Raw genomic sequence first — 56,717 nt, 5'->3', positions numbered from 1 at the left:
GTCTCGGTATTCAGCCTTCATCTTCTTCTCACTGCGATGTTTATCTATGTGCCATCGCAGCTGATTGAGTTTGCAGATATTCCATTGGCCAGCCATGGCTGGGTATATCTGCCATTGCTGGTGGTAAGCCTATTCTTTGCTTTCCCGAGCATTATTCTGGCGGAAAAATACCGCAAAATGCGTAGCATTTTCCTTACCGCAATTGCGGGGATTATCTTAGGATTATTGGTGCTGATTTTTGGCTTTGAATCTAAATATATTCTACTAACTGGTCTGGGGCTGTTCTTTATTGCCTTTAACGTAATGGAAGCGTTATTGCCATCCTGGCTGTCGAAAGCAGCGCCAATTCAGTCCAAAGCCACAGCCATGGGTGTGAATGCCAGCAGCCAGTTCCTGGGCGCGTTCTTTGGCGGTACCGTAGGCGGACAACTTTTGTTGCTGAATGATACCGCGATGGGTTGGAGTATCCTGACTGCGATTGCTATAATTTGGCTGGTCATCAGTTTCGGGCTGGCTCAGCCGCGTTACCTGTCCTCTCTGGTACTCCGTCTGCCTGAAAACCGACAAACAGATGAATGGACTTCCCAGCTTTTATCTATTCATGGTATTGAAGAAGTTGTGGTGATGTCTGAACAGCAAGTGGCCTATGTCAAGGTTGATAAACAGCAGATCGATGATTCTGCGCGACAACAATTAACGCACTTGTTAGGTAAAGAGGTAGCCATTTAAGCATAACTCTTATAAAGTAAAATACAGAAACAAATAGGAAGTAAAGATCTCATGCGTGGTGTAAATAAGGTTATTTTGGTAGGTACTTTAGGTCGAGATCCAGAAACAAAAACTTTCCCCAATGGGGGTTCTCTCACTCAATTCTCTATCGCAACCAGCGAATCTTGGACGGACAAGAATACTGGCGAGCGTAAAGAACAAACTGAATGGCACCGTATTGTATTGCACAACCGTCTAGGCGAAATCGCACAGCAGTACCTGCGTAAAGGTTCTAAAGTTTATATCGAAGGTTCATTGCGTACCCGTCAATGGACAGACCAAAATGGTCAGGAACGTTACACCACCGAAATTCGTGGTGAGCAGATGCAAATGCTGGATTCAGGCCGTGCCCAAGGTGGTGAACAGTCTGACAACGGTGGCTTTGCGCAACCGCGCTTTAACAACAATAACCAGCAAGGTGGTTATGCGAATCAAGGCGGTTATGGCGCACCACAACAAGGTGGCTTTAACAATAATGCACCTGCAGGCAATGGCTATGGCAACAACCCGGGCGGTTTTGCACCAAAAGCAGCGCCAGCAGCAGTTGCAGCACCAGCAGCAGACTTAGATGACGATTTACCGTTCTAACTTGTACAATAATTGATTGTTGTATTTAAGATAAAATTGATTTGAATCTATTTTGATTCAAATATTTATCTAAAAATATAGCTTCTTTTATTTTTTTAAAATAAGAGAGGCTATTTTTTTATAAAAATTAAATTAGAAGTGCGTATATTATTTAGGCTCTAGACTAGCAAAATGATTATATTAGTCTAGAATCATGATAGAAAACAGTAAATTAAGTCACTACAAGATTAAAAAAATTATTCAATGCTTTTGTGTTGATATTCCTGCTTCCAAAACAGCCTTATTACTCAATTTAAATCGTAATACGATTAACTATTGGTACATGCTTTTTAGAGAAACTATCTATGATCATCAAACAGATTTAAGAGCTAAGTTTGTTGGTTCAATAGAAGTAGATGAAAGCTATTTTGGAGCGAAAAGGCAACGTGGGTTTCATGGAAAGTTAAAGCGTGGTCGTGGGACTCTAAAACAGCCAGTATTTGGAATATTCGAACGTAATGGGCGCGTCTATACTGAAATCGTACCTGACTGTAAAATGAAGACTTTACAAGAGGTTATCATTGGTAAAGTTTCACTTGAGAGTGTGATTTATAGTGATGGATGGCGTGGCTATAATGGTCTTGTTGATGTGGGTTATTCAAAGCATTTTAGGGTAAATCACGGAGCAAATGAGTTTGCTAGAGGAGAATGTCATATAAATGGAATAGAATCATTTTGGAGCTTTTGTAAAAGAAGGCTAGCAAAGTTTAACGGCATATCAAAAGAGTACTTTGATTATCATCTTAAAGAAACTGAATGGCGTTGGATGAGGGAACCTAATGAGTTAGCAACTGAGCTGTGGAACCTCATTAGGTAAAATTAAGTGTAAATCTGCTAGTCTAGAGCCATTATTTATATAATATATTTAATATTTTAATTATAGAAATATTGATTAATTAAACAAAAATATAAGATAAAAATATGACCATTATTTTTAATAATAATTTTTTAATAAAAAATAAATATAAAGGTGTTGAGTAATTTTTGTTAAAAAATAAAAAAAGGAAACCTATAAATCGATAATATGAATTTTCTGAAATTACATTGAATAGAATTGACACAGATTTAAATCTTAAAAATAAAAAATAAAGAGTAAATTAATAAGTGTCGTTATTAAGCGATGTTCATAATCAAAAGAGGAAATAGTCATGGCTAATCAACAGCAAAATAATCCGAACCAACAGCAACGTGATCAACAACAGCAACAACGTGATCAACAGAAACAACAACCTGGTCAGCAACAGCAGCAACCTGGCCAACAACGTCAATCAAATCAACAACAGGATCAGAATCAGCAAAGTTCTCAACGTGACCAACAGAACCGATAAGCTGAAATACTAAATATGGTTTTAACTTAAGATAGAAATTTGACATCCTCTCCGACCTAAACATAGGTATCTACACAATTTCCATGTTTTGCGTTAAATTGAAGAGCATGCTCTTCAATTTTAACATCTCTCGCTTAGATCAGCGCCTTGTCAAACGTTACAACAACCTCGTTCAACTCAATATGAATCCTCTTGCTTCACTTGCTCCTGCAATCAAAGATATTGCCTCTGCTCAAAAAAAATAGTTTCGCAACGACGCAAGCTGTATGGCGGTTTTTAAATAATGATAAAATCTCATTTAAACAATTAAATGAACCTATTCAAAAACTTGCTTGTGATCAGATTAAGACATCGCTGCATCGTTATGCTTTAGTTATTCATGATTGGTCACAAATCCAATATGTGACACATCGTAATAAAACCCAAAAACTCCAAAGGACACATCAGTACGACTCAGGCTATGAATTACAAACGAGCTTACTTGTTGATGCTGCTTCTGGACTACCTGTTGCTCCATTAGCTCAGACCCTTTCTAGTGCTTCAGGTTGCTATTCGACATTCAATGAGCAACAGACCGAACGTAAAACCCATTTAGACTCCCTTTCTGAACAAATTCAAAAAGTTGAACAGTTTCCTCTTGATAAAACCTGCGTACATATTATTGATCGTGAAGGAGATTCCATTGCTCATCTCAGGGAATTAAGCAGTCATGGTTTTCAATGGCTTATTCGAGCAAAGGAAGGAAATCGGATTGAGCATCAGGGTGAAATATGTAAAGTTGGAGAAGTTGCTGAACGTATCGAAATACAGCAAGTGAAACCCATTTCTTATAAGGGTAATCAACATATGCTTTATGTTGGAGAAACCAATGTTCGGCTTACCCGTGCTGCAAAATCAAATAAAAAAGATTGTTTAGGTCAAAGAGTTGCTCCTCAGAAAGGTGCTGCAATTGAGGCTAGACTGATTATTGCGGTGGTTAAAGATATTAATGAAAAGACAGTTGCAAGATGGTCATTGATCAGTAATGTACCAACTGAGATTACCGCAGTAGAACTGACGACTTGGTATTACTGGCGTTGGTCAATCGAATGTTATTTCAAACTTCTCAAGCAAGCAGGCCATGATATTGAGTCATGGCTTCAGACTACGCCAGAAGCGATTTTAAGGCGTTTGCTAATCAGTTGTATGGCTTGTGTGTTGACGTGGAGAGTACAGCGTTGTACAGATGAACAAAATCAGAAAGTCCGTGCATTTTTGACTAGACTTTCAGGTAGACAACAGAAAAGAGGCAAGGTAGAGAGTGCGCCTGCCATATTGGCAGGACTCTCGATTTTACTAAATACTCTTCAACTGCTCTCAGAATATTCAATAGATGAACTGAATGAAATCGCAACTATTGCACTAGGTACCTAAAGATGTGTAGATACCTATGCCCTGAAGGGCGAGGTTTTACGGCTAAAGGGATAAATGAATACATGCAACTGAAAAACAGCGCTAACTATTGAGTAACCCTGATGATAAAAATCAGGGTTTTTCTTTATAGGAATTTATACAGACCGGTATTGCCGCAACTACCATTGAAATGATCAGGATCGGGCGGAAACCAGTGTCGGCGCGATCTACCATCTTTTTCAAAACAAAGAAGGGATCGTGTCTGCGCTATATTTAGCTGCTTTAAAGGATCAGTCTAGTCGCCGTCTGGAAGCTTTATCCCAGGTTCAAGGTATAGAGCAGGGTATTCATGCCATTATCCAGAGCTATATTGATTGGGTGGTAAGCTATCCCGACTTTGCCCGTTTTCTTTATGCTGCACATCACTCGGTACAGACAGGCGGACATTATCATACTCTAGAACAAAGCAATAGCGAGCGTAATCAGGACTTAAAAGCATGGCTGGTAAAACAGCCAGATGCAGAACGTTTAAAAGCTATACCGACCGCTTTATTGATGTCTTTGGTGATCGGGCCAACTGAAAGTTATTGCTGTGCCTGGCTGTCGGGGCGTGTCAAGGATTCTCCCCAGCAATATATACAGGCATTAGCGCAGTCTGCTTGGGATTCGCTACAGCATTTTTCCAAAATTTAAATGCCTGTAAATCGAAGAAAAAGATCAGAAGAGAAAATTCGATAGTCTTTTTAAATCTAAAAAACCGATAGTTTTTATAAAAAGTTACGGTTTTACCTATCCATGGTTTTTAAGTATTCTTAGTTCATCGAATGAATTCCCACGAACTGATAGGAAAAGTCACATGAGTTTAATCAATACTGAAGTTAAGCCATTCAACGCAACTGCTTACCACAACGGTCAATTCGTTGAAGTTTCAGAACAGGACATGAAAGGCAAATGGTCTGTTGTATTTTTCTATCCTGCTGACTTCACTTTCGTTTGTCCAACAGAATTAGGCGATCTTGCTGATCAATATGCTGAATTCCAGAAACTGGGCGTAGAAATCTACTCAGTCTCTACAGACACGCACTTCACGCACAAAGCTTGGCACGATACTTCTGACGTGATTGGTAAAATCCAGTACCCAATGATCGGTGACCCAACTTGGACTCTGGCGAAAAACTTTGAAGTGCTGATCGAAGCTGATGGTCTGGCAGATCGTGGTACTTTCGTGATCGACCCAGACGGTAAAATCCAGATCGTTGAAATCAACGCCGGTGGTATTGGTCGTGACGCACAAGAACTGCTGCGTAAAGTAAAAGCAGCTCAATACGTACACGCTCACCCAGGCGAAGTTTGCCCAGCTAAATGGAAAGAAGGCGACGCAACTCTTGCTCCTTCAATCGACCTAGTTGGTAAAATCTAATTCGATAAAGCTTAATCGAAACTAAAAAAATCCAGCCCTCAGCGCTGGATTTTTTTATTGTCTGTTGAAAATAGCCTTGATATTTAAATCATGATTTTAAGCACCGGATCCAAATAAGTAGATGTGCCAAAGTCTAAGCCTGGAATCGTTTTATTTTTGCAATCCTGCATCCTAGCAGTGCTGTATTGTTCATAGTTTATACAGCATACAATGGCTGCATGTTCATCCTATTGCGTATAGGAGTAAAAAGATGAAAAAAGTCATTGGTGTTTACCGCAATCAAAACATGCATTGGGTCGGTGACGGCTTTCCGGTGAAAAACCTGTTTTCCTATGACCGTCTCGGTCAGGCGATTAGTCCGTTCCTGTTGTTGGATTATGCAGCACCCTACCATTTTGATCCGACCACCATACAGCATGGGGTGGGTTCACATCCGCACCGCGGTTTTGAAACCGTGACCATCGCTTATCAGGGTGAAGTTACTCACAAAGATTCTGGCGGTGGTGGCGGTACCATTCATGCTGGTGATGTGCAGTGGATGACGGCCGGTGCCGGTGTGGTCCATGAAGAGTTCCATTCTCCAGACTTTGCCAAACATGGCGGCCTGTTTGAAATGGTGCAGCTTTGGGTGAATTTGCCAGCCAAAGACAAAATGATCACACCACGTTATCAGGCTTTAACTACGGTTGATATTCCACGCATCGAGATGGATGAAGGTGCAGGGCATATCCGAATCATTGCCGGTGAATTTGGTGAACATCAGGGGCCGGCACACACTTTTAGCCCGGTGAATGTTTGGGATGGTGAACTGAAAGCCGGGTATGAAACCACATTGCATGTGCCTGCAGGTCATAATGCCTTGTTGGTAGTGTTAAGCGGGGAGCTGATCGTAAATGGTACCCAAAAAGTATTGGACAGCTCCATCGTGATATTTGCCCGTGATGATGATCCTGCCATTCAGTTACAAGCCTATCAGGACACGAAATTCCTGCTGTTAACTGGTGAGCCGTTGAATGAACCGATTCAGGGTTATGGTCCCTTTGTAATGAATACCAAGGAAGAAATCATCCAGGCTTTTCAAGACTTTAACAACGGAAAATTTGGCGAGATTCCAGACACAGCTGAATAAAAAATGTCAGTCGAACTCGCATTTTCCTACTCCGCAAAAACAAAGAAGCCTCTGCAATGCAGAGGCTTTGGATATATTGTGCGCTGTAGATTATTCTGATCATGGGTATTATTCGAGCCATCCGTCACTGTGGAGCGTGCAGTGGCTGTCATTTTATTATGCAAGCAATTATAAAGATATTGGGTAGTTTTGTAAAATCATTTTTGAAATTTTGGTCAACTTAAATACATTGATTTTAAAATAAAAATTTTAAATAAATTCATAAATAACCAACAAAAGCAGAGATTTATAAACTGTATTTTTTTAGAGAGAAATGTAAAAAATTATGAATTTACATCTGCTTAGCTTATCGAGAAAAACTTGCATTCTGGAAGATTTTAATACCCTAAAAGATGCTAGCTTGGTACATAATTTCTAAAAGTTAATTTTTAATGATGGATGATCAGTTTGGATATCGCAGTTATTGGTAGTGGCATGGCCGGACTGGCTACCGCCAGAATTCTTCAGGATGCAGGACATCACATCACGATTTTTGAAGCGCTGCCAGGACGCGGCATGGACAGTCATAGCCTCGAGTTTGAAGGCGGGCTGATTGATGCACCCCTGCGCGTGATGAATCCTTACTTGTGGAAGAACACGCTGAGTCTGGCGACCCATCTGGGGATTACCACCTATCCGGTACGCACCTACATGGCCTGCAGCTGGCTGTTTGAGGAGAAAACTGAAACCTGGCTGACCACCTCACGTAGCCGTATCGGTAATTTCCCGATTATTAATAACCGTAAAGGCATCCAGCAGTACGGCTGGCGTCTGGTCAAAGGTATGTTGCAGCTAAAAACGGCACTGCACAAATTCTTTAAATCAAAACATCAGGACATCAGCCTGGCAGAATTTATCAATCGTAACGAGATTGAAGAAGTGTTCTGGCATGGTGCGGTGATGCCGGTGCTTTACACCATCTGTACCTGTAACCCGAAAACCATTGGTGAATGGCCTGCGAAACCTTTGCTGATTTTCCTGCGCCAGCTGACCGATGGTGATGCCTTGCTGCGTATGCAGGGTGGTACACCGGCACTGGTGGACAAGTTGATCGAAGGCATCGAGATTGTCAGTGGTGCAAAAACCACACTGGTGCAACAGCAGGGTGAACAGGTACGTGTGGAAAATGCGGCTGGTTATTCCAAACTGTTTGACCGTGTAGTAGTAGCCACACCGACCAACAAGATTGATGAATTCTTGGATCAGGAACAGTTCGGATATGACATCGAATTGCTGAAAAAATTCCAGTTTGAGCAGGGTGAGCTGGTGATTCATACCGATCCAAGCGTGATGCCACCAAAACGCAAAGACTGGGCAGTGCTGAGCTATATGATGGATCGCAAGTTTACCCGTCAGCAGTTCACCGTATGGCTGAATGCGGTTGAGCCAACACTGGTCGGTAAATCTCCGGTATTCCAAACCTGGCGTCCGGTGACTGAAATTGATCCGAAGAAAATCATTTCTTCCGTGACCCTCACTCGTGCCGTGGTAGATGCCAATACCCTTGCCCTGAACAAGGAAGTGCAGAAACGCCATCTGGAGCAGGGCCGTAAGGTGTTCTATTGTGGTTCATGGTCGTGCGATGGCCTACCAATTCTGGAATCTGCGGTGACTTCCGCGATGAACATTGCAGAAATTTTCGGTGCGCCGTTGCCATTCAAGGGTTTAAAACCGAAAATCGAGGTTGCACCGCAACTTGGCTATTAAGCATGAAACTGTTCCAGGCACTTCGACAGCGTTTACCTGAGCATAAATATGCCATTAATGCGGCATTACTTGGGGATCTCTCGTGGTTGCCCTGGAGCAATCTGGGATACTGGCAGGCAGGACAAACAGACTATGTAGCAGCTTGCCAAGCCTTGGCCGATCATCTGGCTCAGGCAATCCATTTAAATGCAAAAGACAAACTGCTGGATCTTGGCTGTGGTCAGGGTGCCAGCTTGCAACATTGGCAGCAGCATTATCAGGTGCAATATCTGGCGGGTGTTGAGTTGCAGCAGACCTGTGTCAGCAAGATTCAGCAGCATCTGCCTGAGCTGAATGCCATCTATAACGCTTCTTTCCTTAGACTTAAAGACATCCGTTTTCCGCAGAAATTCGACGCTGTAGTCTGTATTGACGCGGCCTATCACAGCAACATTCCAGAACTGCTGGAACAAATGCGTTCCGTTTTGAATTCAAAAGCACGCATCGGTTTTCATCACTTAGCCTTGTCCGAGCGCTGGAAAACTTTAAATTCATTTCAAAAACGTAAATATCAGTTTTTACTGAAATCAGCCGATGTGAATTTAAATAATCTGATGAGTGTCGGTGCGCTGTATGAATGTTTGGACCAGCATGAATTTATGGATATTCAGGTGGAAGATTTATCAGAGGAAGTTTTTGCCAGTTTTGCCCGTTATGTCGAGCAGGATTTAAATGCAAAAGGCTTTGCCCAGTCTGTGCAGGCATCCAAGCTGGATCATTTTAAAATCCAGATGACAGCCAAACTGTGCCGAAAACTATATGAAGATGGGGTGGTGCGTTATGTACAGATTAGCGCCACGGCCCAGCACTAAAAAGAATCAAAGATAGTCGCCCAAAGAAAAATGCAGGCGCCAGAAACATCAAAGCCTCACTAAAAAGCGAGGCTAAGAAAATGGTGCCGGCACACGGATTCGAACTGTGGACCTACTGATTACAAGTCAGTTGCTCTACCAACTGAGCTATGCCGGCGTTGTGGTGTGCATTCTACAGAATTTTTTAGGTGTTGCAAGCCAAAAAATAACCGTTCAAATGCTTTGTCTAAATTTTAGTTAGCTCTGGATTTGTATGCCAGATGTTATGTTTAAAACTAAAAATAGAATAGGTTTTACTTTGTGAAATCGCCCACATTGGATATTGGATGCTGTGGGCGAGGTGGAATTTAGAATTATTTTAGTGAAATATAAAAATCAGGGTTATCGGCTTTTCAGTATTCGATCAAGGTCTTGGGCGCATTCCTCCAGGGTAAAGGCCATGTCAAACTGCATTTGAGGTTTAAGTTCCTGAGCGAGGCTTCTCCACTGTTCAATAAGTTTTAGTGCTTTCTGGATTTTGTGTTTGTTGACGTCCTTGGCAATGGTCGGGGTGTAACCGCCACGTTTAGCGTTTTTGATCTGTTTGATATAGTTGGCGCTGTTATTCATGTGATCTCCCGAATAGCAGGGTTTCTATTGGCTTTTTTATTTGAATCAAGATCAATGCGTGGTTGGTTAAATTTTTGGTTTTTGTTCTCCTTGTATGTGCCCGCTAAGAGCAACATAACATAGCTTTGATGACAAGAAAATTAAGCTATTTTTGTGCCAATCTATAAACTTATTAGTAGTGAACCGTACCGGGTTTGTCGGAGATTTTTTTATTTAAGTTAGGCCACCTGACCTAACGGGTTAATCTTATCATAGTACATTGCTTCAAACTCAAAAGGCGATACATAACCCAGTGCACTGTGTACACGCTTTTTATTGAACCAATCTACCCAGTTTAGTGTCGCAAGTTGTACATCTGCTAAACCTTGCCAATCTGCTTTTAGATATTCAATCACCTCTGTTTTGTATAAGCCATTCACCGTTTCAGCCAAAGCATTATCGTATGAATCACCAGTCGTACCGACTGATGCTCGTAAATTTGCAGCTTCTAAACGATTGGTATAGCGAATGGAAAGATATTGCACACCTCTGTCGGAATGATGAATCACATTCTTTGGCATGCCGCGATCATGCAATGCTTGCTCCAATGCATCGAGCACCATATCTGTATTCATCCGTGTAGATACTTTCCATCCAACAATTGCTCGTGAGAACACATCAATAATAAAGGCGGTATAGACCCAGCCTGAATGAGTTTGAATATACGTAAAGTCACTCACCCACAGTTGGTCAGGATGATCAGCATTAAAATTACGTTTCACTAAATCATCTGCTCTTTTTTGATCATCTCGGTTACGGGTGGTTTGTTTATTCTTACCACGCCAAACACCTTGTATACCTAGCTTCTGCATCAATCGAGCAACTGTACAACGTGCGATAACATAACCTTCACGTTTCAATTGTTGCCAGACCTTACGCACACCATATCGACCTGAACTTTCTTTCCAAATTCGTTTAATCTCCTCAGCATGATACTCATCATGTAAATCTCGCTTTGCTCGATGTTCTGGATTGTCAGCGAGATCTAAAGTTCGGTAATAGGTTGAAGCTGCGATCGGTAAAATCCTACAAATCGCATCAACACCATATAAGTCTTTATTGTTATGGATGAAATCCACCATTATTTGTGTGGGCGGTCGAGCTCCGCCTGGGCGAAAAAAGCGGCTGCTTTACGTAGAATTTCATTGGCACGCTTTAATTCTTTAATTTCACGTTCCATTTGCTTCATTTTTTCTTGATCAGATATCTGTTGTACTTTAATAGGATTTTGCTGATCTAAATGCTTTTGATGCCAGGCACGAAGTGTTTCAGGAGTACAACCAATCTTAGGCGCAATTGCTGTGATTGCAGCCCAATTCGATGGATAATCTTTTTCAGATTCAATCAATAATTGAACCGCTCTTTCTCTGATTTCAGGGGTATATTTTAATTTTGTCATCGGGGTAGTCTCTCAGAATATTGACTCTCCGACAAACCCGGTACGGTTCAATTTAATAAAGAAGATGATATTCCATTTTCTTGTCCTACATGTGCGCGTCAAACTTTAGTTTGGGATGATGAATGTTGGCATCAATATCAAACCGCTTTAAGTAAGAAAGAACAAAAAGAATGTGATGAATTTGAACCAGAATGGACACGTTATATTTTTTCTGGAGTTCTGAAATGTGTGCATCATAAATGCGGTGATAAGGTCATAGTTTGTGGAGAAGGTACAATAGAGGAAAATTATACGGACTATATTTTAACGGAAGAGGGTTATTGTCCCTGTGAAAGAGAATTTATTGATGTTTTTACACCGAGATATTTTCAACCAGCATTAAACCTTTTTAAGGTGCCTGATAAGGTGCCAAGTGAAATAAAAGATATTATTTATGAATCTTTTGCTCTTACTCTAAGTTCTCCAAGTTCTGCTGTTAATAAACTGCGAATTGCTATCGAAATTCTTCTAACAGAATTTGGGATTCAGGGTAAAGATAGGAAAGGAGCTTTTGTAAGCTTAGATCAAAGAATAAAAAGTATTGAACAAAATCATATATTATTTCCACAACAGCAACTTTTGTTAGCAATTAAATGGTTGGGAAATAGTGGTAGCCATGAGGAGAATGCTATCTTTATTGATGAGCTTTTTGATGCTTTTCAAATCATCGAAAAATTATTAAATAATTTATATTCTTATGATCGAATTTTAGAAATGGCTCAATTAATAAGTCAGAAAAAATAACCGTTGACAAGAAAAGAAAGAGCAGAGCTAAAAAAATAAGTAAGAAAAGTAAAATTACACATTCGATTTTTTTTAAAAGATGTGATAAGGAAGAATCCAATATCGAATTATTCACAAACCACATTATCTCTCTTCTTATAAAAATCCAGCGCAAGCTTTAAATCCTGTTCCAGTTGCTGCTTGGTATTTTCTGGTGCAATTTTCATAAAGGCTGGAACATATTCCTTGAAATATACTTCAGTATAATCCTTGCAGATGATTTGCTTGCGTACTTCCAAAGGTGTCGCTGGGTTATCCAATTGATCCAGAAAACTACTGATCTTCTGGTCAGCCTGTTCAAATTGAATCACATCTACAGAGTTTTTCTCATTGCTCATAGACGCTGCCGCCTGTTCAGGTTGCTTTTGACATCCTGTCAGAGCAAAACTAATGAGTAGGAGGCTAAAGGTAAATTTTTTCATCATCTTTTCTTATTCTTCAATGTTCTAAATCAAGGATATCAAACAACTTAGCATAACCTTAGCGGGAATATTTTATTTTAGACAAAAAAATACCTCCATCATGGGGAAGGAGGCGTAAAACTGGAAAAAAGAAACTACAGCTACAGTTTCTAAAAATAATTTTACGATAGATCACTTTTCAATCAATTGGCAGAAAATAACAAGCTTTATCATGATTTATGAACCTAGATGAAATCTTAATTCTTAAAATGGAATTTACGTTATCTTTCTAATGATTGCTGTGTATTCAAAAAATTAAAACGGATTGCCACTTAAGTTCAGGCTGCAAAAAAGGCTTAAACCCTTTAGATTTAAGCCTTCTAGGACACCATGTGGCTACATGATGATGAATCTTGGCGGTGAGAGAGGGATTCGAACCCTCGATACGCTATAAACGTATACACACTTTCCAGGCGTGCTCCTTCAGCCACTCGGACACCTCACCATGGCGGTGGATAATATAGAAAAAAAGCCGGTCTGCCAAGCTTGAAACAATTGATTTGCAGAAAAAGTTTAGAGGCAGTGCTATGATTCGCAAAAATGCTTTCTAAAACGAAGATAATATATGCAAAGTACTGCACAAAAAGCAGCTTTACCAGTCATCACGCTGGCTGCGCTTGGGGTCGTTTTCGGTGATATTGGCACCAGCCCCCTGTATGCGCTGCGGCAATGCTTCCTGACCTCGCACCTGGCCATTAGTGAAGCATCGGTACTGGGCATTCTCTCCCTGATCTTCTGGTGCATCATGCTGACGGTGAGTTTTAAATACGTCACCATTATCATGCGTGCCGACAACAATGGCGAGGGCGGTATTATGTCCTTGCTGGCCCTGAACCTGCGGACCACGCGGATTTCTGATGAAAAGAAAATTTACCTGATAGCTCTAGGTTTTATCGGGGCTTCGTTGTTTTTTGGAGATGGCATTATCACCCCGGCGATCTCGGTACTCTCCGCGATCGAAGGTCTGAGTATTGCCACGCCCATTTTTAACAATTGGCTGGAACCTTTATCTATTGGCATTATCGCCGGACTGTTTATCGTGCAGCGGCACGGTACTGGGACGATGGGTAAATTCTTTGGTCCATTGACCTTGCTCTGGTTCCTGTCGATTGGCGGCTTTGGCCTGTGGAGCATTATCCAGACCCCGATGGTACTGCAGATGGTTAATCCATACTGGGCCTATCATTTTGTCGTGGATCAGCCTTTTGTGGCCTTCCTGACCATGGGTGCGGTGATCCTGACCATGACTGGCGGTGAAGCCATTTATGCGGATATGGGGCATTTTGGCCGGTTGCCGATCCGTCTGGCCTGGTTCATTATTGTGTTGCCCTGCCTGCTGTTCAATTATGCCGGGCAGGGGGCGCTGTTGCTGCGTAATCCGGAAGCCTTGGCAAATCCGTTCTATATGCTGCTGCCATCCTGGAGTCTGTATCCGATGATTGTGCTGGCAACGGCTGCGGCGGTGATTGCTTCACAGGCAGTGATTACCGGCGTATTTTCCATGGTCAATCAGGCAATTCAGCTGCGTTATTTGCCACGCCTGAGTGTGAAACATACCTCAGCTGAAGAGCGGGGTCAGATTTATTTGCCCTTCATTAACTGGATGCTATTTATTTCAGTGGTAATCCTGATTTTGCTGTTTGAAAACAGTGCCCGGCTGGCAAGTGCCTATGGTGTAGCGGTGACCATGACCATGCTCTGCGGTACGATTTTGATCAGCATTCTGGCTTATGGTTTCTGGCGCTGGCCGATCTGGAAAGTGGTACTGTTCTCAGCACCATTCTTGGCACTCGATCTGATCTTCGTAGCTTCGACTTCGTTGAAAATTCCATCGGGTGGCTGGGTACCCATCATGCTCGGTGCAGCCTTGTTTACCATTCTGATGACCTGGAAAGATGGCCGTGCTTTGCTGCTAAAACGTATGCAGCAAAATACCTTGCCGATCGAACTGTTTATCAAAAGTGTATCAACCGGTTCGGGCACCCAGTTTGTACCGGGAGATGCGATTTTTCTGACCGGAACGCCAACCATCGTGCCACATGCAATGCTGCATAACATCAAGCACAACAAGGTGCTGCATGAACGCAATATCATGGTAACGGTGATCACCCGCGATATACCGTTTGTGAACGAGCAAGACCGGGTCGAAGTGGAGAAAATGGATGAACATTTCTACCGGATTTTTGCTTATTTCGGTTTTAAGGATCAGCCGGATATTCCTGCAGCCGTGCAGAAAGCCTATGCAGAACTGGGCTTTGAATATGACCTGATGCAGATCAGTTTCTTTATTTCCCGTGACCGGGTGATTCATGCGATTGGTGAAGGGATGGCACCGTGGCGTGAGAAACTGTTTATTTCCATGCAGCGTAATACCAGCCCGGTGAGTGATTTCTACAAAATTCCAACCAACCGGGTGGTAGAGCTGGGCAGTCAGATCGAAATCTAGAACTATCATTTTCCAGAAAAAACCAGAGCTTTGACTCTGGTTTTTTTATCTGAATATAGGTCTGCTTAACGTGCAGTGGCATCTGAAGGACTAGCGCCTGTTGGTGCTTCCTGCTGCATGTTCGGATCTTGTGGCGCACCTGGCTGCATCGCTGCTGGTGGCTGTCCTTGCGGCATAGGTTGTTGCATCGGCTGCTGCATGGCTGGCGCAGGTGCTTGACCTGTTGGCTGTACCAGACGGATCTGACCGGAATTTACCAGATTTTCAAGGGAAGCATTTTGACCATTTACGGTAGTGGTAATACGTGCTTTGGAGAGACTTTCTAATGTTTCGCCCGGCTGTACAGGTGGTTCAGCCCATGCGTTCAGACTAAGCAGGCCAGTCACTGCACCTAATAGAAGTAATTTGGAATACTGCATCGTTTGGGAGTTTTTCTTCTGCGATAACATCACGAGGCTCCTTCGTATTTTCTTCGAGGAATAAGAAGACAACACAATTGCATAAAGCTGGATTTGGCAGCAAGGAAAGCTACACAAATGGGATGAAAATCTGTCCAAGTCCTATTAAAAAAGCCACAGGTTGTTACATTTTTAACGGTGAATTTTCACCTATTGGTTAATTGTTAGACGAACAGAGAAGCCGTGATATACATAGCTTTCAGGGCTTGTTAAGCTCGGCGAAACTCGCTGTCGCTGTTCAGAAGTAACGGGTATCATGGCCAAGAAGCAACGTAATCAAAAAAATCCTGTCTTTCAGTTCTTTAATGAAAATACTGTAAAAATTATCCTGGGTCTTGTGGCATCGGGAAGTTTCGCGATTGCCTTTGGTCAGGAAAAAATCAGCCAATGGGTGTCATTGACCACCACACCGAGCAATTCCGCCTGTCTGGATCAGTTCTATCGTGATGTACCCCCGGTACTGATGAAGGACAGCCTCAAAAAGAATACTTATCCGCTATGCTTTAATGGCTTTACCGTGATGTATTCCGGTGTGTCTAAAACTCCATTGTGGGTAGCAGAGCTACTGACACCCTCACGCCTGAGCCAAAAGATTCCACGTGAAGATAGTTTTCATGAGGAAGAACGCGTTAATGCAGCACATCGTGCCACCTTGTCTGATTATCGTGGTACCGGTTATGACCGCGGTCATATGGCGCCAAATGCGGATATGCCGACCAAGGAAGCGCAGTTCGACAGTTTCTCTTTAGCCAACATGGTGCCACAGGCGCCGAAGAACAACCAACAGGTGTGGCGTGAGCTGGAAGAAGCCACTCGTGCAGTGGTGACCAAGCAGAAACAGGACGTGTATGTCGTTACTGGCCCTGTCTATAGCGCGAAAAAACTGGAAACTATTGGCAAGGGCGTGATCGTCCCGAATGCGACCTATAAGGCGATCTATATGCCGAAAACTGGTGCAGCCGGGGCTTACTATGTTGATAATAGCCTGAAAAATCCGGCCCCGAAAGTGCAGGTCATCAGTCTGTGCGCGTTGGAAGACCTGATTAATATCAATATCTTCCCACAGCTGACTGAAGAGCAGAAACGCAATACCTATACCTTGCCGCTCAAAGCCAGCGATGTAAAAGCCAACAAGGCGATTGTCTATGATCACTGGGATGCGGAAAGCCAATGTGCCGAAGAAGTTTCTAAAGATGATCTGGAAGCTTTGCAGCGCGAGTTTAAACGTGCTGGTGGCAGCAGTACCGCGGTAAGTAACAATGCAACTTCCGAAAGCAGTAATGCGCCTGCTGAATCTTCAGGCAGCAGTGATCCGCAAGGTGCATTGATCAAGCAGCTGCTGGAAGCACTCTTGCAGTTTATCCTGCAGTTCCTGAAATAATGCTGTTGTCTTCGGCCTGATTCTAGTGGCATGATTGGAATTAGGTCGAAGTAAAAAATAACAAGGAAGCGTCAGAATAAGATGTTTAAGGCATATGAAAAGGGTATCGAATCGCATGCGATTCATGACCTGACGGTGGAAAATGATCTGGACTGTGTCAGCTTGTATGGCAACTTGCAACTGACCCGTGATCAGCAAGGACTCAAAGCCGCGAAAGCACTACAGGCGATCATCAATGATATCGTGGCACAGCTGGAAAATACGCCGGATTTGCCGGAAAAAATCCAGCGTGATGATGCGCAGGAAATTGACAATCCATTTCTCTAAAGTTGTAATTAAGAAACATTAAAGATAAAAAAAGCTCACCGTGATAGTGAGCTTTTTTTCTATTTCTGCTTTATGTGCCAGTGGTATCCGTATTTTTCTCAAGCAGGGTTTTATAAATTACTGCACCAATGATGCCACCAATAATCGGTGCTACCCAGAATAACCACAGCTGGCTTAAGGCAGCTGTTTCAGCAAAGAAAGCAACCCCTGTGCTTCGTGCCGGATTCACCGAAGTATTGGTCACCGGAATACTGATCAGGTGAATCAGGGTCAGGGCCAGGCCAATGGCAATTGGAGCAAAGCCAGCCGGCGCACGGCGTTCCGTCGCACCCATAATCACAATCAGGAAACCTGCCGTCAGGACAATTTCAATCAGCAGGGCAGAGGTTAGCGAATATTGTCCAGGTGACAGTTCGCCGTAGCCATTGGTGGCAAAGCCACCGGTGCCGGAAAAATCAGCTTTACCTTGCAGGATGAAATACAGCACCAATGCCGCGAGTACTGCACCGATCACCTGCGAGATGATATAAGGCAGCAGTTCTTTACCGGCAAAACGGCCACCTACCCACAGGCCAAAGCTGACTGCCGGGTTAAAGTGTCCACCAGAAATATGACCCAGTGCATAGGCCGCGGTCAGGACGGTCAGACCAAAAGCAATCGACACACCAGTAAAGCCAACCCCCAGTTCAGGAAAAGCCGCGGCCAGTACCGCACTGCCACAGCCGCCAAAGACCAGCCAGAATGATCCCGATCAGTTCCGCAAGATATTTATCCATTGAGTTCCCCTTATTGTTGTTATGAAGTTTTCAGTTTTTATCTGGAATATTTTAGATGTGATATTGATTTGATGTTGCCATCTCCAATGCCGGGATGAAGGCAGGTTCGCGGTCAGCATTTGCCAGAAATTCGGAACGCCATTGTTGCGGTGTCCGATTGGTCCACTGTTTAAAGGCACGCTGGAAGGCGCTCTGCTCGGAATAACCGAGTAACAGGGCAATTTCATGCAGGCTCAAATTGTCATCTTTCAGATATTGCTGGGCCAGCATAAAACGGATTTCCTGCATGCGCTGCTGATAGGTTTTACCCTGTTTCTGCAAATGCCGTTGCAGCTGGCGTACCGACCAGTGCAGCTGTTTAGCCACATGTTCAATCTGGAACATATTCTTTTGCAATCCGCTAAGAATCGCCTGCTGGATGCGGTGGTCAATTTGAGCTGTATTCGGTAGCTTTTCCAACAAGGCTTTGGCTTGCTGTTGCAGTAGTTTCTGCAAGGTCTGGTCGCCCTGGCGTAGCGGTTGGGCCAGCTCGGAAACATGCATGAAAATCACACTTTTCTGTTGGTTAAAACGTACCTTGCAATGGAAGAACTGTTCATACAGATTTAGATGTTTATTGGCTGGATAGCGGAAATGTACCTCATGTAGAGCGATATCACCCAATGCCATGATTGAACGTACGAATTTCAGCATCAGGGCCATGGCAATTTCATCCGACAACTGGGTCGCCAGATTCAATGGTACATCGACCCAGGCAATGGACAGGTAGTCATTTTCCACCCGGACTTCCAATGGACTGCCGTCATAGACCAAACGGTGGTAGTCATGGTAGCGCATCATGGCTTCGCCCAGGGTTTCACAAGACAGTGCCAGGTAGGCCATAATACCTAGATGACGAGGTTGTACGAAATTGGCAATTTCCAGACCCAAAGCGGGGGTCTGCAGTTTCTGCTGGAGCTGGGTGAGCAGATCACGCCAGATGACAAAGTCAAAGCGTTCCAGTTCCTGTATCTGCAACAGTTTTTCAGGAACAGGCAACTGTTTGTGGTGATAGAACTCTAGCAGCAAGTGCCCTAAGCCTCCATAAACTGTACCCGCATAATCCTGAATATCTGACATCTTTTTCGTTCTTTTAATTGTCGTATTTTGTCAATCATATTGAATTTAGCGGTCAATATCTAGCCATTTCCGACGTTTATAGTAAAGTTTCGGGAGGAATCGAGATGATTAAAGGATTTATTGCCGGTCTGGTGGTGGCGAATGCCTTTGAATGGTTTGCACATAAATATGTGCTGCATGGCGTACATCGCAAGGGGCAGACACGCTTTAGTCCGGTACCGCGCACGATGCAGTCGCATTGGGAACATCACCGTATTGTGCGTAAAACGGCATTTTTTGATCAGGGCTATGTGGAAGGTCTACGTAACTGGCGTACCCGTAATGAGGTAGGTTCTCTGGTGGCGGTGGCTACAGTTTTTGGGTTGGCGTTTTACCCCATCTCTAAAAGCATGTCGGCAGCAGCCCTGTATAGTACCGCTAAGTATTTCTATGTGCATCACCGGGCACATCTAGAGCCAGAATGGGCGAAAAAACACATTCCCTGGCATTACGACCATCACATGAACAGTAATCAGGATGCCAACTGGTGCGTGACCCGACCCTGGTTTGATTATGTCATGGGAACACGGGTAATTTCCTCAGCTGAACTGCAGGAACAAAACCCGCTCGGGATCACACTTCCAGCACCTGTTGCGACATTTCTGACAGACGGTATTAACCGCTTTTTCCCAGCCAAATGGGTCGAGAACCCGCGAAATACAAGGATTAAGGGAGCGTGATGGTTTATAAAAACAAAATTAATACATTTGCATACTATTTTTGTCGTAATTTGTCAATAAAAGCTCATTTTATTGTCAATATTTCGTGTTTTTTTTAACCTATATTTACACCTGTCAGCGAAGTAGCCTAAAGCTGGCAGATGGTAATGAATACTTGAGTTATTATTAGTTTTTTTAGTTATGTTCAGACCAAGCGCTGTAGTCTTTTCTTGGTTTTATAGGGAGTCGCAAGACTCCTTTTTTTTGTCAAAAAATTTGCACATTTCATGTGTAGCAGTTCTCAGAAATTGACATCCTCTCCGACCTAAAGGACGGAGATTCCTCCTGCGAGACGCCCATGTCCGAGCGCAAGAATATTCAGTGCTGAGTTTATATCTCTATCGTGGAATGTACCGCACTCCACACACTGCCATTCTCTTATTCCAAGTCCTGCTCTACCTTTCAGACTACTGGAGCGTGAGCCGCAGCACGAGCAAGTTTGGGTGGTATAGGCTTCATTGACTTCTTCATACCATACCCCTGCGTTCTCGCATTTATACTTGAGCATGGTTCTTAAGGTCGTCCAACCTGCATCGAGTACAGACTTAGCTAATTTTGTCTGTGCCAATGCTTTGGCATTCACATTACCAACGAAGATGGCTGCATGTTCATTCACCAGTTTATGACTGAATTGATGCAGCATATTTTGACGTAGATTTTTGATCTTGGCATGAATCGCTTTGACACGTTTTTTATTTCTTGCTCTTTGAGCAATACCAAGTTTTTGTTCATATTGACGATAGATTTTAGGCGCTTTGAACTTTACACCATCTGAGCAAGTCGCAAGGTCTTTGAGTCCTAGATCAATGCCAATTGAGGTTTTAGCGGTGGTTTTCTCTGTTTTAATTGAATCAACCACAAGACATACATACCAACGCCCTCGGCTATCCTCGACAAACGAGCCTGTTTTAACATTGTATTTACTTAGTCCGTAACTGTCCCATAGCTTGAATTGATGCTTGCCGTATTGGACATACCCATCGGCATATTTCACCGCCACTTTTTTAAATGGAATCCAACCGAGAGAACGTCTAGCATTTTTTTTGTTACTGACACGCCATTTTAGCTTGGCTTTTTTAAATTGCTTTCTTCGAGTAACTAATTCTTCCGCAACTGCCTGTATGGTTTGGCTGTGCAAATTGCACTCTTTTGATGTACCTTTCGTGTATTTAGCAATATCGTAAGCTGAAAAGAATTGTTGTTTTCTTTGCAAGTGTTTAAAACACAAATCATTGACATAGTTCCAGACAAAATTAACTTCAGATGCCAATTGGTCTAGCACCTTGCAATGTTTGTCTTTTATGCGTAATTTAAGTGTCTTCATCACTAAAATATATTTGGTCTATGGATAATAGTCAAGAGATTAGAACAGGTCGTCACTGTGTTTTTAATATGCACGTTCATTTAGTCTTTGTGGCTAAATATCGTAGAGATGTTTTTACCAAAGCTATGCTCGAAACTATGAATGAAGTATTCAAGCGCATTTGCTTAGACTTTGCAGCTAAGTTGGTAGAATTTGATGGTGAGCATGATCATGTTCATTTACTTGTGAACTATCCACCAAAAGTAGCTATTTCTAGCTTGGTTAACAGCCTAAAAGGTGCATCTAGTCGTATTTTAAGAACTAAACACCCTGAAATTAAAAACAAATTATGGGGGAATGCTTTGTGGTCGCCTAGTTATTTCGCTGCATCGTGTGGAGGTGCTCCCATTGGGATTATTAAACAATATATCCAACAACAGCAAACACCGCATTAGCAATCCTAGCTAATCCCCACAAGGGGGACTAGCGGATTGCAGCCTTATATCCCCGCCCTGAAGGGCGAGGTTTTACGGCTAAAGGGATAAAAAAAGGCATGATCAGCATGCATTTTTTTGTTTTGATGTTTTGAGCAGGTTACAGACGCATTTCAATGCCTTGTGCAGCTAGATACGCCTTGGCTTCAGGAATGGTATGCTGACCAAAGTGGAAGATTGATGCTGCCAGTACCGCATCGGCACCGCCTTTTAGAATCCCGTCGGCTAAGTGCTGTAAGTTACCTACGCCACCAGAAGCGATGGTTGGAATGGTGACACGGTCATTGATCGCACGCATCAGCGCCAGGTCATAACCGGCTTTGGTACCATCGGCATCCATGGAGGTGATCAGCAGTTCACCTGCGCCGTAGTCGGCCATTTTCACAGCCCATTCAATCGCATCAATGCCAGTCGGTTTACGACCGCCGTGGGTAAAGATTTCCCATTTGTTGTCGCCAGTTTTCTTGGCGTCAATTGCCACTACAATACATTGTGCACCGAAGCGTTGTGATGCTTCCTGTACGAATTCAGGGTTGAATACGGCTGCCGAGTTAATACTAACTTTGTCTGCACCGGCATTTAACAGCAGGCGAATATCTTCAACCTTACGTACACCGCCACCCACAGTTAATGGCACGAATACGGTTTCCGCCATACGTTCTACAGTACGGTAAGTGGTGTCGCGGCCATGATGTGTAGCAGTAATATCTAGGAAAGTAATTTCATCGGCACCCTGTTCATTATAGCGACGCGCCACTTCGACCGGGTCGCCCGCATCACGAATATCAAGGAACTGCACACCCTTGACCACGCGGCCATTGTCCACGTCGAGACAGGGAATAATACGTTTAGCTAGCATAAATTTTTCCAAGTATTACAGCCGATTATGAAACTCACCTACACAAGCGCTACACCTTGGCAGATGGAAACGGTATTCTAGCAAAAATATGTAAGTTTTTTCGCAGGTTTTCTATGTCGGTTTATACCACTTTGACTTTAAAGGAAGTTCAGGATTTTGCAGCGCCGTATGGTCTGAAGGCGATCGATCTGATTCCCATTCAAGGAGGTATTCAGAACACCAACTACTTTCTGGTCTGCGAAGACCAGCAATATGTGTTGACAGTGTTTGAAGACATGGATGAACAGGCGGCAGGAGAACTGGTGCCTGTACTTGAACATCTGGGAAAAGCCGGTGTTGCGGTGCCGGTACCCTTATCACATTCAGGTAAAGCCATTCATAGCATCAAGGGGAAGCCGGCACAGATTGCGCCACGGTTGATGGGAGAGCATCCCATGCCAGCGACCACGGCCCAATGCGAAGCGATTGCCATCGCCCAGGCTAAAATCCATGTGGCTTTACAAGATTTCCACTTGGAGCGTGAATTCGTCCGTGACCATGCCTATTGGTATAACGTGGCACAAGAGGTCAAGCCCACTTTAAATGCAGCCGACAAGGTCTTGCTGGGGAAATTGTTGGGACTCTATGAAGCATTAACCGCTGTTTATACCGACCGTCCACGTGGCTTTATCCATTCCGATCTGTTCCGTGACAATACTTTATTTGAAGGCGATGAGCTGAAAGGTATTCTGGATTTTTATGAACTGAATAAAGATGAATTCCTGTTTGATATTGCCATTACCCTGAATGACTTCTGTACCGATTATCCAGCCGTGACTTTAAATGAAGAACGTGCCGTGGCTTTCCTGAAAGCCTATGAAACTGTGCGCCCACTGACAGAAGATGAAAAAGCCTGCTTGCAGCTGTATTTGGCGATGGCTGCAGGGCGTTTTTGGATGATGCGCCTGCAAGTGGCACAGAAAAATGCAGCAGAAGGTCGTACCGGTGCAGACATTCTGCAGAAAAATCCGGAAGAGATGCGCAATATGCTGATTGAACGTTTGAAGTTTGTCACAGCTTAAAGGAAAGGACAGAAAGATGCGGGATCAGGGCCGTTTGGTGGAATGGTTTGATGATAAGGGGTACGGCTTTATTCAACCGAATGACCCGAACAAGGCACGTGTCTTTCTGCATATCAAGGATTTTGCCCGTCCCGGGCCGTGCCCGATTGTCGGTTGTGCCCTGGACTATACCGTAATTCTGGATGAGCAGGGGCGTTACTGTGCTCAGCAGGTCATGTACCTCAAAGCCTCTCAGGCCAAAACCTTGCAGGTGCAACAGAAGAAGAGCATTTCTCAGAAAACGACCAAACTGCAGCCGATGCAGATGCTTTGTGCAGGCTATATAGTTGTGCTTGCTATTCTGACGTTGCTGGGCTTATTAAGTGGTATGGTGCTGTTGCTGGTCAGTATCATGAATGTAATGACCTACTGGTTCTATGCTCAGGACAAGGAAGCCGCACAACTCGGCAATCGCCGTGTGCCGGAAAATACCTTGCATTTGCTGGCGTTTCTTGGCGGCTGGCCAGCAGCCTGGCTGGCACAGCAGAAGCTGCGACATAAAACACAAAAACAACCGTTTCGGCAGATTTATTTTTGTACCATAGCTTTTAATATCATTTTGATTCTATGGCTCATTTCCCCATTAAACAGCTTGAATATCTAGGGGAAATTTACAATAAAAGGAGAGGGCATGAACTATTCGATTGACAAGGATTCTAACCGTACCCTGACCTTTATCTTATATGTTCTCTATGTCGTGGCGATTTTTAGCGGTGGTTTGCTGGCAGTCATTGCTCTGATCATTAACTATGTCAAACGTAGCGCGGTACGCGGCAGCATTTTTGAAAGTCACTTTACCTGGCAGATTCGGACTTTCTGGTGGTACCTGATCTGGAATATTGTGGCCTTTATTCCTTTCCTGTTTTTATTCTTTACCGATGAAGATCCAGATCTGTTTGCTGGCGTGGCCTTAGGTGCCACCAGTTTCTGTCTGATCGTGATTGGACTGTCCTGGATCTGGATTGTGTATCGTGCCATTCGTGGCATTATGCGTCTGAATGACAATTTGCCAATGTATCGTTAGTCTTCAACAGTTATCGATTAGAGAAAATCAAAAGGCATGTCTGGAACATGCCTTTTGATTTAAACGATTCTTAGGGCTTGGCTTCAGTCATTGAGCTGGGATTCACCATCTACTATTCAGTGATTTCTTTTACTTTTCCTACCTTCCGATTTAAAAACTTTGGTTTCCATTCACTGACTATCACCCCTAGCACCACCATTAAACCACCGAGTAGTGCCAACGCAGGCAGGCGTTCACCGGCCAGTCGCCCAAATAAACTGGCCCAGATCGGTTCGCCCGCATAAATGATCGCGGCCTGAGACGGATCGACCATCTCTTGTGCCCAGTTCATCACCAGCTGGATACAGGCACTGGCAATGCCAAGTCCCACCAGAATGCCAGCCAGATGCCAGTGAAAGTTTGGCAACTCATGTTCACCAATCCAAGGTGCCAGTAAGAAGCAGAATAACGAAGCAAAGATGAGCTGTAACACCGTCACTCGCCGGGTATTCACGTTCGGAGCAAAGTGACTGATCAAAATGATTTCCATTGCAATGGCGATGGAGCCGAGCAAAGTCAGCAGTTGACCGAAGTTGAGCCGGATGGTGCCAAAACCATTGCCAGTCAGAAAAACCAGCCCCAAGAATGCTAACAGGGCACCTACCCAAGTCATCAGATGTGGCCGTTTGCGGAACAGCAGCCAAAGCAGAATCGGCACCAAAGGAACATACAGCGCGGTTAGAAATGCCGATTCACTACTACTAATACTCTGCAAACCGACCGTCTGTGTGCCATAGCCCAGCGCAATCACCGCACCGATGGCAGCGCCAGCAAGAACTTCTTTTAGCGTCATCCCACGCAGATGCTTAAAGGAAATAGCTGTGACAGCGATGGCTGCAGCAGCAAAGCGCAGGGCAACAAAAAGCACTGGACTACTAAAGTTCAGTCCATATTTAACCGTCAGAAAACTACCACCCCAGATCAGAGTGATCAGGATCAGGGAGAGTTGTGGTAAACGTGATTTAAAAAAAGAAGAATGAGAGACAGATGACATGGGAGATCAGGATTCAATTCAAAATAAAAAGAGGCCCGAAGACCTCTTTTAACAGCATCAGGACTTTAGATTAGGCGTCTAAAAGCGCCTGTGCTTCGTGCAGGTTTAATGTGCCTTCATAGATGGCACGACCGGTAATTGCACCGAGGATGCCCGGTTGGCCTTTCAGGTTACGCACATCATCTAAATTTGTCACACCACCAGAAGCGATCACAGGCAGACCTGAGTAAGTTGCCAGATTCACGGTCTGTTCAACGTTTACGCCTTGCATCATGCCGTCACGTGCGATGTCGGTATAGACAATACTAGAAACGCCGGCATCGGCAAAACGTTTCGCCAGTTCAGTTGCTTTCACGTCAGTGACATTGGCCCAGCCATCGGTTGCTACCATGCCATTCATGGCATCAATACCGACAACGATATGCCCCGGGAACTGTTTACATGCTTCTTCAACGAATTCAGGTTCTTTGACTGCTTTGGTGCCAATGATGACATAAGACACGCCAGCATCCAGATAGTGTTGGATGGTTTCCAGTGAGCGAATACCACCACCGATTTGAATTGGCAGGTTAGGTTGTGCTTTGGCAATCGCTTCAACCACAGGCTTATGAATCGGTGTACCGGCGAAAGCACCATTAAGATCAACCAGATGCAGACGGCGCGCACCTTCATTCACCCAATGCTGAGCCGTTGCTACTGGATCATCAGAAAATACAGTATCGTCTTCCATACGACCTTGTTTTAAACGGACACATTTGCCATCTTTCAGGTCAATTGCAGGGATGATCAGCATGCTTTCGCTCCTGGCCTAATCGTCGATTGAATTTGAATGGCTGCCATCTTAACAAATAAACGGTGGATTTCTAAATCTAAATCATGAATCAGATATATGAAAAAACCTGTCATGGCTGGCTTGGGTGTCTATTAGTATAGAGCGATTAAATATTCATATGCGGGCGAATCCGCAGTTTGAACGAGGTATTCGGGATATGCTTGGGCAATTGTCCGAGGCGGAGTAATTCTTCAAATACCAGAATACAGGCATAGGCATCCGCTGCCGCATATTCAATCTGTGCTGGAGTCAATTGAGGACTAGCCCAATTGGAGGTACTGATTTTTTTCGATTTTGGAAAATTCTGCTGAAATAACAGGGCAATGGCATTCTTCACTCCCACCGGATTTTGAAACCCAAAACCGCCGAAACATTTGGACAGTTCAATGACGCTATTCAGTTCAATCCCTTTTTTGCGGAACAGATGGGCATCATTTTTTAAGCCAAAGCCGACCTTGATTTGATCACGGCTGGCAAAGACCGGTTTAAGAAACTCCAAAATCTCAGGTTTCATCTGAAATAAATAGGCTTTCTCCAAGGTTGCCAGTTGAATCAGATGTGGTCCTGTCTGTACTTCACCTTTATTAAATATCGGTTTGGATTCGGAATCAAAGCCCAAGACGGCTGCCTGAAAGAGTTCTGCACGGATCGATTCACATTGCTTCAGGTTTTGGATCACCTGAATCTGTGCAAAGGGTAGATTCTGAAATAATGGCATTTGGGCGATTTCTGCTTTGCTCGGTAGTTGGTATGCAAGTGATGAGTCCATAAAATCAGCCCAACAACGGGTTTACATTTAAGTGTTATTGCAAGTTTACCGCAGACTGAGCTTGTGCTGTGAGCTTGACTTGATAATTGCTATACAGTGCCATGGCGAAGGTACTCAGCAGATAAAGACTCAGTAAGAGATACAAGATAGCGAGCGGTTTTTCCCAAGTTTGGACAGTACGGGGCAAACCATAACGGTTCTTGGATGTACTCCCTTTGGCTATCACCAGATAAAAGAAAAACAGCAGATTCAGCCCAGGAATCACCATCATTACACTCAACCAGCCGGAATGGTTCAGGTCATGCAAGCGTCGAATGGTAAAGACCACGGAAAAATAGAACAGCACTGCCAGATAAATCGCAATGAATGGATAAGCAATCCAGAGCATCCAATTTTGATAATTATGCACATGTAAAAATGGTGATGTTGCCAACAAGATCAGGGCTAAAGGAATGAGCCAGAACAACAAGATCATTTGCCATGCCAGCCAGCTACAGCGACTAAAACGTCCATGAGGAGAGCGAACAGAATCCTGCGTGGTTGTCATATCAGATTATTTTTATTGTACTTATTCCAAGCATAGAGGATTTTGAATCGTTTCAAAATAGCTTGGATGAAAAAGAGTAAGATCAACTATAGAGTAAAAAGCCCGCAAATTGCGGGCTTTTTACAGGAACAGAGATTAGATATCCCATTCCACAAAGTTTTTCAGCAATTGCAGACCTGCAGTATGACTCTTTTCCGGATGGAACTGGGTCGCAAACAGGTTTTCTTTATGCAATGCGGTACAGAATTCCAGACCATAATCACAGGTTGCAGCAATAATGCTTGGGTCTTTCGGTTCTACATAGAAGCTATGCACGAAGTAGAAACGCGCATCCTGTTCAATGTCTTTCCACATCGGATGGTTAGGATCAGCCTGATGTACCTGGTTCCAGCCCATATGTGGCACTTTCAAACCATCTACATCGGGGAAGCGTTTCACTTCACCTTCAAAAATACCCAGTGCATCGGCACCGCCATTTTCTTCAGAGCGTTGCATGAGTGCCTGCATACCGACACAGATCGCCAATACAGGTTTGTTGAATACCGCATGACGCACCACATCATCAATACCCGCTTCATGCATGCCCTGCATACAGTCACGCATTGCACCTACACCCGGAAAGACAATCTTGTCTGCCTGAGCAATCAGCTTTGGATCATTGGTCACATCTACTGTAGCACCGACATATTCTAATGCTTTGGCAGCGGAATGAAGATTTCCCATGCCATAGTCAAGAAGAGCAATACGGGTCATTACAGGGTACCTTTGGTTGAAGCAACAGTATTGGCAGCACGTGGATCAACTTCACATGCCATACGCAGGGCACGGGCAAATGCCTTGAACACACTTTCAATCTGGTGGTGACTGTTTTTACCTTTTAGGTTGTCAATGTGTAAGGTCATCAACGCGTGGTTTACAAAGCCCTGGAAGAATTCAGAGAACAGGTCTACATCAAAGGTACCGATAAGTGCGCGGGTAAATGGAATATCCATGAACAGGCCAGGGCGGCCAGACAGATCGACCACAACACGGCTCAAAGACTCGTCCAGCGGGGCATAGAAGTGTCCGTAGCGACGTAAACCTTTCTTGTCACCCAGCGCCTGAGCGAAGGCCTGACCCAGGGTAATCCCGCAGTCTTCTACGGTATGGTGATCATCAATTTCCAGGTCGCCGTCACAATGAATGTCAATATCAAACAAACCATGTCGCTTGATTTGATCAATCATATGATCTAAAAATGGAACACCAGTGTTTAAAGTGCCTTGACCAGTACCATCGAGATTCAGGCGAACCCGAATTTTGGTTTCGTTGGTATTTCTTACCACTTCACTGATACGATCTGTCATAGACACGTTCCTCAAATACGTCAAAATGATTGATGTAGAAAATATTTTCGCCGTGACGACGTCACCGCATATTAGATTGCTCAGGAGGGTTTATCAATGCCTATTACCGTACATGCCTATACTTCTTTGGAAAATGATGAAGTGCGCAGCCAGCTTGAGCGACTGTATGACACCAGCCCGGAATTTAGTGACGGGGCCGATGCCATGGAACAACTAGAGCAAAACCTGCAACAGTATAGCGTACTTTATACTGCAGAATTTAATACCCGTATTATTGGTGCGATCTGGTGCACCGGTCAAGGCGAAACCCGCCTGCTGCAGAATGTGGTCGTGCATCCGGCCAACCGTGGACGCGGGGTTGCAGAAAGGCTGGTTAGCGAAGTCTGTCGGATGGAAGAAGAGAAAGGCGTGAAGGTATTTGAGCCAGGATGTGGTGCGATTCACCGTTGTCTGGCGCATCTGGAAAAAATCTAAATACTTTTTTGCTGATGCCCTGATTCAGGCAGCCTTCGGGCTGCTTTTTTTATTCTGATTTTTGATTGAAAATGAATTATTTAGCGCCTTGACTTAAAAATTAGACAGCAGAGGAAACAATTTGCTGTAAAAGTAGGCGATTGGTAAAAAATGTACTTTTCATGCTTGACGGCATGCGGCTGAAACGGTTTAATACGCGTCATCGGCGTGATAGCTCAGTTGGTAGAGCAACGGATTGAAAATCCGTGTGTCCCCAGTTCGATCCTGGGTCTCGCCACCATATTCAAAACGATTCAAAGTTTTCAATCCCTGATCCCATCAGGGATTTTTTTTTGGATTAAATTTTACACATTCGATCAATTTTTTTCGGATTTTGATTGACTAATGTATGCAGATACGGCTTAATACACCGCATCGGCGTGATAGCTCAGTTGGTAGAGCAACGGATTGAAAATCCGTGTGTCCCCAGTTCGATCCTGGGTCTCGCCACCATATTCGAAAAACCTCAAACATTGTTTGAGGTTTTTTTTCGCCTGTAATTTTTAGATCCCTCTGTGATTGCCTTTTTCTGTTGATTGCCACGCCTTTCCAATCCGTTCGTATATTTCCGATCTTCCTTAGAATTTAGTTTATATGTCATTCATCTGAGGAAGCATGAGTTCTGCAAAAAATCGCGCTAAGCTAGTTAATAACCAATCCAGAACTGACTTTAATTCATTGGTCACAGCATTCAGCCTGTGACCAAGAGAAATGGGGTAAAGCCAATGAACAGCATCAGAATATCGTTATGTGGCATCCTGTTGGGCACTTGCAGCCTAGGGGTATACGCAGAGGAAGAAAAAGAGGTTGTGACTTTACCGAAGATGACCGTGATGGCCGAACCGGAAATGAGTAATGAAACCGGCTATGTGCCATTTGTACAGGAAGAGAAGAATCTGCGTGCGCTCCAGCATCAGGTGATTCGTGGGACATGGAATGCCGAGAATTTCATGGTCAATCCGGATATCGTTGCCAACCTGGATTTTCAGCCAATACCGGAACCGAATCTGAACTCCCTGTCGCCAGCGCTACAACAGTATGTCATGACCATTGCCCAAGGTTTGCAATCCAGTGACCCGACTCAAGGGCTATATACCATTCTGGGAAATTTCGGCATTGACCGTAGTAATAGTATGGATCCAGATCGTGGCATCAAGTTCAACATCAATATGGACAAGGTGAATATCGGTTTCCTGGAAAATCAGAATCATACTGTTCCTGCAGTGCAATTGCCGCGATATCCTTAAGGTATTGCTGACAGATCTATCCCCGCCAGTCGGGGATTTTTTATTGCGGTTATTTTATGGAGCCGAGTCTATTTTCTTTCTGATTTTCAACTCAATCACAGTCCAAATCAGTGGCAGCGGTCAGGCTGGTATATGAATATTCACACTAAGACTGAGCAACTTTACACCAGTTAGCGCAACAATAGAATTTCTCCCCCTGAATGATGTGGAGGGCGTCCTATGCGTTTCCTCAACTCATCTTTATTGATGTTACTTAGTCTATTTACAGCGCTGTTTCTAATTGATGCTCATGCTGCGTCTGATCCGGTCACTTTGTCGACCTTAACCGTGATGACCGAGGATGAACTGCGTGCAGAAACTATCATGCCACCTTTGCAGGAACAGACCAGCCAGAAAAAAGCCTTAAACATGCGACTCATGAAAATTGAACGTGAACTGCAGGACTATACTGTCAATGCTGATTATGCCGGTGATATCGAGATTATACCAAGATCTAATCCGGCACGGCTGGATGACTTACCACCGGGCCTGCAGCAATATGTGCAGTCAATTGCTGATGGCTTGCGCTCCGCTGATCCGCGCGATGGTATTTACCTGATGCTGGCGCCATTTGGTATCGACCGAAATGCCACCAATGTGCAGCGGGCCCGAGAGCAGTTTAACCAGAACAATGTAGACCGGACTTTACTGAATCAATGGTGTGCAGCCAATGGCTGTTAAAAGCTTCAAGACCGTTTAAGCACGTTGCATCTTTAAAACGTGCTTGAACCGGTCGAATCCATAATCGGATGGCTGCTGTAGGTTTTTGTATAGCTAGATTGCTTTTTATCCAAAAAATCAGCATATTGATGAAAAGGTAATCGATGTTTACCTGCAGCAGAGGAGCATGTGCATGCCACGTGTCTTTGTCATTCTGGCTGGAGCAACGCTGGTGGTCTTTGCTGGCTTGTTCTATCAATACACCATGCAGAAGCAGGATAAAGCCCAGCTGATTGAATATGAGGCTGTGCTGACCGAAAAGACGGCAGAAATCTTCGAGCAGGCGCAGGATTGGGAAAAACCAATCCAGCTGGAGATTGAAGAAGAGCGGCTGGATGGTGACTATGCGGTGATGGCCGAGTATGTGCTGGGCCAGATGCGTGATCGTGCCGAAGAACGCAACCAGTACTTACGTGACCTCAAAGCAGCCAAGTGGGATCAGTTCCTGAATATCGACCGTCTCGCCAAGGATCAGACCCAAGGCTATAAAGAAACCGAAGCCATGCTCAAGCAGGTGCATCAGATCGTGGATGACTATGAAGCCACCATCAAGCGCCGTGAAGCGAATCAAATTGAAGAAGTAAAACAGCTGGACATCAAGCAGCGTTACCGTCAGCAATTGGCGCAGAACCTGAGAGCGACCGAGCAGGAAAATGATGCCTATGCCATTTTTGAAATTGAAAAGCAGAGTCTGGCCAAGGCTGATCAGCTATTTGCCTTGCTAAAGAAGTATAAATGGGAAAAACGAAACCGCATGTTTATGTTCCATGATGAGAAAGCGGTTCAGCCCTTTATCGCGCTATATAAAGATATTGAAAACTTGAATAAACAAATGCAGCAAATTAAGACAAAAAATCAAAAAATTGTCGAAGAAGCCTTGTAACAGCAAAGTGCTATTTGTCTGTAAGCCATCTTGAGCATGGCAGCAAAAGCATAGACATGTTATAGATAAACAGAGATTTAACAGCTAAATAAAATGGCACAACAACAGGAGCAATGCTGCATGACCCAGGATCTCGTCTGCTACAAAGAAATGCCGATCTGGACACAGGAGCGTATTCCGCAGGGTTTCCAGCGTCCGCATAATACCAAGACCGGCACCTGGGCCAAGCTGACAGTGTTAAAGGGTGAGCTGACCTTTGCCTTTGTCAATGAAAATGGCGAAATTCTGTCGACACATGTATTTAGTTCTGAGCAGCAACCACCGATGATCGAGCCACAGTGCTGGCATCAGATTGTTTCCAGCAGTCCAGATGTGGAATGCCAGCTGCGATTTTACTGCAGCAAGCAGGACTACTTTGCTAAAAAATATGGCCTGACCCCAACCCATTCTGAAATGGTGATGGCAAAGCCGTATCTGACTGGCGGACGTGCGCTGGATGTGGGCTGCGGGCAGGGCCGCAATGCGCTGTATCTTAACCAGATGGGTTATGAGGTAGATGCCTGGGATGTCAATCCGAATAGTCTGGATAAACTCAAGCAGATCATTGCGGTAGAAGGCATTCAAAATATTCAGGCGGCACAGCGGGACTTGAATGCTGATCCAAGCATTTCTGGCAGCTATGACTTTATCTGCTGTACCGTGGTGATGATGTTCCTTGAAGCCCAGACCGTTCCAGCCCTGATTGCCCAGATGCAGCAGGCGACCAAGCTCAATGGCTATAACCTGATTGTCTGTGTCATGGATACCGATGATATTCCGGCCCAGCCGGACTTTCCTTTTGCTTTTAAACCGGGTCAGTTAAGCGAACTGTATAAAGGCTGGAAGCTAATTAAATACAATGAAGATATTGGTGAGTTGCATCGGGTGGATGCACAGGGGAATAGAATCAAGCAGCATTTTGCCACCATGCTGGCGCAGAAAGTTTCCGCTTAATTTTTAAATATTTAAAAATATCAGCAATAAAAAAGGATGTCAGATGACATCCTTTTTGGGTTTAAAACGCAGGATTAAGCTGCTTTTTTAAACCAAGAGAAAAGACCTTTTTTTTCAGCTTTTACTACAGGTTGTTCAGCAGCTTTTGTGACTTCAGCTTTAGCTTCTTCAGTTTTCACCGCTGCAGTTTCTTTGACTTCTGCAGTTTTTGCAGCTGCATCGGCTTTTACTGCTTCAACTTTTGCTTCAGCCGCTTTTTCTGCTTGAGCTGGTGCAGCTTTTGCTGCTTCTACTTTTTTAGCTGCTTCAGTTGTTGCAGCAACAGCTTTGGCATCAGCCGCTTTTTTAGCTTCAGTTGCTTGTTGTTTAGCAGCATCTGCTTTTGCTACAGCAGCCTGTTTGTTAGCAGCTGCCTTCGCTGTAGCATCTTGTGCCTTAACAGTTGCAGTTGCTACTTTTGCTTGAGCTGGTGTAACGGCTTGAATAGCATTTGCTTGTACTTGCGCTTTCATTGCAGCAACAGGAGAAGTCGCTTCAGTAGCCATAGCAGAAGCTGAAGTTGCAACGATTGCAGTTGCAAGTAGTGTTTTAAGCATAGTCATGTTAAACCCCATAGGAGAAAAGGAGGGAAGAGATAGAAATATGATACGCCTATGAAATTTAACTAGCTGAGGAATAAGATTTTAATGGTTGAATATTCAACTAAATTTACAAAGGGATAACATTTGTATCTTTAATAAAAATCCCGCCAAAGCGGGATCTCTTTTATTTGTATTTTTAAAGGCCTAGTGGCTTTAACATATCTGGTGTATTTAAGCTCACAGGTTCAGTTTGGTAGAGCTTGCCATCAAACTTTTGCTGCTTTGACCAAAGAACTTGCTTTTTGTCCAAATCGACATATGACAACAAATAATATTGTCCTTCTTGAGGAATTGGATCACCTGTGGTGACTGTACCCATGGTGACCGCAGCTAAGGCAAGACTTCCTGCAATGTTGCCAATACGATTACCCAATGAAGGTTGCTGTCCCAAGACTTGCATCACCAACACTTTAGACGTGCCTAATAAAGGTTTTAATTGTTCAAGCTGGGCGTCAGTAATTTCAATATTTACCGGTTGATAATTATTACTGAAATTATAACGACCGATTCCGACTTTAAAAGTTTTCTGATGCAGCAGTTGCAGACTTACACCTTGCAGATCAGTTAATTGGGGCTGATTGGTTGCAAAGACAGGGTAAACCGCTAAATCCTCAGGTTTAGCATCTAGGTTTTGACGTTTTTTATAAGTCTGAATCACTTTCTTTTCAAAGAAACCACAATGCAACTGCTGGAAGTTTTGTGTGACCTTTATTTGATTGCGGTTTAATTGCTGTATCAATTCTTGCGTAATCGCAGTAGCTATCCGATTAGATGGCTCAAGTAAAATATGATTATTACCCACTTCCTTACGTAGCAGACAGGCATCTGTCAAAACCGCTACAGGTTGGGTTTTAAATTCTTTTTGAACTTGGGCAAAGTAATCAGATTTTGGTGCTTTTGGTGTACTCGCGCACCCCACAAGGCTCAAACTTAGAGTCGTAAATGCTAAATATTTTTTCATGGTTATTTTAAGGTTTTAGTCAGTATGCTGACACAGCATAAATAATAATTTCTATTTTTACAAAATCTTAACTGCATATTAAAAGGCGGATTCAAGCGGCAAGTGCAACAGTATAAAAACCAGCCATAACTTCACTCGGTGTATACCAACCTAGCGTTTTTCTAGGACGATGGTTGAGTGCAAATTCTATCTGCTCTATTTGTTCGTTTGACACGTCATCAAACGATGATGATTTTGGCAGATATTGACGGATTAAACCATTCGTATTTTCATTTCTAGCTCGCTGAATAGACTTGTAAGGATCAGCAAAATACGTCTCTATCCCGGCATCAGTAATTCTTTTGTGTTCGGAAAATTCTTTACCATTATCAAATGTCACACTATAAGCATGGCTCATTCGTAAACGATCTAACGCACAAGTAATCGTTTGAGAGGATGCTCTCGTTGATCCTAAATGAACAATATGTACATACAGGCTCTTTCGATCAACAAGGGTTAATAAAGCACCTTTATGATGTTTACCAATCACCGTGTCACCTTCGAAATCTCCTAAACGTTGTCGTTGATCAATGACCTGGTCTCGACAGTGAATACTTGTTTTATCAATGATTTGCCCCCTACGATCCGTGTTTTTGTAACCTCGTTTTCGATATTTCTTCTGATGCCTTAAGTGTAGATGGAGTTTACCGCCTTTTGATTTATCTTGATAAATGTACTGGTAAATCCACTCATGTGAAGGTACATCCAGCCAACCGCGTTGTGTTAAAGCACCTGAAATTTGTTCTGGTGACCAGTCCAAGCCAATTAAATAATCAATATAGGCGAAGGCAAATGCTGTCATTGATGAGGAAGGACGGTACCGTCTTTGACTTGCAAATTTAGCTGCCTGTTGAGCCCTATATCCACGTTGCCCAGTATTTCTTTTTAATTCACGGTAGATGGTTGATCGTGAACGCCCTAACTCCCGAGCAAGGTTAGCGATTGAGCTTTTACTTTTCAAAGTAGCATAAATTTCGTATCTTTCATCTTGAGAAAGTTGGGTGTATTTCTTCATTGTGTGCTTTCCAATTGCGAGTTGAAAAAGTCTAATGATTCTATGAATACACCTAACTTTTTCAACTAACTACAAATGTGTCGCACTTGGGATTTGAATCTGCGAAAATAAAAAATCCCCGCCGAAGCGAGGATTTTTTGATCGAAGTATTTAAGAATTAAACACGTTCGATAATGGTCGCGATACCTTGACCCAGACCAATACACATGGTCGCAAGACCGATTTGAGTATCTTGCTGCTCCATTACATTTAGCAGGGTAGTCGTGATACGTGCACCAGAACAACCCAATGGGTGACCCAACGCAATCGCACCACCGTTCAGGTTCACGATGTCCTGTTTTTCATACAGACCTAAGCCTTTCAGAACAGACAGACCTTGTGCAGCGAACGCTTCGTTCAGCTCAACGGTCTGCATGTCTTCAATTTTCAGGCCAGCACGTTTAAGCGCTTTCTGAGTTGCTGGTACAGGACCATAACCCATGATCGCAGCGTCACAGCCTGCAACCGCCATAGAACGGATCACTGCACGTGGTTTTAGACCAAGCGCCTGAGCACGTTCAGCAGACATCAGCAGCATTGCAGATGCACCGTCAGACAGCGCAGAAGAAGTCGCAGCAGTTACCGAACCACCTTTAGGGTCGAATACTGGTTTCAGTGCTTTGAACGCTTCCAGGTTCGCATCTGGACGGATTACTTCGTCGATGTCGCACAGTTTTCTAAAGCCGTTCGCATCATGACCTTCGATCCCGATGATTTCGTTCTTGAAACGGCCTTCCTGAGTTGCAGCCCAAGCACGGCGGTGAGATTCAACACCGAACGCATCTTGTTCTTCACGGGTAATGCCATTCATGCGACCTAACATTTCAGCAGTTAAGCCCATCATGTTAGATGCTTTTGCATAGTGTTTAGATGCTTCTGGGTTCAGGTCGATGCCGTGCATCATGCCAACGTGACCCATGTGTTCTACACCACCGATGATGAAGATATCACCCTGGCCAGTTGCGATTTGCGCAGCTGCGGTGTGGATTGCCTGCATAGAAGAACCACACAGACGGTTTACCGTTTGACCTGCAACAGTTTTAGGAAGATCCGCCAGCAACGCGATGTTACGCGCGATGTTCATGCCTTGTTCAAGCGTCTGGTTGACACAACCCCAGATCACGTCTTCAACTTCGTTGACATCGAATTGGTTACGAGCAACCAGCGCACGTACCAGTTCAGCAGAAAGGCTGTCAGCACGTACATTGCGGAACATACCATTTTTGGATTTACCCATTGCTGAACGTACGCCATCAACGATGACAACGTCACGTGGATTTAAAGTAGCCATTCACGTTGCTCCTTAACCGTAGAATTTTTTATTGTTAGCAGCCATGTCGCGCAGAGATTGCGGCGCTTCATAAGCTTTCCCTAAATGTGCGTACTTGTTGCAAAGCGCAACGTACTCAGCTACACCAGTTTGGTCGATGTAACGGCATGGGCCACCACGGAATGGAGGGAAGCCTACACCCATGATCATTGCCATGTCTGCTTCAGCAGGTGTTGCAACGATGTTGTCTTCCAGACAACGAACAGTTTCGTTACAGAATGCCAGCATCATGCGGTCAATGATCTCTTGCGGATCAAATTCACGTTTCTCAGCGGTTGCAACAGAAGCCACAAGTTCGTAAGCAGTTGGGTCAACCTGTTTCGCTTTCTTGCCTTTCTTGTCCAGTTCGTACTTGTAGAAACCAACGTCGTTTTTCTGACCTAGACGTTTGTTTTCGTACATCACCTGGATTGAACCTTTGAAGTCTGGCTTCATACGGTCCGGGAAGCCTTCCGCCATGACTTCTGCACCGTGAACGCCAGTGTCGATACCAACCACGTCCATCAGGTAAGCAGGGCCCATAGGCCAGCCGAATTTTTCCATCACTTTGTCAACTTGCTGGAAGTCAGCACCGTCTTTCAGTAACAGGTCAAATGCACCGAAGTAAGGGAACAGGACACGGTTTACCAAGAAGCCCGGGCAGTCGTTAACAACGATTGGTGTTTTACCCATCTTCTGAGCAAGAACAACGGTTGTCGCGATCGCTTCAGGAGAAGTTTTCTCACCGCGGATCACTTCGACCAGCGGCATCATGTGTACCGGGTTAAAGAAGTGCATACCCACGAAGTTCTCAGGACGCTCCAGGTTTTCAGCCAGACGCGTAATAGAGATCGTAGAAGTGTTAGAAGCAATGATCGTGTTTTCACGAACTTTCGCTTCAGTTTCTTTCAGTACGATACCTTTTACTTTAGGGTTTTCGGTTACCGCTTCGATCACGATATCCACTTCTTTAAACTCGTCATAGCTTAAAGTAGGACGGATGCGCGCAAGGGTTTCACCCATTTGTGCCGGTTTCATCTTCTTGCGTTCAACCTGCTTGGTCAGCAGTTTGTTTGCTTCAGACATACCCAGTGCAAGTTGTGGGTTACCGATGTCTTTCATAATGATAGGCGTGCCTTTGCTTGCCGCCTGGTAAGCAATACCGCCACCCATGATACCCGCGCCTAGAACAGCAGCCTGGTTTACAGGATGCGCACCTTTTTCATATTTCTTGGAAGTTTTCTTCACCACCTGGTCGTTCAGGAACAGGCCGATCAGCGCACCCGCTTGTGGAGTCACAGCAGCTTTCGCGAAACCTTGAGCTTCAGCTTTCAGTGCGTCGTTACGTGGAAGGCTTGCACCTGCCTGTAAAGAGTCCAGCATCAGCTTAGGCGCTGGGTATTGAGCAGGGTTTGCTTTTGCCAGTACTGCACCTTTCGCAGTATTGAACGCCATCATTTGCTCAAGCATGCTCAGTTTTACAGGATCAAGTTTTTCCTGACGTTTTGCTTTCCAGTCCAGACGACCTTCAATTGCCTGTTTCACCAGGTCAATTGCAGCTTCTTGCAGTTTGTCTGCAGCAACCACCGCATCTACAGCACCGTCTTTCAGTGCAGCAGCTGGCTTTTTAGGGTTCGCCATTGCCATCCATTCAACGGCATTGTCGATACCGATTACACGGCTTAAACGAACCGTACCGCCGAAACCAGGGAAGATACCCAGTTTGATTTCTGGAAGACCAACCTGTGCCTGTTCTGACATGACACGGTAGTCACATACCAGGCACATTTCGAAGCCGCCGCCCAATGCCATACCATTGATTGCAGCAACTTTAGGAATGTCTAAATCTTCAAAAGAGTTGAAAATGTCGTGAACAGGCAATGCCCATTCCACAATAGCTTGTTCGCCTTGTGCAAAGTTTTCACCAAACTCTGTGATATCTGCACCCACGATAAATGTCGATTTACCTGAAGTGACAATCAAACCTTTGATCTCAGCGTTTGATTTCACCGCTTCAATCGCAGCTTTGAAATCTTCAATTGTTGCACGGTTAAATTTGTTGACCGACTCACCTTGTAAGTCAAAGCGGAATTCTGCAATTCCGTCCGAAAGCATTTGGACGGTAATGGCATTGCCAGCGTGGATCATGCCTGATCTCCTTTATTCTGGAGGACTTCTAAGTTGATGTTCTGAAGCTTGTGCGCGTCTCCTGCGCACTTTTTTGCCTCGCTAATCTTACGATAACTATATCTAAAAAGAACATAACAAGTTGTATCAAGCCGTGACGCAAGGGTCATCTATTTTTGAACGGCTGAGACACATTTTTAGACGTCTTTTTAAAGTGATTGCGTTCACTGATCGTTGAAGATTTTGTTTCATCTCAATTTTTTTATTGAAACTTAAAGTGATATTGGGGGAAACAGGGGGATTTCAAGTCTTAGAAAACTTTAGTTTTCCTGTCAAAAAGGTCAATTGCCTAAATAACCACAATTTAAAAAAACGTGAATGGATATCTGTACCGATGGGTTGCACTGCTGGTTTTTTGATATTTGTTATAATGCGCGGCTTTAAAAATATGTAAATCCATTCAGGAACATCCTCCTGAAAGTTTAGGTAATTTTATGATCAAGTGGCTTATATTGGCGATATTTGTCATATCTGCCTTATATATTCAACAACGGGGTAAGGTACGTCATACGTTTTACCGACAGTTTTTCGACCATTCTACGATCCTGGCGCCGATTAACTTTTTGATGTACCTGTTTTCCAAAGTGCCCAACCAGCCTTATATCGACACCCAGCATTTCAAGGACCTGAAAGTTCTGGATGAAAACTGGGAAATGATTCGGGATGAAGCCAAAGCCTTATATGCCCAAGGTGGGATCAAGGCCTCCAGCAGTTATGATGATTTGGGCTTTAACTCTTTCTTTAAAACCGGCTGGAAGCGTTTTTACCTGAAATGGTATGACTCGGCACATCCTTCTGCGATGGAACTCTGCCCAAAAACGACAGCATTGTTAAAGACTCTGCCAACCATTAAAGCTGCCATGTTTACCGAACTGGCACCGGATAGCCGTCTGGTACGACACCGTGATCCGTATGCCGGTTCGTTGCGTTATCACCTGGGACTGATGACTCCAAATGATGACCGCTGCTTTATTGATGTCGATGGTCAGAAATATTCCTGGCGTGATGGCGAAAGTGTGGTGTTTGATGAAACCTACATCCACTATGCCGAAAACAAGACCGACCAGAACCGGATCATTTTCTTTGCCGATGTCGAACGCCCATTAAAGACCCGCTGGATGGAACGTTTTAACCACTGGTTTGGCAAGAACGTGATGACGGCTGCGAGTTCACCAAATGAAGCGGGGGATCAGACAGGCGGCCTGAACAAGGTCTTTGGTTATGTGTATCAGATCCGCATCAAAGCCAAAGCACTGAAGAAGAAAAACCGCACGCTGTACTATTTCCTGAAATGGTTCCTGATGTGGGGTATTTTCTTCCTGATCTTTATCCGGCCTTATGTGTTTCATTAAGTCACTGAAAAACGCGCTGTGGCGCGTTTTTTTATGCCAGAATCAACAGTAAAAGTAACTGAAATCAGGTATAAGTTTCAGTTGCACTGCAACACATGAGGGGGGGTGTATGCAGAAGTTTCGTTCCAAGAAAGACTGGTGGATTGTCGCCTTTATTGTCTGTATGTCAGGACTGTTATTGCAGTTATTACTGGTGATGCAGGCCAAAGGCACATTAGAACAGTATCCGCTACATTCTACGGTGTATATGCTGACTATTGCGGTGCTGTGGTGGCCTTTGCTCAGCACACGTTACATTGTTGAAAATGGCATCCTAACTGTTCGCAGTGTGTGGCTGAAATGGCAGATTCCATTGTCCAGTATCCAGCAGATCCAGCCGACTGATCTGTCCAGTATCGCCCCGGCTTTGTCTTTAAAGCGTCTAAAAATTGACTATGAAGAAAATGGGGTAAAGAAATTTATTTTGGTTTCTCCTAAAGATCAGGCGGCCTTTATTCAGGCAGTTCAACCTAAAGCCTAATCTTGAGAATTCTACCTCTGGTGATTTGGCTGGACTGAAAATTTAACTTGCAGGCTGAATCACCAGCTGACCATCGACACAGTCCAGGTTTAAAGTGAGCTGGTCTGGCTGATTCAAGAAATAGATCGCCAGAATTGGCTCCAGTTCAGTGCGCATTTTACGGCCCAGATGACGGGCACCATAGCGAATGTCATGACCCTGATAGAAATAGGCTTTGGCTGCATCGGTCAGGATCACTGTGCGTTTCTGGTGCTGCAGGCGTTTATTCAGTTTTTCCAGTTCAATTTCCACCAGACGCGGTAGGGCATCATTCTGCACTGCTTGATAGTGCAGGGTACGGTCAATGCGATTCAGAAATTCCGGATCAAACTTGCGCTGCATGACTTTTTCAATAATGCGCTTGGTCGGCATTTTTTTCAGACACAGCTCTTGCATTTTTTGTGGCAGGAAGCTGAGTTTTTCCAGATATTGCTGCGCCGCCTGAGCGCCGACATTACTGGTCATAAAGATCATGCAGTTACGGAAATCAATGGTCTTGGTGCCTGCGGTTAGGGTTAAACGCCCTGTATCCAGTACATTCATCAGGCCTCGAATGACTTCATTCGATGCCTTTTCCAGTTCATCAAACAGCATGATGCCTGGACGGGTGTGACTACCTGCAATGGCTGTTTCATCAAACAGGCTGTGACCTTCTTTGGAGCCAACATAACCCGGAGGTGCACCAGTCAGTGCAGCGGCATAGTGTTCCTGCGCTAGGGTATTCATATCAATCCGGCAGAAGGCATCCGGACGGCCATAAATCGCTTCGGCAATCAGGCGTACGGTTTCAGTTTTACCGACCCCGGTTGGCCCCAGCATCAGCGTGACAGACAGCGGACGCTCCGGGTTGGAAAAATCCGCCTTGACCACATGCAGCATTTTCTCAATTTCATCCAGTGCTGCATCTTGTCCGATAATGCGCTCACGCAACAGCTGCATTACTTCTTTGGGCTCAAAATGGAAGCGTGGCTTGCCAATCAGGCGGTCACGTTCCGAAGCGCTATGCGTAGAAGTGGCAGGTCGAACAATATGTGGACCAGAGGACTGCACGGTCATCCTGAAAATCTCAAACTGGGATGCGCTGAGCATAGCAAAGATATCAATTGAAAATTATAGCTTTTAGCAATCAAATCATTATGCTCAGCTTATAAATTCATCAGGATGTCTGCTTGGCAAAAACAGCGAATGCATAGCTTTGATGGTAATTTTGTCAACATGCTTGAAAATCAGGCATCAAGCATCACATTATTCTGCATATTGCATGTGAAAAAATAGGTAGCAGGTGAACGAGAACGCGCGTCCCCATATTGAAAAAATCCTGGCGAATATGACCACGCTTCCGGGGGTGTACCGGATGTATGGCAAGGATGGCGAACTGCTGTATGTGGGCAAGGCGAAAAACCTGAAAAATCGCGTTTCCAGCTACTTTGTCAAGACGATTGAGCACCCAAAAACTCAGGCGTTGGTGGCCCGCATTTACGATATTCAGACCTTGGTGGTGCGCTCTGAAACCGAAGCGCTGCTGCTGGAACAGAACCTGATCAAGCTGCATCGTCCGCCGTATAACATCATGCTGCGTGACGACAAATCCTATGTCTATATTTTTATATCCAGTGACAAGCCTTATCCGCGCATTGCCGCAGGGCGGGGCAAAGGCAAGCATCAGGCGGGCAAGTTTTTTGGGCCTTATCCCAGTGCCTACAATGCCCGCGATACGCTGGTGATCCTGCAAAAACTGTTCAATGTGCGTCAATGTGAAAACAGCTATTTTGCCCAGCGCAAGCGTCCGTGTCTGCAATACCAGATTAAGCGTTGTTCCGGTCCCTGTGTGGGCCTGATTTCACCTGAGGATTATCAGGAAGACGTGAATAACTCGATCCGCTTTCTGCAAGGCGATACCAAGGAGCTGAACCAGCAGTTGATCGCCAAGATGGAAGAGGCGGCAGAAAAGCTCGAATTTGAAAAAGCGGTGTTCTACCGCGATCGTATGGCTTTGTTGCGTGATGTGCAGGCCCAGCAAGCAATTTACAAAGTGAAAGGCGAAGCGGATATTTTGGCGATTGCCCACCAGGCTGGGGTGACCTGTGTACAGATCATGCATGTGCGCAATGGCAAGATGCTCGGCGGCAAGAGCTATTTCCCGGATATGCAGGGTGATGATCTGGGCCAGATGCTGAATGACTTTATTGCCAATTTCTACTTCCAAGTTGCCGATGAAATTCCGGCAGAACTGATCGTCAATGTCGATGTGACTGATCGCAAGGAGTTGGAGCAGGCTTTATCTCAGCATTTTGAAAAGAAAATTCAGATCAAGTCCAAGGTGCGGGAAACCCGGGCGGAATGGCTGGAGTTGGCACAGATGAATGTGCTGCAAGGCATCAAGACCAAGCTGGCCAATCACTTTGAGCTGAATGAACGTTTTCATCAGCTGGAGCAGGTGGTGGGTCGTCCAATAGACCGAATTGAATGTTTTGATATCTCACATACCATGGGCGAAGAAACCGTAGCGTCTTGTGTGGTGTTTGATTCAGGTGGTGCACGGAAACGTGATTATCGCCAGTTTTCTATCCAAGACATCCAGGCAGGCGATGACTATGCCGCGATGCGTCAGGCACTGACCCGACGTTATAAGAAGCACATGCTGCCAGACCTGTTGCTGATTGATGGTGGTAAAGGACAGCTACACATGGCGATGGAAGTCATGCAAGATCTTGGTCTGGAGGCCTTTATGGTCGGTGTATCCAAAGGTGAAGGGCGTAAACCGGGTCTGGAAACTCTACACTTTACCGATGGTACCAAGATTCAGTTGCCGGAGGATCACAAGGCACTGCACCTGATCCAGCAGGTGCGGGATGAAGCACACCGTTTTGCCATTACCCGACATCGTGCCAAACGTGATAAGAAACGTGGCTCATCGGTGCTGGAAGTGATTCCGGGTCTGGGGCCGAAACGCCGTCGTGACCTGCTGACCCATTTTGGCGGGATTCAGGGGGTGCTAAAAGCCTCGGAAAAAGATTTACAATTGGTACCTGGGCTGGGGGAGGTGATGGCACGCACCATTTATAAAGTCCTGCATGAATAAAACTGGTATCAAAAACAGCCCACTGATTAGCCAAAATGCTCAGTGACGAGCGAGTCATTGGACATTCACATCCTGTACGTTTTGTTGAATGATACCGAAATTCAATAACAATACAGGGATGAACCATGGCACTGAATCAGGTGTATGCTGCAATCGCAACTGAAGAATGGGTGGATATTCCGGAAGGCTGGCTACAGGGAAGAACCATTTATGGTGGTCTGGCTGCGGCACTGATGATGCAAAAGGCAGTTTTGACCATTAGCGATCCAGCCAAACGTTTATTAAGCACGAGCGTTACTTTTGTTGGCCCATTGCAGCAACGTCCGGTAAGACTCACCGCCGAAATCCTGCGTGAAGGAAAATCAGTAACCACGGTTGAAGTGCGTTTGTGGCAGGATGATGCCGTGCAAAGCATTCTGCTTGCCAGCTTCGGTGTTGCACGTGAATCCAGTATCGAGGTCAGCCAAGAAGCACAGGCACCCGATTATCCAGCACCTGAAACCCTGTTCAAAATTCCCGAGCATTTCAACTTGCCTGAGTGCTTCGTTAACTTTGATCTGGTCTGGGCAGAGATGAACTTGCCTTGTACAGGAAGTTCACATCCAGACTTTGGTGGTTGGTGTCGTTTTAATCCTGAACGGCATCCGGAGCGGAATTTTGAACTGGCCGATCTGATGGCACTCTTTGATATCTGGCCACCCGGTGTGCTACCGATGTTCAAGCAAATTGCACCAGCTAGCAGCCTGACCTGGACCGTCACCCATGTGCATCCCTTAAAGCATCAGCTGAATAATTGGTTTAAATATAAAGTGTTTACCGATCATGCTGCAGATGGTTATTCCACTGAACATGCCTATCTCTGGGATGAAGAAAATCGCCTGATTGCGATTGCCAGACAGACAGTGACGGTCTTTGCCTAGTGACACTACAGGTCAATTCGTATAAAGTGAAGTTATATTAACGATGGATTAAACCTCAATAAAAATGTGCATTTTCATCGTACATGAGGGGAACAATTGGCGGTGTCTATGACTACAGGTCGTATCCTGAATATTCCAAACATCTTGACCCTGGCACGTATTGTCCTGATTCCGGTCTTTCTTTTGGTGGCATATTGGCCGCCTGCTATGGGGCTTGATAACAGCAATCCGGATATGACTCGCCACATGTTGCTCACGGCGATTTTTGTGATTGCGGCGGTGACGGACTGGTTTGATGGTTATCTGGCCAGAACGCTGAACCAGACCTCTGCTTTTGGCCGTTTCCTAGATCCAGTGGCAGACAAGTTGATGGTGGCGGCAGCACTCATTGTGTTGGTGCAATGGCAGCCAACCGTATCTATGGCTTTTGCAGCCATCGTGATTATTTCGCGTGAAATTACGGTGTCAGCCCTACGTGAATGGATGGCAGAACTCGGGGCACGTACCAGTGTTGCAGTATCAACGGTAGGTAAATACAAAACTGCCTTCCAGATGATCGCGATTACGGTATTCTTGCTCAACTGGCAGCCACTGGAAATGTTGGCTTATGCCTTGCTGTATACAGCAGTGGTATTGACCTTATGGTCGATGATGATTTACCTGAAAGCGGCCTGGCCATACCTGAAACAGCCTTAAACAGATTCTGAAAATAAAGCTCCAATTACTGGGGCTTTTTTTATGTGCAAGACAAAAGTGACAGACAAAAAAACACCCAGCCTTTGGGGGAAGAACTGGGCGTGAAATCGGGGATATTTATCGCTATTATACAAAGATGTTGCCATCTTCTTGAGTTCTATTATAAGAAGCTGATTTTTTAATTCATGTACATTCTTGTAGTCAAATGTTGCAGTTCGTAGAGTGGCATGTATCTGATATTTACAATCCATTATTTTGAAACAAATTAAATATTTATTTTAAGCTAAGCCAATGATTTATAGTTTTAAATCTGTTAAATATGAGCCTGAAAAATAATTTTAATTGATTAGTAAAATTTTATAGTAGTCGTAATTTTTGTCTAAAAATTTAACCCAAAGCTGGGTTATGTATATTGTACTTTAGGGAAATAAAAGACTGGGCTGAATTTCTTGAAGAAATGAATAATTTCTATTGATCAAAATAATAGAGTTTAATTAAAGATAATATTTAGAATTCCTTGGTTGTATTTAACGGAATTTTCTTCTTTTTGTGAAAATTTTGGACCTAAGTAATTGAAAAATAGCCTTTAAAAAATCTTCTAGTCTTGCGTAACTTTTAGGATTTTTAGGGCAATAAAAATCCTCTAGTAAATAGGGGATTCTTTTTAAATTAAAGCCTATGCGCAGCATAGCTGCTTGTCTGCGGCGTGGCGGAGCAGTGCTTTTGATATAAGAAAAGCTCCGTTCAAGGAGCTTTTCAAATGTTGACCTACGCGCACCTTCGGTGCTTGTCTTGCAGAAAAATAAGGCAGCGCCTTATTTTTCTTCAGGCTTTAGCCCTTCAGCTTTTTCCAATGATTCATCATTGTTGAAGAACTTCTCACGTTGCTCTTCCAGAAACTTCTTCGCATCTGGTTCAAACACGTTAAGACGCTTTTCATTGATCAGCGTGGTCTGGTGTTTAAGCCATTCCTGCCAAGCCTGTTTAGATACGGTGTCAAACAGTTCCTGACCCTTTGCACCCGGGAATGGTGCAAAGTCCAAGCCTTCCATTTCTTTTTGATATTTACGGCAAAATACTTGTCGAGACATATCAATACTCCAAATTTAAGCGAATACCATTAAGCGTAAAGTTTTTCCAGGCGGGCATAAGCGCGTTGAATTGCTGCTTCGACTTGTGCTGGTGAAGTACCACCAATGTGGTTACGTGCATTCACTGATGCTTCAAGGGTTAAGGCTTTTTCAAATACATCCGCCTGAATCAGTGGTGAAAACTGCTGTAACTGTTCCAGTGTCAGTTCAGACAGGTCTTTACCTTCCTGAACACCCAAAGCTACTGCTTTACCGACGATTTCGTGTGCATCACGGAAGGCAACGCCATTTTTCACCAGGTAGTCAGCTAAGTCAGTCGCAGTAGAGAAACCACGTAGGGCTGCTTCACGCATGATTTCGACATTTGGAACCAGTGCAGGAATCATGTCAGCAAATGCCATCAATGAACCGCGAACGGTATCGATTGCATCAAATAATGGCTCTTTGTCTTCCTGGTTGTCTTTGTTGTATGCCAATGGTTGACCTTTCATCAGGGTCAACAGGCTCATCAGGTCGCCATAGACACGGCCAGTCTTACCACGAATCAACTCAGGCACATCCGGGTTTTTCTTCTGTGGCATGATGGAAGAGCCAGTACAGAAACGGTCTGGAATATTTACAAATTTGAACTGTGCAGAAGTCCACAGGATCATTTCTTCTGACATACGAGACAGATGCATCATGATCAGGGAAGCTGCCGCATTGAATTCGATACCGAAATCACGATCAGATACCGCATCCAGCGAGTTTTCAGCTACAGCCTCAAAACCTAATAGTTCAGCCGTATAAGCACGATCGATTGGATAAGTCGTACCTGCTAAAGCTGCGGAACCTAAAGGCATACGGTTGACGCGTTTACGGCAGTCAATCAGACGCTCAGAGTCACGTACCAGCATTTCAAACCATGCCAGCAGGTGGTGACCAAAAGTCACAGGCTGTGCAGTTTGTAGATGGGTGAAGCCAGGCATGATGGTATTGGTATTTTTTGCTGCCAGACCCAGAATACCTTTTTGTAATTTTTCCAGTAGTTTTAAGATTTCATCAATCTCGTCACGTACATATAGGCGGATATCCGTTGCTACCTGGTCATTACGGCTACGGCCGGTATGCAGTTTTTTACCGGTAATGCCGATGCGCTGAGTCAGACGTGACTCAATGTTCATGTGCACATCTTCAAGGTCAATGCGCCATTCGAAGTTACCTGCTTCAATATCCGCTTTAATCGCGTTCAGGCCAGTAATGATGTCATCACGTTCTCGTTCAGTCAGCACGCCCACTTTTGCAAGCATGGTTGCATGCGCAATTGAACCCGCAATATCTTGTTTATAAAAACGTTGGTCAAATTGTACAGATGCTGTAAATTCAGCAACAAAAGCATCAGTCGCTTCAGAGAAACGACCGCCCCACATGCCAGAAGTTTGGGCTTGTGATGGATTTGAGGAATTAGAAGATGTGGTCATGTCGGCTCAATAAGATTAAAAGCAGTAGAACGAAAAAGAGTATAGCAAATTCAACGGCACTTGCCGAAGTTCCATCTGCTCAATCTTCTGCTGAGCTGATGGGTCACAAGGAATTTTCCTATTTCTTTGGCTTGATTGGAAATTGGCGCTATCTGTTGGAGCTATTTGTTGGCGGCAATGTTCTGGCACTAGTGCTGAGTCTGGCTGAAGCCCAGTCTTGGCAGGCGCTGAATCTGACTCATCTGTTGCAATATGCGCTGTATATCAACTGGGTACTGCTGTGTTTTGCGGCTTTTGTGCAGTTGTTTCACCAGCGCTTTGATCGTATGGGCATTAAAGCTGCCCTCATCGCTGGTTTCTTGTTATTACAAGCCATTGTGTTGGTCACGACAGTGACTTTAAACGTCTTGATACATTTCGGCATAAATTTTCATCTGCGTAGCCTGACGACGGAGATCGCCTTTGATCGCGTGGGGATGCATCTTAGCTTTGGTATTTTGCTGGGAACTTTTTGTTTTCGTTATCTGTATTTAAGAGAACAGTGGTCACGGCAGCATCATAGTGAGTTGAATTCCCGGATTCAGGCCATGCAGGCACGGATTCAGCCACACTTTTTATTTAATAGTTTGAATAGTGCGATTAGTTTGATCAGTATCGATCCAGATAAAGCGGAACATATGCTACTCAATCTATCCCGGTTGTTTCGTGCCAGTTTTCAGGAGTTGAAACTGGTGAGTTTGCAGGAGGAAATTGACCTGTGCCGGCGCTATCTGGAGATTGAACAGATTCGTCTTGGCGAGCGTTTACAGGTCGAATGGAAACTAGAAAACAAGGACTTATACTCACAAGTCCAGATTCCGTTATTGACTTTACAACCACTTTTGGAAAATAGTATTTTCCATGGAGTTGAAAAAATTCTGACAAAGAGTACGATAAGCATATTGATCGAAATCCTGCAGAATCAAATTAGTATCATTATAACAAACCCATATTCACAGGATGATGCAGTATTAAAACGGGGAAATGGTATTGCAATTGAAAATGTTCAACAGCGTTTAAAGGCCTATTATGGGCCATCTGTGATTTTCAGAACTTATGCCGGCAAGGGAATTTATACGACGGTTGTGCAATATCATTATAAATAACAAGAAAATACGGTTAGCTTTATAATAAAGAGATGTTAACTGGAGGAGGGATAAATGGACATCCTGATCTGTGATGATGAGCCACTCGCGGTTGAGCGTCTGGCACGCCTGGTCAGCCAGCTGGGCCATACTGTCGTTGCGACGGCTACCCATGGTCAGCAAGCTATCGATCTGGCACATCAACACGAGCCTGATGTCGTACTACTTGATATTCAAATGCCTGAAATGGACGGTTTGCGCTGTGCGCAGCATTTACGTCAACTCGACCCCATGCCGGCAATTGTATTCTGCACGGCCTATGACCATCATGCGCTGGATGCATTCAAGTCAAATGCAGAAGGCTACTTGCTTAAACCAGTGATGCAACAGGAGTTGTCACAGGTTCTTGAGCATTTAACTAAACTCACCCAAGCTCAAATGAGCCAATTAAAACAAAAAGAAAATATGGAAGAACTCAATGTCAGCCGCCATCAGATTGCGGCAAAAACGTATCGCGGGGTGGAGCTTGTCCCTGTGGAGAATATTTACTATTTCCTGGCTGACCAGAAATATGTCACGGTACGACATAAAAATGGCAGTGTCCTGATCGATGAAACCTTAAAGGACCTAGAACAGGAATTTGGCCAAAATTTCATTCGTATTCATCGTAATGCGCTGGTATCGATTAATTATCTGGATGGCCTGGAAGTGGTCAGCTCAGGACAATACCAGGTGCGCTGCCGTGAGCTGGATGAGCGACTTGCGGTAAGTCGACGTCACTTGCCGTATTTGCGTGAACGCATTCATAAACTTTGATTTATGTGATTTTGATTTGTAAGGGTAACTTGCATAAATTCACTTGCATTTTAAAGTGATCAGGTTAAGTTTAGACTATTGTTCACACGCATTGTATTTGAAATTTATGAAGACCCTTAAAATCGCAACTCGACAAAGTCCGCTTGCATTGTGGCAAGCGGAACATATTCGTGCACGCCTGCAGCAACTACATGCGGATCTGCAGGTGGAGCTGGTGACCTTTGTTACGCAGGGCGATAAAATTCTGGATACACCACTAGCCAAGATTGGCGGTAAGGGTCTGTTTGTTAAAGAACTGGAAGCAGCCTTGCTGGATGGGCGTGCTGATCTGGCGGTGCATTCGATGAAAGATGTGCCGATGGTGCTGCCTGAAGGATTAAGTCTTGCAGTGATCTGTGAGCGTGAAGATCCGTTTGATGCTTTTGTTTCCAATACTTACACAAGCTTTGATGAGCTACCACAGGGTGCTAAAGTCGGGACATCTAGCCTGCGCCGTAAATGCCAGATTCTCAAAGCACGCCCTGACCTGGAAATTATCGATCTGCGAGGGAATGTGGGTACCCGTCTGTCCAAGCTGGATGCAGGTAACTATGATGCCATTATTCTGGCTAGTGCCGGTCTGAAACGTCTTGGTCTGGCGGAACGTATCCGTCATACGATTGTGCCTGAAGTCAGCTTACCTGCCGTAGGACAGGGAGCCTTGGGTTTAGAATGCCGAAGCAACGATCAGGTAGTTCTTGATCTAATCTTGCCTTTATTACATGCAGAAACCGATGCTTGTGTGCGTGCAGAACGTGCTTTCAATGCCTATCTGGAAGGTGGCTGTCAGGTGCCTATCGCGGGTTATGCAACTTTAAATGCTGGCACAATTTCCATTGAGGGCCGTGTCGGCAGTACCGATGGTATAACCCTATTAAAAGCACAGTTGCAGGCAGATGCCAGCGAAGCTGAGCAATTAGGCGTTTCTCTGGCACAAAACCTGTTAGCACAAGGTGCAGGTGAGTTACTTAAAGCCCTGCATTCATAATTTTCTATGCTGTTTATTAATACCCGCCCCCAGGATCGCGCCCAACAACTCACGCAGCAGCTGCAGGTTACGCAGATTCCTGTGGTCGAGCTGCCTTTATTAGAACTGGTTGCACAACCTTGGTCCGCTGAACTTGACCACCTCTATCAGCAGTTGAGTCATGTCCAAGTTATTGTGGTGGTCAGCCCCACTGCGGTTGAGATTGGTATGCAATATCTGCAGCAGGCTGGAATTTCATTGGATTCACTGGCGCATATACAGTGGATTGCAGTCGGAAAAAAGACTGAACAGGCCTTGCTGAAATATGGTTTTCACAGCTATGTCCCACAAGTCGAAACTTCTGAAGGTATGCTGCAACTGCCAGTTTTAAATAATCTGCCACAAGGCTCAACGGTAGCATTCTGGCGTGGTGAAGGTGGGCGCCAGTTTATGATGCAGCAATTGTGTCAGCAGGGTATTAAGGTTCTAAATTTAGTATTGTATCGGCGTCAGTGCCCGCTACAGTCGCAACAGCAAATTCTTCATTTGCTTCCGCAATTACAACAGCAAAATCAATATGCAGTGTTAATTAGTAGTGAAGCCAGCTGGTTAAATTGGTTGGCTTTGCTGAAGCATGATATATTGCTGATTGAAAAAGGAATTTATTTTGTTTTAGGTCTACGTTTGGCCAAAGTTTTGGGGGAATACCGGCAAGATCATGCTACAGCATTTGAAATTATCCAGCTGGAAAGCTTAAATGCAGGTCAGATCGTGCGGGAGATGGAGCAGGTACAGGGGCACTCATGAAAAAATTCTTAATCGTGCTATTGATCGTGGCATTGGCCTGGATGATCAAACTGAGCTATGACCTGTTTAACCTGCGCAGCCAGCAGAATGAACTCAGTACGAACTTTAGCCTGCTCCAGAAACAAAATGCCAATCTGAATGACAATATTGTTGCCTTAAAGCGCCAACTTTCTGCACAGCAGGGACAGAAGTCTCCTGACATTCAAGCACCACAAATCTCGGCGGCTAAAGTCACCCATGATACTGAACTGGTGCGTCAGCAGCTGGATTTGATTGAATTTGCCTTACAGCTACAACAGTATAGTACGGCTGTGGAAAAGCTGAGTCAGTTACAGTTGAATCTGGATAGCTATGCTTTGTCTCCAGCATTAGTGGAAAGTCTAAAAGAGGTTTTGGGTAAAGATCAGATGATGCTACAGCAGTTTATCAATAGTCGTCTGGTACAGCAGAACCGCATTCGTGACATGCTCAATCATATAGATGTGGAAATGGCGAGAGAGATGCAAGCGCCACATCAAATCAATTCTACAGCGTCTGGTTCATTCTGGCAGCGTCTGATTCAAATTGAACCAGCAGCAAAACCAAGTGCCATACTCATGCAGCGTGGCCTTATTTTGAAAGAAGCGCAGTTGCGTTTATTAATGGTGCAGCAGACCTTACAGCAAGGACAGCAGGTGCCCTTTCAGCAGGCTATTAGTGCAGTGATTGAAGTATTGCAGCAGCTCCCGGATGCCAAAAGCCAGCAATGGATCAAACAGCTGGAACAGATGAAAAATACACCACTGACCCCAGTGCCGTCCCTGAATACCCGTACCTTGATGAGCTGATCACGTATGAAACAGATTTTGCTTGCTTATTTGTTGGTCTGCCTGTTTGGAGTCGCGGTCCTCAGTGTGCTGAGTTATGGGCATGGTGCTGGTTATGCCTATTTATACTGGCGTGACTGGCAGGTACAGACCAATTTATGGGTATTGGTTGGCATCCTAGTGATTCTGAGCTTTAGCATGCAAATGCTGTGGTATGTAGTGAAGCGATATCTGACCCGCGAACAGCGTAAAACTGAGAAAGTATTCAGTTTTAGTCATCTACACCCCTATGAGCAATTGGCGGTGATCTGGTTGCTGAATGCAGCACAGGATCAGCGTGATTTTATTCAACAGTCCTTTGCCCAGTCTGGATTATTAAAAGATATTATTCATGCACGATTATCTTGGGGGCAGCAGCATTTTGACGAGGCTTTAAAATCATTAAATCAGTCGAATCCGATGGCATTTGAACTGGCGGAATTACAACGGATTGAAATCTATTTATCTCAGCAGGATGGGCAGCAGGCTTTAACCCATTTAGAATTTTTGAATCAGCATGAATTATCGCCTTGGTTATTTAAGGTGAAATCTGCTTATCAACAGCGTTTAACTAATTTATGGGGGCAATTTGCCTTACAATTCCCATGGTTATATTTACGCTCGACCCAATATGGTCATTTAGAGCAGAATATCAAAACCTTGTGGCTGGAACAGTTATTGCTCGCTTTTGAGCAAGCCACGGAAGATGATTTAAATTATTTGCAGCGGCGTTATTTAGATTTAAGCGATGAAATATTTAGCCGTGATTATGCGGTGAAATTACTCTGGTTGAAACTGTTGTTTAAAATGCCGGAAATGGCAGTTGAGCATGAAAAACTGGCGGTACATTTACTCGAAGAGCAATTTAATCAGGATGTATTCTATTTATGGTTCCAGCAGCAATTATTGCGACAAAATCCCGATTATAAGCTGATTAATCGCCAGATTTCTTTGTGGGAAGAAAAATATACCGCTGTTCCAGTATTAACCTTTGCCAAATGGCATGTCTTGCAGGCAGCAGGTCATGAAGATGAAGCACAGCAATTATTAGAGTTATATCCTGATGATGTGCGTATGAGTTATTTACGGATTAAAGCGGCTTTACAGGGGCAGGACGAGTTACAACGACAACTCAATCAGGTTTTTGAAACCAATACCAATTTCATTCAAACAAAAATTTAAAAAAGGGAAATATATGCAATCACTCGCACAGTATCCGGTGATCTTAGATCAACGCGTGGCTTGGGGAGACATGGATGCGTTTGGTCATGTCAATAATGTGATGTATTACCGTTATATCGAAAGTGCGCGTCTGCTGTATCTGGAGCGCTTAAATATTTTAATGGGTGCATTAGTGACTGTGGTTGCAACCAATCAATGCCGTTATTTAAAACCGGTGGTTTATCCGGATCAGTTAAAAATTGGCACGCGTATAGACGAAATCGGTCGTACTTCATTCAAAATGAGTTATATATTATGGAGTGAACAGCAGCAGAGTATTGTGGCGACTTCAGAAGCAGTTTTAGTCTGTATTAATAAACATACTGGGCAAAAAATGGAAATTCCGGAAGATATTCAAAAAATAATCAGAGAACTAGAAAATACTGTTGGGCATATAATTTAAGACGAGAAAAAAGTATTTAATTTGTAATTTATTTATTATTTGTCTTATCCGTATAAACTTTTTTATTGAATAAATGATTTAATCTAAATATCATAAAAAAGTTATTTAATTTATAAAACAAATAATATCATTTATGGAGAGAGTTATGCCTGATATTACTAATTTATCTGTTGAAGAGTTAAAACGTTTGCAAGCTGAAGCTGAAGCGTTAATTGCTTCAAAAAAAGATCAAGAGATTGAAGATGCTTATAATCAGGTATTAAGTATTGCTGAAAAAGTCGGCATGAGCATTGAACAACTGTTAGAGTTTGGTGCGTCTAAACGTAAAAAATCATCTCGTAAAGCAGTAGAGCCACGTTACCGTAGCAAATCTAATCCAAACGATACCTGGACAGGTCGTGGTAAACAGCCACGCTGGTTGGTGGCTGAACTGGAAAATGGTGCCAAGCTGGAAGATTTCCTGATCTAAATTTCAGTTTTGAATCCGGTCATAGGTTGTTATGGAGATGACCTATGCAATTTTAACCAAGCTCTTTTGCTTGGTTTTTTTATGCCAATGAATTGGCGCAACTGAAAAAGTATGCATAATGTGTAGATAAAGAAAAAATGATAATCAGGGATTGTAAATTGATTAATTGGTTGGGGTGTTATGGGCGGTAAACCGAAAACATTCAAATGGTTGATTTTTGTCGTAGTCGCCTTTTTTATTTTCGTGGTTTTGCAGGTGCCAGCTGCCTGGCTAATTTCAAAATTTTATAAAAATAATCAGGTTCTGCATAATGTCAGCGGTAATATCTGGCAGGGGAATGCGGACTGGAACAAGGGGCAACTCAAGGGAAGCTTAAACTGGCAGATCCGTCCATTCGATCTGTTGTTGCTGCGCATCGGTGCCAATGTCGAAATCCATAGTGGAAACACCAAACTGAGTGGAATCATGGCCTATGGCCTGACCAAAACCTTGATCGCCAAAAAACTCGAAGGACAAGTTGCACCAGAAACCCTAAAAACGCTGGCTGACTGGCAGTGGCCAATTAATGCGATCCAATTTAATCAGCTAGATTTCAAGTATAAAAAACAAAATGGCTTTAGTGATGTGGATGGCCAGGTGAACTGGGCCGGTGGGGAATTGCTCTATACCTTTGCCCAGCGTCAGGAGCGGATGAATGTACCTGTACTGGCTGGAAAGTTGGCTGATGAGTCTGGAAAACTGTTGCTAGATGTGCGTGATAGCCGTGACCAGAAAATGCTGAATATTGAACTCGATCCGGAGCTGATGCTGAATGTGCAGTTGACTCAGCGTATGTTGCTGAATGTGCCTTCTTATGAAGGTAAGGCAGGACTGGACACCTATGTCATCAGTACCCGTCAACCCTTATTGGGAGGCGTGAACTGATGGCGCTGGATCTCGATAAATTTAAACAACTGGATTTACAATCCTTGAACAAGGCTGCACCGGCCTTGCTGGTTTTGCTAATTTTATATTTGTGCTGGAAGCTGGCCGCCTTGTTCTGGTTGGTGGTAGCCCCTCCACAGGCCTTACAGCTGGAACGTGTCGAGCTAGGTTCACAGCAACCTAGAATTCCGAA

General features: G+C 44.2%; 59 protein-coding genes, 4 tRNA genes, 2 pseudogenes and 1 other annotated feature (2 of these 66 cut by a window edge). Of the genes and pseudogenes, 41 read left to right on the top strand and 24 right to left on the bottom strand.

The window, feature by feature from the left end; translation table 11 throughout:
• The 10 genes and pseudogenes from ABEF84_RS14390 to ABEF84_RS14345 form a co-directional block, all read left to right on the top strand.
• Positions 1-729: the 3' portion of an MFS transporter gene (locus tag ABEF84_RS14390; protein ID WP_034588727.1), read on the top strand. 636 nt of this gene lie to the left of the window's left edge; 729 of the gene's 1,365 nt are visible here — the last part of the coding sequence; the start codon falls outside the window, past its left edge; the stop codon is at positions 727-729.
• Between the two features lie 51 nt (positions 730-780).
• Positions 781-1,356, top strand: a complete 576-nt coding sequence (gene ssb, locus ABEF84_RS14385) for a single-stranded DNA-binding protein (protein WP_034588730.1) — start codon at positions 781-783, stop codon at positions 1,354-1,356.
• Between the two features lie 193 nt (positions 1,357-1,549).
• A complete protein-coding gene (locus tag ABEF84_RS14380; RefSeq protein ID WP_004783898.1) occupies positions 1,550-2,212 on the top strand; it encodes an IS1595-like element ISAcra1 family transposase in 663 nt (220 codons plus the stop codon).
• A 331-nt stretch (positions 2,213-2,543) separates the two neighbouring features.
• A complete protein-coding gene (locus tag ABEF84_RS14375) occupies positions 2,544-2,723 on the top strand; it encodes a hypothetical protein (protein WP_034583772.1) in 180 nt (59 codons plus the stop codon).
• A gap of 182 nt (positions 2,724-2,905) precedes the next feature.
• Positions 2,906-4,136 (top strand): annotated as a pseudogene (locus ABEF84_RS14370) (transposase).
• Between the two features lie 237 nt (positions 4,137-4,373).
• Complete coding sequence (locus ABEF84_RS14365; RefSeq protein WP_347453282.1) at positions 4,374-4,808, top strand: TetR/AcrR family transcriptional regulator; 435 nt, start codon at positions 4,374-4,376, stop codon at positions 4,806-4,808.
• Positions 4,809-4,971: 163 nt separating this feature from the next.
• Positions 4,972-5,535, top strand: coding sequence for an alkyl hydroperoxide reductase subunit C (ahpC, locus tag ABEF84_RS14360; RefSeq protein WP_034583775.1), 564 nt, complete (start codon positions 4,972-4,974; stop codon positions 5,533-5,535).
• 250 nt (positions 5,536-5,785) lie between these two features.
• On the top strand, positions 5,786-6,664 hold the full coding sequence (locus tag ABEF84_RS14355; protein WP_034583777.1) for a pirin family protein: 879 nt from the start codon (positions 5,786-5,788) through the stop codon (positions 6,662-6,664).
• A 438-nt stretch (positions 6,665-7,102) separates the two neighbouring features.
• Positions 7,103-8,410 (top strand): FAD-dependent oxidoreductase, encoded by a 1,308-nt coding sequence (locus tag ABEF84_RS14350; protein ID WP_034583780.1) that lies wholly within the window; start codon positions 7,103-7,105, stop codon positions 8,408-8,410.
• Positions 8,411-8,412: 2 nt separating this feature from the next.
• Positions 8,413-9,261, top strand: a complete 849-nt coding sequence (locus tag ABEF84_RS14345; RefSeq protein WP_034583782.1) for a cyclopropane-fatty-acyl-phospholipid synthase family protein — start codon at positions 8,413-8,415, stop codon at positions 9,259-9,261.
• Positions 9,262-9,342: 81 nt separating this feature from the next.
• On the opposite strand, the gene ABEF84_RS14340 is transcribed toward ABEF84_RS14345, so the two are convergent.
• From ABEF84_RS14340 to ABEF84_RS14330, 3 genes are all read right to left on the bottom strand, one after another.
• Positions 9,343-9,418: transfer RNA gene (locus tag ABEF84_RS14340), tRNA-Thr, on the bottom strand.
• 224 nt (positions 9,419-9,642) lie between these two features.
• Positions 9,643-9,870 carry a hypothetical protein gene (locus ABEF84_RS14335; RefSeq protein ID WP_034583795.1) on the bottom strand — a complete coding sequence of 76 codons (228 nt, stop codon included), beginning with the start codon at positions 9,868-9,870 and terminating at the stop codon, positions 9,643-9,645.
• Between the two features lie 218 nt (positions 9,871-10,088).
• A protein-coding gene (locus tag ABEF84_RS14330) for an IS3 family transposase (RefSeq protein WP_347454567.1) occupies positions 10,089-11,308 on the bottom strand; the annotation gives its coding sequence in 2 pieces (ribosomal slippage) (positions 10,089-11,032 and positions 11,032-11,308; 1,221 coding nt in all).
• Positions 10,917-11,033: a sequence feature (AL1L pseudoknot), on the bottom strand. It overlaps the preceding gene by 117 nt.
• 228 nt (positions 11,309-11,536) lie before the next feature.
• Here ABEF84_RS14330 and ABEF84_RS14325 point away from each other — a divergent pair.
• Complete coding sequence (locus tag ABEF84_RS14325) at positions 11,537-12,091, top strand: DUF4145 domain-containing protein (protein ID WP_347453280.1); 555 nt, start codon at positions 11,537-11,539, stop codon at positions 12,089-12,091.
• Between the two features lie 107 nt (positions 12,092-12,198).
• Here the strand turns inward: ABEF84_RS14325 and ABEF84_RS14320 are convergent, their stop codons facing one another.
• Positions 12,199-12,555, bottom strand: coding sequence for a hypothetical protein (locus ABEF84_RS14320; protein WP_347454643.1), 357 nt, complete (start codon positions 12,553-12,555; stop codon positions 12,199-12,201).
• A gap of 390 nt (positions 12,556-12,945) precedes the next feature.
• Positions 12,946-13,036: transfer RNA gene (locus ABEF84_RS14315), tRNA-Ser, on the bottom strand.
• 120 nt (positions 13,037-13,156) lie between these two features.
• Between ABEF84_RS14315 and ABEF84_RS14310 the strand changes: the two genes are divergently transcribed.
• Positions 13,157-15,037: a potassium transporter Kup gene (locus ABEF84_RS14310; protein ID WP_034589169.1), complete on the top strand. Its 1,881-nt coding sequence runs from the start codon at positions 13,157-13,159 to the stop codon at positions 15,035-15,037.
• 65 nt (positions 15,038-15,102) lie between these two features.
• Here the strand turns inward: ABEF84_RS14310 and ABEF84_RS15645 are convergent, their stop codons facing one another.
• Entirely contained in the window at positions 15,103-15,486 is a 384-nt protein-coding gene (locus ABEF84_RS15645) for a hypothetical protein (RefSeq protein WP_404798874.1), read from the bottom strand.
• A gap of 265 nt (positions 15,487-15,751) precedes the next feature.
• Here ABEF84_RS15645 and ABEF84_RS14300 point away from each other — a divergent pair, with 265 nt between their 5' ends.
• Both ABEF84_RS14300 and ABEF84_RS14295 read left to right on the top strand, forming a co-directional pair.
• Positions 15,752-16,876 carry a DNA/RNA non-specific endonuclease gene (locus ABEF84_RS14300; RefSeq protein WP_347453278.1) on the top strand — a complete coding sequence of 375 codons (1,125 nt, stop codon included), beginning with the start codon at positions 15,752-15,754 and terminating at the stop codon, positions 16,874-16,876.
• A gap of 81 nt (positions 16,877-16,957) precedes the next feature.
• Positions 16,958-17,203: a hypothetical protein gene (locus ABEF84_RS14295; protein ID WP_034589160.1), complete on the top strand. Its 246-nt coding sequence runs from the start codon at positions 16,958-16,960 to the stop codon at positions 17,201-17,203.
• A gap of 70 nt (positions 17,204-17,273) precedes the next feature.
• On the opposite strand, the pseudogene aqpZ reads toward ABEF84_RS14295, so the two are convergent.
• Positions 17,274-17,979 (bottom strand): annotated as a pseudogene (gene aqpZ / locus ABEF84_RS14290) (aquaporin Z).
• Between the two features lie 51 nt (positions 17,980-18,030).
• Positions 18,031-19,098, bottom strand: a complete 1,068-nt coding sequence (locus tag ABEF84_RS14285) for an AraC family transcriptional regulator ligand-binding domain-containing protein (RefSeq protein WP_347453277.1) — start codon at positions 19,096-19,098, stop codon at positions 18,031-18,033.
• 104 nt (positions 19,099-19,202) lie between these two features.
• On the opposite strand from ABEF84_RS14285, the gene ABEF84_RS14280 reads away from it, so the two are divergent.
• Positions 19,203-19,817: a hypothetical protein gene (locus tag ABEF84_RS14280; protein WP_034589156.1), complete on the top strand. Its 615-nt coding sequence runs from the start codon at positions 19,203-19,205 to the stop codon at positions 19,815-19,817.
• Between the two features lie 304 nt (positions 19,818-20,121).
• On the opposite strand, the gene ABEF84_RS14275 is transcribed toward ABEF84_RS14280, so the two are convergent.
• On the bottom strand, positions 20,122-21,180 hold the full coding sequence (locus ABEF84_RS14275; protein ID WP_034586922.1) for an RNA-guided endonuclease TnpB family protein: 1,059 nt from the start codon (positions 21,178-21,180) through the stop codon (positions 20,122-20,124).
• Between the two features lie 20 nt (positions 21,181-21,200).
• Here ABEF84_RS14275 and tnpA point away from each other — a divergent pair, with 20 nt between their 5' ends.
• On the top strand, positions 21,201-21,614 hold the full coding sequence (gene tnpA, locus ABEF84_RS14270) for an IS200/IS605 family transposase (protein ID WP_347454644.1): 414 nt from the start codon (positions 21,201-21,203) through the stop codon (positions 21,612-21,614).
• 139 nt (positions 21,615-21,753) lie between these two features.
• Here tnpA and hisF read toward each other — a convergent pair whose 3' ends face one another.
• Positions 21,754-22,512 (bottom strand): imidazole glycerol phosphate synthase subunit HisF, encoded by a 759-nt coding sequence (hisF, locus tag ABEF84_RS14265; RefSeq protein ID WP_034589153.1) that lies wholly within the window; start codon positions 22,510-22,512, stop codon positions 21,754-21,756.
• Between the two features lie 113 nt (positions 22,513-22,625).
• Between hisF and ABEF84_RS14260 the strand changes: the two genes are divergently transcribed.
• Genes ABEF84_RS14260 through ABEF84_RS14250 form a run of 3 tightly spaced genes read left to right on the top strand, consistent with a single transcriptional unit; the run spans position 22,626 to position 24,636 of the window.
• A complete protein-coding gene (locus ABEF84_RS14260) occupies positions 22,626-23,573 on the top strand; it encodes a homoserine kinase (RefSeq protein ID WP_034589152.1) in 948 nt (315 codons plus the stop codon).
• 16 nt (positions 23,574-23,589) lie between these two features.
• The gene (locus ABEF84_RS14255; RefSeq protein WP_347453276.1) at positions 23,590-24,216 is read left to right on the top strand and encodes a DUF1294 domain-containing protein; all 627 of its coding nucleotides are present in this window, start codon (positions 23,590-23,592) and stop codon (positions 24,214-24,216) included.
• A 27-nt stretch (positions 24,217-24,243) separates the two neighbouring features.
• The gene (locus ABEF84_RS14250; protein WP_347453275.1) at positions 24,244-24,636 is read left to right on the top strand and encodes a hypothetical protein; all 393 of its coding nucleotides are present in this window, start codon (positions 24,244-24,246) and stop codon (positions 24,634-24,636) included.
• A gap of 112 nt (positions 24,637-24,748) precedes the next feature.
• On the opposite strand, the gene ABEF84_RS14245 is transcribed toward ABEF84_RS14250, so the two are convergent.
• From ABEF84_RS14245 to hisB, 6 genes are all read right to left on the bottom strand, one after another.
• Positions 24,749-25,669 carry a DMT family transporter gene (locus ABEF84_RS14245; RefSeq protein ID WP_034589146.1) on the bottom strand — a complete coding sequence of 307 codons (921 nt, stop codon included), beginning with the start codon at positions 25,667-25,669 and terminating at the stop codon, positions 24,749-24,751.
• A 70-nt stretch (positions 25,670-25,739) separates the two neighbouring features.
• Entirely contained in the window at positions 25,740-26,462 is a 723-nt protein-coding gene (gene hisA, locus ABEF84_RS14240) for a 1-(5-phosphoribosyl)-5-[(5-phosphoribosylamino)methylideneamino]imidazole-4-carboxamide isomerase (RefSeq protein ID WP_347453274.1), read from the bottom strand.
• 145 nt (positions 26,463-26,607) lie between these two features.
• Positions 26,608-27,270 (bottom strand): 3'-5' exonuclease, encoded by a 663-nt coding sequence (locus ABEF84_RS14235; RefSeq protein WP_347453273.1) that lies wholly within the window; start codon positions 27,268-27,270, stop codon positions 26,608-26,610.
• Between the two features lie 34 nt (positions 27,271-27,304).
• The gene (locus tag ABEF84_RS14230; protein ID WP_347453272.1) at positions 27,305-27,817 is read right to left on the bottom strand and encodes a DUF805 domain-containing protein; all 513 of its coding nucleotides are present in this window, start codon (positions 27,815-27,817) and stop codon (positions 27,305-27,307) included.
• A 135-nt stretch (positions 27,818-27,952) separates the two neighbouring features.
• Positions 27,953-28,570 carry an imidazole glycerol phosphate synthase subunit HisH gene (gene hisH, locus ABEF84_RS14225; protein WP_034589139.1) on the bottom strand — a complete coding sequence of 206 codons (618 nt, stop codon included), beginning with the start codon at positions 28,568-28,570 and terminating at the stop codon, positions 27,953-27,955.
• Entirely contained in the window at positions 28,570-29,163 is a 594-nt protein-coding gene (gene hisB / locus ABEF84_RS14220; protein ID WP_347453271.1) for an imidazoleglycerol-phosphate dehydratase HisB, read from the bottom strand. Before hisB ends, hisH begins: the two co-directional genes overlap by 1 nt.
• A gap of 96 nt (positions 29,164-29,259) precedes the next feature.
• Between hisB and ABEF84_RS14215 the strand changes: the two genes are divergently transcribed.
• The 7 genes from ABEF84_RS14215 (at position 29,260) to tehB (ending at position 33,558) form a co-directional block, all read left to right on the top strand.
• Positions 29,260-29,637, top strand: coding sequence for a GNAT family N-acetyltransferase (locus ABEF84_RS14215; RefSeq protein ID WP_034589136.1), 378 nt, complete (start codon positions 29,260-29,262; stop codon positions 29,635-29,637).
• A gap of 204 nt (positions 29,638-29,841) precedes the next feature.
• A tRNA-Phe gene (locus tag ABEF84_RS14210) sits at positions 29,842-29,917 on the top strand.
• 136 nt (positions 29,918-30,053) lie between these two features.
• Positions 30,054-30,129 (top strand) — tRNA-Phe (locus ABEF84_RS14205).
• A 272-nt stretch (positions 30,130-30,401) separates the two neighbouring features.
• Positions 30,402-30,923 carry a hypothetical protein gene (locus ABEF84_RS14200; RefSeq protein WP_034589135.1) on the top strand — a complete coding sequence of 174 codons (522 nt, stop codon included), beginning with the start codon at positions 30,402-30,404 and terminating at the stop codon, positions 30,921-30,923.
• Between the two features lie 219 nt (positions 30,924-31,142).
• Positions 31,143-31,643: a hypothetical protein gene (locus ABEF84_RS14195; RefSeq protein ID WP_034589133.1), complete on the top strand. Its 501-nt coding sequence runs from the start codon at positions 31,143-31,145 to the stop codon at positions 31,641-31,643.
• Between the two features lie 172 nt (positions 31,644-31,815).
• Complete coding sequence (locus tag ABEF84_RS14190; RefSeq protein WP_034589131.1) at positions 31,816-32,565, top strand: hypothetical protein; 750 nt, start codon at positions 31,816-31,818, stop codon at positions 32,563-32,565.
• A 120-nt stretch (positions 32,566-32,685) separates the two neighbouring features.
• Entirely contained in the window at positions 32,686-33,558 is an 873-nt protein-coding gene (gene tehB, locus ABEF84_RS14185) for an SAM-dependent methyltransferase TehB (RefSeq protein ID WP_034589130.1), read from the top strand.
• Positions 33,559-33,632: 74 nt separating this feature from the next.
• Here the strand turns inward: tehB and ABEF84_RS14180 are convergent, their stop codons facing one another.
• The 5 genes from ABEF84_RS14180 to fadB all read right to left on the bottom strand — a co-directional run bounded on the left by ABEF84_RS14180 (position 33,633) and on the right by fadB (position 39,710).
• Positions 33,633-34,160, bottom strand: a complete 528-nt coding sequence (locus ABEF84_RS14180; protein WP_034589127.1) for a hypothetical protein — start codon at positions 34,158-34,160, stop codon at positions 33,633-33,635.
• 175 nt (positions 34,161-34,335) lie between these two features.
• A complete protein-coding gene (locus ABEF84_RS14175) occupies positions 34,336-35,160 on the bottom strand; it encodes a hypothetical protein (RefSeq protein WP_034589123.1) in 825 nt (274 codons plus the stop codon).
• A 91-nt stretch (positions 35,161-35,251) separates the two neighbouring features.
• Positions 35,252-36,214 carry an IS30-like element IS18 family transposase gene (locus ABEF84_RS14170; protein ID WP_075174500.1) on the bottom strand — a complete coding sequence of 321 codons (963 nt, stop codon included), beginning with the start codon at positions 36,212-36,214 and terminating at the stop codon, positions 35,252-35,254.
• A 157-nt stretch (positions 36,215-36,371) separates the two neighbouring features.
• Entirely contained in the window at positions 36,372-37,544 is a 1,173-nt protein-coding gene (gene fadA / locus ABEF84_RS14165) for an acetyl-CoA C-acyltransferase FadA (protein WP_034588021.1), read from the bottom strand.
• A gap of 12 nt (positions 37,545-37,556) precedes the next feature.
• Complete coding sequence (fadB, locus tag ABEF84_RS14160) at positions 37,557-39,710, bottom strand: fatty acid oxidation complex subunit alpha FadB (RefSeq protein ID WP_347454645.1); 2,154 nt, start codon at positions 39,708-39,710, stop codon at positions 37,557-37,559.
• A gap of 473 nt (positions 39,711-40,183) precedes the next feature.
• Between fadB and lpxO the strand changes: the two genes are divergently transcribed.
• Entirely contained in the window at positions 40,184-41,101 is a 918-nt protein-coding gene (gene lpxO, locus ABEF84_RS14155; RefSeq protein WP_347454646.1) for a lipid A hydroxylase LpxO, read from the top strand.
• 109 nt (positions 41,102-41,210) lie between these two features.
• A complete protein-coding gene (locus ABEF84_RS14150; protein ID WP_034588025.1) occupies positions 41,211-41,621 on the top strand; it encodes a PH domain-containing protein in 411 nt (136 codons plus the stop codon).
• Between the two features lie 42 nt (positions 41,622-41,663).
• Here ABEF84_RS14150 and ABEF84_RS14145 read toward each other — a convergent pair whose 3' ends face one another.
• Positions 41,664-42,716: an AAA family ATPase gene (locus ABEF84_RS14145; RefSeq protein ID WP_034588028.1), complete on the bottom strand. Its 1,053-nt coding sequence runs from the start codon at positions 42,714-42,716 to the stop codon at positions 41,664-41,666.
• A gap of 226 nt (positions 42,717-42,942) precedes the next feature.
• Between ABEF84_RS14145 and uvrC the strand changes: the two genes are divergently transcribed.
• From uvrC to pgsA, 3 genes are all read left to right on the top strand, one after another.
• Positions 42,943-44,742, top strand: a complete 1,800-nt coding sequence (gene uvrC / locus ABEF84_RS14140; RefSeq protein ID WP_034588031.1) for an excinuclease ABC subunit UvrC — start codon at positions 42,943-42,945, stop codon at positions 44,740-44,742.
• 125 nt (positions 44,743-44,867) lie between these two features.
• Complete coding sequence (locus ABEF84_RS14135) at positions 44,868-45,662, top strand: thioesterase family protein (protein WP_034588035.1); 795 nt, start codon at positions 44,868-44,870, stop codon at positions 45,660-45,662.
• A gap of 108 nt (positions 45,663-45,770) precedes the next feature.
• A complete protein-coding gene (pgsA, locus tag ABEF84_RS14130) occupies positions 45,771-46,358 on the top strand; it encodes a CDP-diacylglycerol--glycerol-3-phosphate 3-phosphatidyltransferase (protein WP_034588037.1) in 588 nt (195 codons plus the stop codon).
• A gap of 815 nt (positions 46,359-47,173) precedes the next feature.
• Here pgsA and ABEF84_RS14125 read toward each other — a convergent pair.
• Both ABEF84_RS14125 and argH read right to left on the bottom strand, forming a co-directional pair.
• Positions 47,174-47,449, bottom strand: a complete 276-nt coding sequence (locus ABEF84_RS14125; RefSeq protein WP_034588041.1) for an oxidative damage protection protein — start codon at positions 47,447-47,449, stop codon at positions 47,174-47,176.
• Positions 47,450-47,478: 29 nt separating this feature from the next.
• Complete coding sequence (gene argH / locus ABEF84_RS14120; protein WP_034588042.1) at positions 47,479-48,909, bottom strand: argininosuccinate lyase; 1,431 nt, start codon at positions 48,907-48,909, stop codon at positions 47,479-47,481.
• Between argH and ABEF84_RS14115 the strand changes: the two genes are divergently transcribed.
• The 10 genes from ABEF84_RS14115 to ABEF84_RS14070 form a co-directional block, all read left to right on the top strand.
• Positions 48,900-50,054 carry a sensor histidine kinase gene (locus ABEF84_RS14115; RefSeq protein ID WP_034588045.1) on the top strand — a complete coding sequence of 385 codons (1,155 nt, stop codon included), beginning with the start codon at positions 48,900-48,902 and terminating at the stop codon, positions 50,052-50,054. The two genes, argH and ABEF84_RS14115, sit on opposite strands and share 10 nt — an antisense overlap.
• Before the next feature lie 54 nt (positions 50,055-50,108).
• Positions 50,109-50,849 carry a LytTR family DNA-binding domain-containing protein gene (locus tag ABEF84_RS14110; protein WP_034588048.1) on the top strand — a complete coding sequence of 247 codons (741 nt, stop codon included), beginning with the start codon at positions 50,109-50,111 and terminating at the stop codon, positions 50,847-50,849.
• 106 nt (positions 50,850-50,955) lie between these two features.
• Positions 50,956-51,876 (top strand): hydroxymethylbilane synthase, encoded by a 921-nt coding sequence (gene hemC / locus ABEF84_RS14105; RefSeq protein ID WP_034588049.1) that lies wholly within the window; start codon positions 50,956-50,958, stop codon positions 51,874-51,876.
• A gap of 6 nt (positions 51,877-51,882) precedes the next feature.
• Positions 51,883-52,662, top strand: coding sequence for a uroporphyrinogen-III synthase (locus ABEF84_RS14100; RefSeq protein ID WP_347454647.1), 780 nt, complete (start codon positions 51,883-51,885; stop codon positions 52,660-52,662).
• Positions 52,659-53,489 carry a hypothetical protein gene (locus ABEF84_RS14095; protein ID WP_034588054.1) on the top strand — a complete coding sequence of 277 codons (831 nt, stop codon included), beginning with the start codon at positions 52,659-52,661 and terminating at the stop codon, positions 53,487-53,489. The genes ABEF84_RS14100 and ABEF84_RS14095 overlap by 4 nt, the downstream gene beginning before the upstream one ends.
• Positions 53,490-53,495: 6 nt before the next feature.
• A complete protein-coding gene (locus ABEF84_RS14090; protein WP_034588055.1) occupies positions 53,496-54,689 on the top strand; it encodes a hypothetical protein in 1,194 nt (397 codons plus the stop codon).
• A 13-nt stretch (positions 54,690-54,702) separates the two neighbouring features.
• A complete protein-coding gene (locus tag ABEF84_RS14085) occupies positions 54,703-55,131 on the top strand; it encodes a thioesterase family protein (protein WP_034588058.1) in 429 nt (142 codons plus the stop codon).
• 145 nt (positions 55,132-55,276) lie between these two features.
• Positions 55,277-55,600 (top strand): H-NS family nucleoid-associated regulatory protein, encoded by a 324-nt coding sequence (locus ABEF84_RS14080; RefSeq protein ID WP_034584203.1) that lies wholly within the window; start codon positions 55,277-55,279, stop codon positions 55,598-55,600.
• A 180-nt stretch (positions 55,601-55,780) separates the two neighbouring features.
• Entirely contained in the window at positions 55,781-56,524 is a 744-nt protein-coding gene (gene gspN, locus ABEF84_RS14075) for a type II secretion system protein N (protein ID WP_347454648.1), read from the top strand.
• Positions 56,524-56,717, top strand: partial view of a type II secretion system protein N gene (locus ABEF84_RS14070; RefSeq protein ID WP_034584208.1) — the beginning only. 679 nt of this gene lie beyond the right edge of the window; only the first 194 of its 873 coding nucleotides appear in the window; it begins with the start codon at positions 56,524-56,526; the stop codon falls past the right edge of the window. Before gspN ends, ABEF84_RS14070 begins: the two co-directional genes overlap by 1 nt.

This window comes from Acinetobacter sp. ANC 7912, assembly GCF_039862785.1.
In the GTDB taxonomy this organism is placed as follows: Bacteria; Pseudomonadota; Gammaproteobacteria; order Pseudomonadales; family Moraxellaceae; genus Acinetobacter; species Acinetobacter thermotolerans.
Note: the sequence above shows the minus strand (reverse complement) of the source record. Positions and strands in the feature narration are given on the sequence as shown.

Coding starts and splice junctions, on each gene's coding strand:
- ABEF84_RS14275 (WP_034586922.1), bottom strand. CDS start 21,180: ATGAAGACACTTAAATTACGCATAAAAGACAAACATTGCAAGGTGCTA.
- ABEF84_RS14375 (WP_034583772.1), top strand. CDS start 2,544: ATGGCTAATCAACAGCAAAATAATCCGAACCAACAGCAACGTGATCAA.
- ABEF84_RS14190 (WP_034589131.1), top strand. CDS start 31,816: ATGCCACGTGTCTTTGTCATTCTGGCTGGAGCAACGCTGGTGGTCTTT.
- ABEF84_RS14215 (WP_034589136.1), top strand. CDS start 29,260: ATGCCTATTACCGTACATGCCTATACTTCTTTGGAAAATGATGAAGTG.
- ABEF84_RS14150 (WP_034588025.1), top strand. CDS start 41,211: ATGCAGAAGTTTCGTTCCAAGAAAGACTGGTGGATTGTCGCCTTTATT.
- ABEF84_RS14110 (WP_034588048.1), top strand. CDS start 50,109: ATGGACATCCTGATCTGTGATGATGAGCCACTCGCGGTTGAGCGTCTG.
- ABEF84_RS14380 (WP_004783898.1), top strand. CDS start 1,550: ATGATAGAAAACAGTAAATTAAGTCACTACAAGATTAAAAAAATTATT.
- hemC (WP_034588049.1), top strand. CDS start 50,956: ATGAAGACCCTTAAAATCGCAACTCGACAAAGTCCGCTTGCATTGTGG.
- ABEF84_RS14090 (WP_034588055.1), top strand. CDS start 53,496: ATGAAACAGATTTTGCTTGCTTATTTGTTGGTCTGCCTGTTTGGAGTC.
- ABEF84_RS14175 (WP_034589123.1), bottom strand. CDS start 35,160: ATGAAAAAATATTTAGCATTTACGACTCTAAGTTTGAGCCTTGTGGGG.
- ABEF84_RS14115 (WP_034588045.1), top strand. CDS start 48,900: ATGTGGTCATGTCGGCTCAATAAGATTAAAAGCAGTAGAACGAAAAAG.
- ABEF84_RS14255 (WP_347453276.1), top strand. CDS start 23,590: ATGCGGGATCAGGGCCGTTTGGTGGAATGGTTTGATGATAAGGGGTAC.
- ABEF84_RS14345 (WP_034583782.1), top strand. CDS start 8,413: ATGAAACTGTTCCAGGCACTTCGACAGCGTTTACCTGAGCATAAATAT.
- ssb (WP_034588730.1), top strand. CDS start 781: ATGCGTGGTGTAAATAAGGTTATTTTGGTAGGTACTTTAGGTCGAGAT.
- ABEF84_RS14245 (WP_034589146.1), bottom strand. CDS start 25,669: ATGTCATCTGTCTCTCATTCTTCTTTTTTTAAATCACGTTTACCACAA.
- pgsA (WP_034588037.1), top strand. CDS start 45,771: ATGACTACAGGTCGTATCCTGAATATTCCAAACATCTTGACCCTGGCA.
- ABEF84_RS14230 (WP_347453272.1), bottom strand. CDS start 27,817: ATGACAACCACGCAGGATTCTGTTCGCTCTCCTCATGGACGTTTTAGT.
- ABEF84_RS14300 (WP_347453278.1), top strand. CDS start 15,752: ATGGCCAAGAAGCAACGTAATCAAAAAAATCCTGTCTTTCAGTTCTTT.
- hisF (WP_034589153.1), bottom strand. CDS start 22,512: ATGCTAGCTAAACGTATTATTCCCTGTCTCGACGTGGACAATGGCCGC.
- ABEF84_RS14080 (WP_034584203.1), top strand. CDS start 55,277: ATGCCTGATATTACTAATTTATCTGTTGAAGAGTTAAAACGTTTGCAA.
- ABEF84_RS14335 (WP_034583795.1), bottom strand. CDS start 9,870: ATGAATAACAGCGCCAACTATATCAAACAGATCAAAAACGCTAAACGT.
- ahpC (WP_034583775.1), top strand. CDS start 4,972: ATGAGTTTAATCAATACTGAAGTTAAGCCATTCAACGCAACTGCTTAC.
- ABEF84_RS14095 (WP_034588054.1), top strand. CDS start 52,659: ATGAAAAAATTCTTAATCGTGCTATTGATCGTGGCATTGGCCTGGATG.
- tnpA (WP_347454644.1), top strand. CDS start 21,201: ATGGATAATAGTCAAGAGATTAGAACAGGTCGTCACTGTGTTTTTAAT.
- ABEF84_RS14250 (WP_347453275.1), top strand. CDS start 24,244: ATGAACTATTCGATTGACAAGGATTCTAACCGTACCCTGACCTTTATC.
- gspN (WP_347454648.1), top strand. CDS start 55,781: ATGGGCGGTAAACCGAAAACATTCAAATGGTTGATTTTTGTCGTAGTC.
- ABEF84_RS14145 (WP_034588028.1), bottom strand. CDS start 42,716: ATGACCGTGCAGTCCTCTGGTCCACATATTGTTCGACCTGCCACTTCT.
- fadA (WP_034588021.1), bottom strand. CDS start 37,544: ATGGCTACTTTAAATCCACGTGACGTTGTCATCGTTGATGGCGTACGT.
- ABEF84_RS14295 (WP_034589160.1), top strand. CDS start 16,958: ATGTTTAAGGCATATGAAAAGGGTATCGAATCGCATGCGATTCATGAC.
- hisB (WP_347453271.1), bottom strand. CDS start 29,163: ATGACAGATCGTATCAGTGAAGTGGTAAGAAATACCAACGAAACCAAA.
- ABEF84_RS14195 (WP_034589133.1), top strand. CDS start 31,143: ATGCGTTTCCTCAACTCATCTTTATTGATGTTACTTAGTCTATTTACA.
- ABEF84_RS14320 (WP_347454643.1), bottom strand. CDS start 12,555: ATGATGAAAAAATTTACCTTTAGCCTCCTACTCATTAGTTTTGCTCTG.
- ABEF84_RS14100 (WP_347454647.1), top strand. CDS start 51,883: ATGCTGTTTATTAATACCCGCCCCCAGGATCGCGCCCAACAACTCACG.
- ABEF84_RS14235 (WP_347453273.1), bottom strand. CDS start 27,270: ATGGACTCATCACTTGCATACCAACTACCGAGCAAAGCAGAAATCGCC.
- lpxO (WP_347454646.1), top strand. CDS start 40,184: ATGATCAAGTGGCTTATATTGGCGATATTTGTCATATCTGCCTTATAT.
- ABEF84_RS14085 (WP_034588058.1), top strand. CDS start 54,703: ATGCAATCACTCGCACAGTATCCGGTGATCTTAGATCAACGCGTGGCT.
- hisH (WP_034589139.1), bottom strand. CDS start 28,570: ATGACCCGTATTGCTCTTCTTGACTATGGCATGGGAAATCTTCATTCC.
- ABEF84_RS14170 (WP_075174500.1), bottom strand. CDS start 36,214: ATGAAGAAATACACCCAACTTTCTCAAGATGAAAGATACGAAATTTAT.
- ABEF84_RS14180 (WP_034589127.1), bottom strand. CDS start 34,160: ATGACTATGCTTAAAACACTACTTGCAACTGCAATCGTTGCAACTTCA.
- ABEF84_RS15645 (WP_404798874.1), bottom strand. CDS start 15,486: ATGTTATCGCAGAAGAAAAACTCCCAAACGATGCAGTATTCCAAATTA.
- ABEF84_RS14285 (WP_347453277.1), bottom strand. CDS start 19,098: ATGTCAGATATTCAGGATTATGCGGGTACAGTTTATGGAGGCTTAGGG.
- ABEF84_RS14260 (WP_034589152.1), top strand. CDS start 22,626: ATGTCGGTTTATACCACTTTGACTTTAAAGGAAGTTCAGGATTTTGCA.
- argH (WP_034588042.1), bottom strand. CDS start 48,909: ATGACCACATCTTCTAATTCCTCAAATCCATCACAAGCCCAAACTTCT.
- fadB (WP_347454645.1), bottom strand. CDS start 39,710: ATGATCCACGCTGGCAATGCCATTACCGTCCAAATGCTTTCGGACGGA.
- ABEF84_RS14280 (WP_034589156.1), top strand. CDS start 19,203: ATGATTAAAGGATTTATTGCCGGTCTGGTGGTGGCGAATGCCTTTGAA.
- hisA (WP_347453274.1), bottom strand. CDS start 26,462: ATGCTGATCATCCCTGCAATTGACCTGAAAGATGGCAAATGTGTCCGT.
- ABEF84_RS14355 (WP_034583777.1), top strand. CDS start 5,786: ATGAAAAAAGTCATTGGTGTTTACCGCAATCAAAACATGCATTGGGTC.
- ABEF84_RS14350 (WP_034583780.1), top strand. CDS start 7,103: ATGATCAGTTTGGATATCGCAGTTATTGGTAGTGGCATGGCCGGACTG.
- ABEF84_RS14200 (WP_034589135.1), top strand. CDS start 30,402: ATGAACAGCATCAGAATATCGTTATGTGGCATCCTGTTGGGCACTTGC.
- ABEF84_RS14135 (WP_034588035.1), top strand. CDS start 44,868: ATGGCACTGAATCAGGTGTATGCTGCAATCGCAACTGAAGAATGGGTG.
- ABEF84_RS14125 (WP_034588041.1), bottom strand. CDS start 47,449: ATGTCTCGACAAGTATTTTGCCGTAAATATCAAAAAGAAATGGAAGGC.
- ABEF84_RS14310 (WP_034589169.1), top strand. CDS start 13,157: ATGCAAAGTACTGCACAAAAAGCAGCTTTACCAGTCATCACGCTGGCT.
- tehB (WP_034589130.1), top strand. CDS start 32,686: ATGACCCAGGATCTCGTCTGCTACAAAGAAATGCCGATCTGGACACAG.